This window comes from Nostoc sp. FACHB-152 (assembly GCF_014697475.1).
In the GTDB taxonomy this organism is placed as follows: Bacteria; Cyanobacteriota; Cyanobacteriia; order Cyanobacteriales; family Nostocaceae; genus Nostoc_B.
Window position 1 is genome coordinate 1 of record NZ_JACJRV010000052.1, and the last position, 49,972, is coordinate 49,972.

A 49,972-nucleotide genomic window follows, 5' to 3' on the forward strand; every position below is an offset into this window, starting at 1 on the left:
AACCGCGTCCACCGCGTTATACCAAAGGCATTTTAGCTAAATATGCGAAGTTGGTTTCTTCTAGTAGCCTCGGTGCTGTGACTGATTTGGATTTGTTTGATCAATAGTCAACAGTATGAAATATTAATTCAAAGATGAGTGGAATCTCAAACTTAGCTGTGAGAATTTCCGACTCATCTTTTGAAATATATATATTCTGATTTATGAACGGCAATCAAACTCCTCGTGGAAGTTGTGGGTGTCTATGAGTGTGGCATTTGCCAAAATAGAAATGAAGATTGTTGCTGCCCATCTTTTACGCAGCTATGATTGGGAAATCTTACCGAACCAAAGTTTGGAGACAGTAAGAATTCCTACAAATCGTCCCAAAGATGGGTTGCGGCTTCGATTTCAGCCTCGGTGAAATTTTCTATGACACCTCAAATAAATCTCAGTTTGCCCCAAGGCGTTTCTCAAAGTTGGCAAAGCGTTCAATATTTTGTCAATCAAGGTGTTAACTCTGTTAGTAATTCAGCACAACACGTTGGACAGTCTTGGCAAGAAACAGCCACAAGCACAACTAGTAAAGCTATTGATGTTGTAACAACGAACCTGGAACAAGCAAAAGGTTCTTTGGAGCAATTTAAGAATACAACATCAGGCGCGATGGAAACTGCGATCGCCTCTTCGATAAAGGACTGGCTAACACAACATCCGGCAATGTCGCGGCTGCTGCAAATGCTCAATTGGGCAGCTATTCATCCAGTTATTAGTTTAGTAATTCTCCTGTTCAGTCTCGCTATTCTTTGGAGTATTATTAACGCTATTATTCGTTTATTTACAACCGCCAGTTTTTCACTTCTGCAAGCACCGTTTAAATTGCTTCTATCGTTAATTAAAGTTAGCTTTTTATTTTTGAATAAAGTTGCTAGATTAGCTTTGCAAAAAAATATTAATTATCAACCAAGAGATAACATATCAACTTTATCGCCTAATAATATTCAAAATTTTTATCTAGGTAAAGAGCAAAGATTAGCAGAAATTTCCTGTCGTTTAGAAGAAATTAATCAAGAGCAAAAAAAGCTTTTGCAAGAAGCTGCTCAACTGATATCTATGGATACAATCAATCTAAAAACGGAAGAAGGTAAAGCTAAAAAAATTGCTTAACTTATTTTAAGCTGATAAAAAAGCTATCACTTAAAAGGTGATAGCAATATATATTGAGAATCATAAATAGACGCAGGGACGTATCGATAGGAATTAAATTCGGCTCTGGCTAATAATTTCATCTTCCTTGCCAGCAGCAAAGTTAGCAAAACGCTGTGCCAAAGGTGGTACAAAAACCAAGGGATTGCTGAACCCAGAAAAAATATGCACACCTTGAAATTCTGGAATAGCAGCAACTACAAAACGTTTGTTACTGAAGGCCACTAAACACTTATGCCAAGTTCCTGATAAATTACCTAAAGCTGGTAAGACTTGCGTGATACTTTTTCTCAGCCATTGTTCACTTGCTTCTACATTGATTTCTGCATAAGGATTGGTCAGCACACGGCTAATTTGTCCTAAGCGCAAACTACCATCTAAAAATTGAACTGCACCAGCATCTAATATTGGTGATGCTATTTCCTTATTAGATTCATCCCACAACTCATCAACTTGAGTAGAAGCCGTTTCTAATTGAAATCTTTGCAAATTAGCTGGCATTACTAAAGTATTTAACCGCAAATCCACAGGCGGAATTTGAATCATTTCTGCGTGGGTAAAATACACCTTTACAGAAATACCTGCTGATTTGAGTAATTGTCGGCTGAGTCCACCAGCACAAACCACAACGTTAGCACTATGATATGTTGCAGTATTAGTTTCAACACCACCTTTAAATATTTGCAAGACTGGGTTAATTTGCATTTCACCGCCAGCACGTAAAAAAGCTTGAATATAAGCTTGTGCTGTTTTTTCAGGATTAATATGACCGTGTTTGACAGTTAAAGCACCGGCGATCGCCTCTTGATTCAGCAGTGGTTCTAACTCACAGGCTTCCTGTACACTGAGTAAATGCGGACTTACTGCACACTGCGCGTAATTTGCGACGGCTGTTTCTGGGTTGCTATCGGCGGAAATTGTCAGTAATAAATCTAACTCTCGCAATTCAATATCAGCGTCTAACTCTTGTGAGAGGATGTTGTAACGGGCGATCGCTTCTTGGCATAATTGGCGAGTCAGTGGTGTTGTACCTGACCAATAAGCCAGTCCACCATAACTATAACGAGTTGCATTTTGCGGTGTGGCTTGTTGCTCTAATAAAAGTACGCTAAACCCTGTTTTCACTAATTCGTAGGCGAGTGTAGCACCCGTAATTCCCCCACCAACAACAATCCAGTCGTAGGTTTTCATTTAATATGTGGCTTGTAGACGACTCAACAAATATTCTCCCGCAAGGATGGGGGGATAGCTGATTGATTCTTTTTGGCAACTTTCTAGACAAGCAATTTCTACATCATCATTAGGATGACAGAAAAAAGCAATAGAATAGCGCGATCGCGTTAACTTTTCATCTTGAGGAATCATTACCCGATGCTTAGTTGAACAAAACACATCATTTGTCCAGCGTTGCATCAAATCGCCAGTATTCACTAATACTGTATCAGGAATAGTCGGTGCCGCAATCCATTCTCCCGCAGTTGTTTGTACTTCTAAACCGCCAACATCATCTTGGAAAAGTAAGGTAATACTGCCATAATCTGAATGCTCCCCAGCACGAACTTGACCGAGTTTAGGAGGTGTTTGTAAAGGCGGATAATGTAGTAATCGCAAGGTATGATTTTGTTGATGATGTCTGATAATAAAAAAATCATCTGGCAATTCTAAAGCTAAAGCAAATGCCTGTAGAATTTTATTGGCTAGTTCTGTACAATCTTGATAAAAAATTAGAATACAAGGGTGATTTGCTGGCAACTGAAGAGAACCTAATTCTGTTTTGCTAAAATTAAAAGCTTCTTTTAAGTCTCCTGGTTGATCAGGGTTGAGGCGTTCTCTTTCAATGCCTACATAACCTGTGTTACTAAATTCATTCTTCCAAGCCAGTTGCTCTTTAACCTCTAAAGGTAGATTAAACAATGATTTACTTTGCGTGAACACTTGGGTAATTAAGTCTTGAGAAATTCCTGAATTTTGTAAATACATGAAGCCAATTTTATGGCACGCATAATAAATTTGTTTCGCTACAGCTTGTTGAGAGGCTGTATCAATATTTATAAAACTAGCTAAATCAATAATTGGGATTTCAAGCATTATAAATATATTTTTATTTATAAGAATTGCTAAGAGTACTAAAAAACTAAAAAAGGAATTTATTTTGCTGAAAATTCTTCAAGTCGAGACTGATAAACATAAATCTCATGTACAAGATTTATTTTTAGAGTATTCTAACTGGACTAACTTAGTTTTCAGCCAGGAATTAAATATTAGTTTCGATGTTAATGCATTTTTAGACCAATATATGGCTCAACTTCACGAATTTATGCCACCAGAAGGACGCTTGCTTTTAGCGCAGTATAAAGGCAAAATAGTAGGCTGCGCTTGCTTGCGTCAAATAGGTGAAGGTGTTGGTGAAATTAAAAGAATGTATGTTAAATCAGAGTTTCGCCAAAAAGGAATAGGTCGCTCCTTATTAGAAAATCTCATCTATGAAGCTGCCAACATTGGTTATTCAACGCTACTTTTAGATACTGCTCCTTTTGCTCAGGAAGCGCAAGCACTTTATCGTTCACTTGGCTTTCAAGATACCGAACCATATCTTGAAAAAATAGAGATTCCCCCAGAATATCGGGAAAATTGGGTTTTTATGGAATTGAAATTGTAATCATGAAAAAGTTTTACATCATAGATTTTCGATTAATTCTATAGATAAGCTTGGGGATTTTTACTATCGAACAATTATTAAGTCAACAATTGACTTTGCAACTTCGACAAACTAAGTTTGCGAAATAAATTTCATCTATACTCATGTGCGGTAAAGATTTATGAAGAAAATTGAACAATATTCAATATAATAGTGTCATTCACACACATAAGTATTTTTGCTTACTGCCATGATAGCGGATGGATTTCCTTGGCTAACCGCGATTATTCTGTTACCACTCGTTGCTTCCATACTGATTCCTGTGCTGCCAGATAAAGACGGCCAGCAGGTGCGATGGTATGCCTTAGGTGTGGCGATCGCGGATTTTATTTTGATGTGCTACACCTTTTGGAATCATTACGATGCGAGCAATGCAACATTTCAACTCGTGGAGAAATATGCCTGGTTGCCTCAGTTAGGTCTGAGTTGGGCAGTTTCAGTCGATGGAATATCCGCCCCACTCGTGCTTTTAGCAGGGCTGGTAACGACACTTTCCATATTTGCGGCATGGCAAGTTAATCTCAAGCCACGCCTGTTCTATTTCTTGATGTTGGTGTTGTATTCTGCCCAAATTGGTGTATTCGTTGCCCAAGACTTACTACTATTCTTTATTATGTGGGAACTAGAACTAGTTCCTGTTTATCTCCTGGTTTCTATTTGGGGCGGTCAAAAACGCCGCTATGCCGCTACAAAATTTTTGCTTTACACAGCTGCCGCTTCAATTTTTATTCTCGTAGCAGGGCTGGCAATGGCACTTTATGGCGACAATACAACCTTCGATATAGTTGAACTTGGTGCGAAGAATTACCCTCTAGCTTTAGAACTGTGGCTATATGCAGGATTATTAATTGCATTTGGTGTCAAGCTGGCGGTTTTTCCTCTGCATACTTGGTTGCCTGATGCCCACGGTGAAGCTTCTGCGCCTGTATCGATGCTTCTAGCTGGTGTACTGTTGAAAATGGGTGGATATGGGCTAATTCGCATGAATTTGGAGTTACTGTCTGATGCTCATGTTTACTTTGCACCAGTACTGGCAACTTTAGGCGTAATCAATATTATTTATGGTGCATTAAACTCCTTTGCCCAGACGAACATGAAGCGTCGCCTCGCTTATTCGTCAATTTCGCATATGGGTTTTGTACTGTTAGGTATAGCATCTTTCACCGATGTCGGGGTTAGTGGTGCAATGCTGCAAATGCTTTCTCACGGTTTGATTGCGGCTGTATTGTTCTTCTTAGCTGGTGTCACATACGATCGCACCCATACAATGGCAATGGATAGCATGGGTGGTATTGGTCAATTAATGCCAAAAGCGTTTGCTTTATTTACAGCTAGCGCAATGGCTTCACTGGCTCTCCCTGGGATGAGTGGTTTTGTCAGTGAACTTCAAGTGTTTGTCGGCATAACTACTAGTGACATCTACAGTTCGACATTCTGCACCGTGATGGTATTCTTAGCCGCCGTGGGAGTTATCCTCACACCAATCTATCTGCTTTCAATGTTGAGACAGGTATTTTACGGCACTGGTGCAGAACTAACTTGTGATATTAATAATGCTGGTTTAGAAAACCAAGAAGATGAGGGAACAGCTTGCTTTGGTACAGATTGTCTCTTACCTACAGAAGCAGTGTATAGCGATGTCAGAGCGCGTGAAGTATTTATCGCTGGTTGCTTTTTGGTATTGATTATTGCGGTTGGTGTCTATCCCAAATTAGCTACGCAGATGTACGATGTGAAAACTGTTGCAGTTAATACTCAAGTACGCCAATCTTACATTCAATTCGCGCAACAGAATCCTCAAATATACGCGAAGAGTTTATTTTCTCCCCAAATTAACGAGCCTGAAGTAGCCCCTGTTCTGGGGATGATCAAGTAAAAGCTTTAACCTTAATATAATTAAGCGATCGCTCAATCAAAAAGCGATCGCTTTTTTTATTTTTAGCTTAAAAAACTATAAAAAAATGAAACCGATTATCCGCACTGAAACACCACAAGATTATGCAGCGATCGCTGAGGTAAATACATTAGCCTTTGGGCAGGAAAATGAAGCTAAATTAATCGAAGCAATCCGACATTCTGATCGCTATATTCCCGAACTTGCTTTAGTTGCAGAAATTGACAATCTTATAGTCGGTCAAATTCTTTTCAGTTATATAGATTTAGTGGACAAAGAAACAATCAAAGTACTAGGTTTAGCACCTATGGCAGTTCGTCCACAATTTCAAAATCAAGGTATTGGCAGCGCATTAGTAAAAGCTGGGTTAGAAATAGCCGCAGCAAAACAAGAAGCCCTTGTGATTGTACTAGGTCATCCTCACTTTTATTCTCGCTTTGGTTTTCAGCCGTCTGTTGTATATGAAATAGAATCTCCCTTTCCAGTACCAGAGGATGTCTTTATGGCTAAACCATTGACAAGCTTTCAGGAAAAATCCAAAGGAAAGGTTGTTTATCCATCAGCTTTTAATGAAGTTTGACAAAGCCCTTCGGGTAGGTAATAGCAGTCATCTTCGTTATAGCGTTGGATCATTTCTAAGAAGGTGCGATCGCCTTTTATACGACTTACGTAAAAACTCTCTCAAACTCTTACTTCTTCGTGTACTTTGTGGCCTTTGTGGTTCGTTCTTCCTGACCCGTGCGTAAGTCCTATTTTATCTCCAAGCATCCTAAAAGACAAATTCAGGCAATTACAAACTATCTGTTTTATTATCTGTTGATGATGGATATAGATATTGCTCATAATCGGGTGTCAAATTTCTTGGCAGAATTAGGTACCCAATAAGAAACACTATTCCTTGTAGAAAAAATAGGATACTACCGAGTAAATAGACCCAACCCATTACTGAACTATTTGCCAGAACTGGAATAATATATCCATTGATGTTAAAGTGCAATACTCCATAACCAAGCCAATTAAACTGAGGCGAAAAGTATAAGTAGGCGCAACACCCCGTTATCAGGCTCCCAATTATAAATGTTATTGCTAGTACTAGAAATTTGAATGTAGTTTTTCCGTCAAACATGACGCTTTTCTTGCTATGAAGCTTAGGTAATTACATTATCAGGCGATCACACTACGCCATTAGCAGCTTTCGTCGGTCTGCTGCATTTGAATTTTTAGACCGCGCTTTGCTGACAAGTTGATAACTTTTCTGCCACTTTCTGCTTGCTTCTTTTGCCAGTCTGCAAACATTGCGTCCAAGTCGTAGTTAAAGGACTTAGCGTGTTCTTCACGAATTTTATGAATTTCAACGAGGATTTCGTCTTGCAACATGGCTGATTCTCCTAATAGTTCGTAGGGAGTACAAATTACGGGTAATTGGTATCCAAAATCAAGGCTAATCTCTGCAAGTTTCCTTTGAATTTGAGCATTTGCAATATGCTTACAGTTCCACGTTAGCAAGTAATCCAGCCCGTGAACAGTGGCTGCTGCAATGTGAACTGCGTCGTCGGACGCTTTTGGAGGAAGATTGCTTCGCGTGAGAAATTGCGCTGCAAGATTTCGTACAGTTTCATTCAGTTCTACTAATGGCACCTCATTAAGAATTTCCAGACGATTAGCCGCAATTTCAGAATCACCCTGTGACACCTCATCCAGGACAACTTGTGAAATGTAAAGTTTGAATGTACTTCTGCGATACTCCCACCACTCTCTCGTAACCTCTATGTTTGCTGCCAGAACTAAATTTCTGGTTGGTCTAGCTGTGAGGTAGCCTAAGATACTGGTTTCAATATAGACAGTTTCACTCATACACGGCAAATCATAAGTAATCATATATCAACCAGATTTACAATCTGGCTTCTGAAGCATGAATTATGCTGTATTCATCCTGAAAAAAATTAGCTAACCAATCTTTTACATTCCGAGTAGCATGGCAATCATCTTCGTTGTAGCGTTGAATTATCTCTAAGAAGGTGCGATCGCCTGTTTCTAACCATTGATCGTACCAATAAATACACTTAGCACCACTGGCTTCTTTATCTCGCCATTCAAAACCCAACCATCGGGCAATTGCTTTTAAGGCATAACTTTCTACAGGTAAAGCAACGCTTTGGATTAATTGTTCGTATACGTCTACAAACCGATTTAATACCGGATTTACTGAAGAATGAGGAGTTCGGTATAACCTAGCCAAACGCTTGACTGTATCATATTCGTACACACAAAAATGATAAATTGGTGCTTCGGGATATTGCCAAACTAAATCTAAAAATTGTCGCCAAACTAATTCTTCTGCTTCTGGTGTTTCAGCTAAAAAAGAATAAAACTGTTGTGTATTATTTTGTCTGTCAACAACCAAAACACCTAAGAGATAATCTAAATCTAAATCTGGTTGGGCTTCTATATCAAAATACAGTTCTATAGGGGCTGTAAATATGATTTCTTCTCTAAGCCGATGATTAGATAAAATTAATGGGCGTTTTTCAATGACAGATTGTGCTTGAGTTACTAACTTAGCGGCTACTATGCTGTCAAACCCAGGCAAGTCTTCCAAAGTAGTGGGGCTTGTATTCGCCAAAGATTCTAATGTTGTGAGAGAAAGGGCTTCGAGTTGGGCGTAGCGAACAGGTGTTACTCCTGGTAATAGCGAGAGGTGTTTTTGTGATTGGGCGATCGCATAACATTGACTATGCCAGTGACAAAGATTGCACTTTTGCCGAGAAATAAACATCTCTGGTGCTTCTGATGACTGTAGCGATTGAATGAACTCCTCCAAAATCTGTAACATTTGTGGTGTCCATTTCGCTAAGTCCACTGGATAGCCATTTTCTTTAGTACGTAATAACAACCACGCTGTATTAGGGCCTACTCCCTGCACTTTTGCCAAGGCTTGGGCGTGAAATGCAGCGACAGCCTGATATTCCTGTTTAGGACGCTTACCCAGTTCTATATTTGCTGGAACATACATCCAATCTCCAAAACAAGATTCTCCCGGCTGTTTAATCAACAAATCTGGACGGCTGAGAAGTGTGTATTTCTCACTGGCTGTCTCTACCCAATCTTGATATTTGCTTAACAGCACTCCCTGGTAAATATACTCAACTCCGCGCTGCATTAATTCTAAAGTCGCCGCTTGTCCAGCTTCATAATCCCTTGGGGGATAGTTTGGTTGTTCATAGGGTAACTCTGCTAAAATGCCCCGTTGATAGGCAATTTTGTCTTGTTGCAATTTGGCTAACAAGTCATTAGGTGCATCTCGCTGGCTTTTATCAGCTTTAATATCTAAAAAAGGTCGGCGTTTGCAGCGTTGGTATTGGAGTAAGTGTTCAGCATTAATCAGCATTCATTTAAGCTAACAATAAATATGGCTTTCTGGCAGTGAAAAAAAGGGAAGAGGGAACAGGAATTATTCTATTGACTTGTCACTGTTTCCTGCCCCAAGGGTTTAGAGTAAAAATATTGAGATTCGGCACATGACTAGTGTTTCTGCTATCCAAACAGATTTGCGTCACCATCGAGAGCAATTTCCAGCTTTAGCTAATAAGATTTATTTTAACTATGGAGGACAAGGCCCGTTACCAAAAAAGGCGATGGATGCGATTATCCAAGCTGAGACTTATATTCAACAGCTAGGGCCATTTGGCAATGAAGTCGGACGTTGGATAGGTTCACATACTCAAACTATCAAACAAGCGATCGCATCGGAGTTAAATACAACCCCAGAAACCATCACCTTAACTGAGAATGTCACGGTAGGCTGTAATATTCCCTTGTGGGGAATTGATTGGCATTCTGGCGACCATCTGCTGCTTTCTGACTGCGAACATCAAGGGGTAATTGCCGCAGCCAAAGAAATTGGGCGGAGATTTAATGTAGAAGTTACCACTTGTCCTTTAATGGCAACTTTAAATGAGGGCGACCCTGTGGCGGTTATTGCCGAACATTTACGCCCCAATACCCGCTTAGTGATTCTCAGCCACGTCCTTTGGAATACTGGTCAAGTTTTACCCCTAGAAAAAATTATAGAAGTATGTCGAAAGAATAATTCTTTAGTATTAGTTGATGCTGCCCAATCTGTTGGTTTATTGCCTTTAAACCTAACTCAATTGGGGGCAGATTTTTATGCTTTTACAGGTCATAAATGGTGGTGTGGCCCGGCTGGTGTAGGTGGTTTATATATTAAACCAGACGCATTAGAAAAACTTGCACCAACATTTATTGGTTGGCGTGGCGTAATTAAAGATAGCCAAGGTCAGCCGATAGATTTCTTAAGCGATGGGCAACGATATGAAGTTGGTACATCAGCTTATTCCTTTTATGCTGGGTTAGTAGAAGCGATCGCACTTCATCAGCAATGGGGTACAGCCGAGGAACGTTATCAGCAAATTTGCCGCAACAGTGAATATCTCTGGCGTAAATTATCAGCCTTACCTCAAATTAAATGTCTCCGAACTTCCCCACCCGAAAGCGGTTTAGTCTCGTTTCAATTTGTCGAACATAATTCCCAAACGAGTGCTAAGTTAGTGCAATTTTTAGAGACAAATAAGATATTCACCCGCACCATTGCTAAACCTGACTGCATCCGCGCGACTGTTCACTACTTTACTTTAGAGTCAGAAATTGACCAGTTGATAGAACAAATAGAAGAGTTTAGTCAGTAGCCATTGCTCATTTGTTACAAGTCTTTCTAAGCTACTTATCAATTAAAGAAATAGCTGCTTGAGAGGCTAAAAGTTGTAAAACTTCCAAACGAGAATTTGTAAAGACTCCTGTTGATAAATCATTCTCTAAATAAAGTAAGCCAATGAACTGGTCTTGATGAATTAGAGGACAGCAATAGATAGATTTTGCTTGAGTTTTGAGAATATAAGGGTCATAAATAAAAATCCCCTCAACTGTGGCATTATTTAATATCACAGTTTTTTGTGTTCTCTCAACATAGTTAATCACTGAAACAGGTAATTCTGGCAGCAATTCTGTTTTTGGCGGTGACGGCAGCAAGCATACTTCATATTCTAAAGATGCTGAAGTTTTATTGGTGATTGGTTCAAGTTCGTTGTTAACTGATAATATTGAGCGATCGCTAACAGCTACAGGTTGTAATTTTCCAGCTTTTGATAACAACAAAACACCTTTACAAGCACCAGTAGATTCGATAGTAACTTGCATTAATTTAGCTAGCAATGTGTCATAATCACTTGCCGAGGTAATTACTTGTAAAGCTTTGGCAATTGCGGCTATATCTAGTGCGCTTGTATGTATGGTTGATTTAGCAGTAACTATAGTTTGGCTAATATCAATGTTCAGATTTTCTCGTTGGAGAATTCTAGAAAAGAATTCTGGATACCTTGATTCTAAATTTTTGACTTTTGCTGTTGCTCCCCAACGAATATAACTATAGTAAGACTTAATGAGATAAACTTCTGCGATCGCTTCTTGATTACTAGCAAAATAAAACTCCGATGCTAATTCATTCGCTAAGGCTTCTTCTTGAATATATCCGGCTTTTTCTGCACCTTGAATAGCTGCTTTGTAATGAGCGATCGCTTCAGTATAATTGCCTAAAACTCGTGCTTTTTCAGCTTCAACTAGCACATATTTATGATAATAGTTTTCTGGAGCTTGTTCTGCCCAAGTTGCCATCTTTTGCTGATTATTTTCAACCTTTTGCAAAAGATGCTTTTGTGCTTTTGGATTTGACTGATTATTATAACTAGCTAACAGTGCCAAAGAATAGTAAAAATTATGCACTGGCAATGTCATAAACCCCAAAATACTTGCTTTATATTTATCTGCCAACTCTGCATTTTCTACAGATTTATCATACTCTTTAAACAAATACAGCAGCATGGCTTTGTAGAAATAAGTCATGAACAATGAAGTCCTGACATTTGCTGACTGAAAAATTGGCAGCATTTCATATTCATTAAAAGTATCGCCAATTAAACGGCAGGGATTGGCTGATTCACCTAATAAATTAGCTACCGTTTGTCTGACTGTACTAATTGAATGAATGACATATTTTTGTTTCAGCTTCAGCATTAAATCAATATATTGTTTTTGGGAAGCATTAACGGTTTCTAAATCCTCACCAAGTAAAAATGTATAGTGACAATAATTAATACTGCTGTAACCTGCATATTCTATATCACCCGCTGCTAAACTCATTTGTAAAGCATCTACAAAAGCTGGAATTGTTTCTCGACTATGCTCTTTCCAATGGCGAATAAAAGCATTAAATATATTGACAACTTTGCATTTTAATTCTGTGTTATCAAACCGCTCTAGCAGCTTCATCGCTAGTTGCCCAAATTCATATCCAGACTTAATATCTCCTAATGCACCGCATAGCAGCCAGCCATAAAGAGCATATCCATAAGCAGCCTGGGGAGAATTGCCATACCGTACACTCAGATTAACCATCTTAAATGTTACGACTGGGAATAAATTTGGGGTTGTTAAATAAGCTGGCACAAGAACTGTAATTAAAACCCGCATTGCCGCAATTTTATGGGGATCTGTCATTTCTGGCAACTGGGCTAAATTATCAATTCCTTTGGCTGCGACAATCATTTTAGTTATCAGCGAGTTACCTATAATATTTAAATTACTAGGTGCTTTAGGCAGAGAAATACCCAAAATTTTCAATGCCTCTAAGGCAGCATTTATCGCCTCTAACATTTGGTTTTGAGCAATATAAAATTGAATTTTGCTTTCGTAGACTTTGATTTTGTCTAGAGGTTTTTTAGCTTTAGCTAAAACAATATCTGATAATTTTTTAGCTTGCTCATAATTGGTATTGAGGTACTCAGCTTCTATCGTTGCAGTATAAAGATTAAGGGCTAAATCATAATTAGTAACCCAAGCTGTTTTGGAAATTAGTTTTAAACCAATATTTAAATACTTGACAGCAGCTTCATAAGCTGTTGCTCGTTTGGCTTTAGAACTAGCGATTAAATTAAGATAAGCTAGATGTTCTTTGTCGGCTGGCTGACTGATCAATTCTCTGCCAATATTAAGCTGATTAACAATATCAAAAATATTCTCTTTTAGGGCTGAATCAGGAGTATTATGCAATAAAAAGCGACCAATACGCAAATGAGTTTTTTGCTTCTGGTCATCAGGGATTAAAGAATATACTGCTTGTTGCACGCGATCGTGTAAAAATTTATAGGTAATTTTGACATCATCTATCTGCCCATACTGCTGTTCTAGTTTTTCGGCAAACATGGGAATTTTATCTGCTTGGGAGAGGGGCAAAATTAAGCCAGATTGCAGGGCTTCCCACAATAAATTAGCAGTATCTTTTAACGATGTTTTATTAACAACTGCTAGATTTTCTAAGGTGAATTGATGACCCATACAAGCAGCTATTTTCAATACTTGTATGGTTGAATCTGGTAATTTTTGCAGATTGCGTACAAGTAATTCTACGACACCATAATCTGTAATTCCTTCTGCTTGAATTTGCTGTATTTCCCACTGCCATTGTTTAGTATTAAAGTTAAATTGCAACAAACCTTCAGAATATAGTGTTTGTAGCATTTGCATTAAATAAAACGGATTACCTTGAGTTTTATGATAAATTAGTCGAGCTAAATCTCTTACCTTTTCGTGGTGAATATTATGTACACAACCACTATTTATAGGCTTGTTGAAAGTATCAATAATGAATTCATATACATTATCAAATGTTAATAGCTGAAGCACAATATTCTGCACTTCAGATTTGCGGTAACGAATTTTTTCAATTGTAATGATGCTAGGATGATTTGGGCTAACTTCGTTATCTCGATAAGCAGCTATTAATAATAAATATTTGCTATCTGGATTGCAGATGACGTTCTCAATTAATTTTAGTGATGGTGCATCGGCCCACTGCAAGTCATCCAAAAATAAAACAAGTGGGTGTTCTGGTTTAGCAAAAATATCAAAGAATTTTTGAAAAACGCAATCTAAGCTATTTTGAAATTCTGTAGCTCCTAGTTCAGGTATAGGCTTTTGAGTACCAATAATATTTTCTACTTCAGGAATTACGTCAATAATTACTTGAGAATTTGCGCCTAATGCTGTTAAAAGATTTTGTTTCCAAAGGGCGATTTTTTCGGGACTTTGAGTTAATATTTGCTGAATTAAAGTTTGAAAAGCCTGAATTAAGGCTGCATAAGGAAAATTTTTCTGAGATTGATCAAATTTGCCGGAAATAAAATATCCTCGTTGGCGAACTATGGGTTTGTGAATTTCATTAACGACACTGGTTTTTCCAATTCCAGAATAGCCAGAAATCAGGATCATTTCTGTACTACCATTGCTAACTCGCTCAAACGTTTTTAGAAGCGATCGCACTTCTTCTGTGCGTCCGTAGAGTTTTTGTGGAATCAAAAATTGCCCAGATTGATCTAATTCTCCCAAGGTAAATTTCGTGATTTCACCTTGAGATTGCAACTGATACAAACAAGTTTCTAAATCTGCTTTCAAACCCAGAGCATTTTGATACCTATTTTCAGCAGTTTTAGCCATTAACTTCAGCACAATGTCCGACACTGCTTTAGGAATTTCTGAGTCAAGTTCATGGGGTGGTGTTGGATTTTTTGCTAGATGACAATGTATTAATTCCAAAGCATCAGTACTTGTAAACGGTAACTGACCCGTCAACAATTCATAGAAAGTGACACCAAGAGAATAAAAGTCTGTGCGGTAGTCAATTGACCGATTCATTCTTGCGGTTTGCTCTGGTGAAATATAAGCAAGAGTTCCTTCTAGCTTTTCAGGATTGTTGATGGAAGGGTTTTCTTGAGACAGCCGAGAAGCAATGCTGAAATCAATTAACTTAACTGTCAAACTATCCGGGTCTAAAAGGATATTTTGGGGGTTAATGTCTTTATGAATAATATAATTTTTATGTATGCTATGTAAAATTTCAGATAGCTGAATTGCAATAGGAAGAAATGACAAAACTGGCAGTTTTCCTAAAGTTAATAATTGTTGAAATGATATGCCCCAAAAATCTTCTAAAATTATGGCTAAATTGTTTCCATAATGCTCTAAACTATATACTTTAGCGATTCCTTTGATATCGGATAAAGTCTGAAGAATTGTATATTCATGGCGTAGTCTTGTTATCTCTTCTAAGGTTGGATATTCAGAATTAATAGTTTTAACAATAACTGTAGAGTAGTCTGACTCTCGCCGTACACGATAAATAGCTGTATCTATGCCTTCATGCAGGCAATCGTTGAGTAAATAACCAGGCAGATTGAAAATCATTTTTTTATTAATTTCTACTGTTTTAAAATTTTATTTGCCAATTGTGAGTATCTTATGAAGAGTAAATATTTAGTAATAAATCTTCATAGGCAATCTGTTATAACAGAAACTTATTGTTCTGTTTGCCAGTTTTTTTACACTAGGTCGAAATTATGTGATTTTTGCATAGTAATTGTAATAGTTGAATCTATACTATTTCTCAAACTAAGGAGAAATTATAAGATATGCAAATTGATTAATTCCTCTTTTACTACTGACAGTAGGGAACAGGTAACAGGGTTGAAAGACTATTGATATTTGGCTTTGTTCTGAAAATTTGTACCTCCTTTAGCTGAAATCTGCTGTATATAATCGTGTTAGCTTTACCCATACACCATTATTAGTGACCGAACTCCGAAGAAATACTTATCGTTAGTAGTCTAAAAAGCAGTAATTTTAATATGTCCAAATGTGATTTAGCATTTGATTTAAACTGTTAGGGCAGTTCGCAATAGTATGATTGTTTTGTTCGACAAATTAAGTGTAAACAAGTTAAATACTAGTCTTAATTAGTCATGTTTTAAATTTATAAACAAAAAATAAATAAATTAGGAAGTTGATAAAAAAGTTAATATTTTTTAAAAATATCAAATAAATTCAGAACTTGTCCCCCTCTTAACCTCCACATGAAACGCCCCATTTTATACGTAGCCATAACTAACCACGGCTTTGGCCATGCTACTCGTACCGCATCTGTGGCTGCAACTATTCAAAAGTTGTGTCCAGACTTGTTGTTAATTATGGTGACAACTGCGCCACGTTGGTTATTAGAGTCTTATATAGAAGGTGATTTTATTCATCGTCCCCGCGCTTTTGATTTAGGTGTGGTACAGGCTGATAGTTTGACAATGGATAAAGCAGCGACTTTAGAAAAATTACTAGATATTAAAAAGCGGCAAAATTCTTTAATAGCTTCAGAAGTTAATTTTATTCGCCAAAATCGAGTGGATTTAATCTTGGCTGATATTCCTTTTCTTACACCTTTATTTGCAAAAGCAGCAGGAATTCCCTGTTGGATGATGAGTAATTTTGGTTGGGATTTTATTTATAAAGATTGGGGAGGTGAATTTATAGCGATCGCAGATTGGATCAGTGAATGTTATTCTAAGTGTGATCGCTTGTTTCGCCTACCGTTTCACGAACCAATGCAGGCGTTTCAAGATATCACGGATGTCGGCTTAACCGGTGGTTCTCCCCGTTACCCTAATGATGAATTACGCTCTACTTGGGGGATAACTGCACAACAAGAGAAAACTATTTTGCTGACTTTTGGTGGCTTAGGTTTACAACAAATTCCTTACGAAAACCTGCAAAATTTTCCAGATTGGCAATTTATTACCTTTGATAAATCTGCGCCTGATTTTACTAATTTAGTCAAGGTGAATGAGAGTAAATATCGTCCTGTAGATTTTATGCCAATTTGTGGACGAGTAATTTCCAAACCTGGGTACGGAACTTTTTCAGAAGCAACACGCTGGGAAACACCTTTGGTGACAATTCCACGTGATGATTTTGCAGAAGCAAGTTATCTATTAGAAGGAATTACTAATTATAACTATCATCAAATTGTTACACCCGCAGAATTTTTTGAAGGTGATTGGAACTTCCTCCATAAACTACCTCAACCACCAAGGCAAACCCAACCCATTGCTAAGGATGGAAATGAAGCGATCGCTCAAGCTATTATCAACAAAATAGGAAGTTCAGGAAAATAGCTATTAACGGTAAGGATACACATGGCGCATCTCAAACCGACATTGTTCCCAAAGTGGTAACAAGGATTGTTTCGCAGCATTTAGTTGGCCTTGAGAATAGTTAACTTTACCATTTTCAATTATCCAAATAAATACACGTGTAATTAAGTCAGCTTGCAAACTACTTTCATACTTAATATTATTTATTCTGGCTACTTGTGCATCTAACAAGTTTATAGCATCTGCCAAACTATTAATTTCCAAATCTTTAGATGTATTTACCCAATGTAGCCTGTGCAAACTTTTCGTAATATAATCTATGCCTGTGATAGTATAATCGGTATTTCTGATTAAATTTGTAAATACCTTATAGTAATTTTGTAAGCAAGAAGCTGTAATATTTTCAATATAAATATTTAGCCATACTTGTAGCTCTCTAAGATAATGTAATAAATCTTTTATATCATTTATTTCTTTAATACTTGTATGCTGATTTGGAGCATCTATAATATTTTGATTTAACTCAAATTCTAATACTTGATGTTGTTGAGAGTAATAATTGATAACTTTAGGGATAAAAGTTTCTATCAACCAAGTTTTAGTATATTTCGCAGTCCAGGTTCCTCGTGGGCCAATGTCTTCTTGCCAAGAGCTTAGCTTACTTCTTTCTAAAGTCGCTAGATGAACATCGTTGACTTCATACAATATATCAACTTGGTTATTAGATAATGTAGAGCAAGAATTACCAAGCATTGGGAGAATAAAGGCATGATCACGAATTCCCCGACTTACACGAATTGAGGTATTTCCTTGGTCAAATAAATGCCATTCTGATTTGCCTTGAGCATAATTAAATTTTTTAATAAAATTATGCATCATTTTCCATAATTTGAAGTCTACAGAAAATAAATGAAACCCTCGCGTTTTAGGGAACTCTACAAATTTAAAATTCCATGTTTCTAAGTTAGTTTCAAATTCGATAATTGTCTTTTTATATTCTTGGCAAATAACATCTACACATAAACATAAGTCTGCTGCTTCTAACTCAGATAAAAATATTTTTATTGCTCCTAAGTTAACCTCAAAAGTATCTACATCTATTTTATTGATAAAACGACGACAACCCCATTCAGGTTTAGTCTGTAGTCCTATCATTAATTGTCCTAAAATCTGTTGATGGTTGAGAGTAATTTGTAAACCTCTTAAATTGATATTGCTAAATCGAATTAGACAGTGACCTTGACTGAATGCTTGCGGTAAACTACATTCAATTAAAACTTTAGGTTTAACAATAACTAAGAGATGGTTTTCTTTAATTAGACAAGGCTCAAACTCCGATTTTTCTAAAAATATACCAAATTCTGAATGCCGTCTTAAATATTTTTCTATACTGTTAAATTTAGTATATAAATTATTAAATGTATTTTTATTAGCTTTTCTAAGTTGATTAAAATTCAGCTGCTGATAAAAATTTTCAGCTATTTGTGTATTTCGCAAGGTATCAATAATGGTATCAAATACAATTTCTTCTCGATGGTAATTAATTTTTTTTAAAACCTTTATTTCATAAGCATTTGTAACAACAAAAAATAAAGGCTTAAGGTATCTACTATAAAATTTTGCTTGTGTAATAGCTTCTTGAAAATATTGTGTATTTGGTGATAAATAAATAATAATTACCAATGATGTTTCTGAATTTTGCCGAACAATATCATCGGTTGCAAAATAAATTTGAGCATTTTTGAGTTGTTTTGCTGGATTATCTAAATCATAAGTTGCTAAAGTATACTTACTCTGCCGACATGAATCAGGGTAGTCTAAATGCTGAAACATCGGCAAAATAAACTTTTTTTCTACATCCTCTTCGGTTTGTAAAGTCCGAATATCAAAAGCTTGTATCCACTTAATAAATAATTGCAGCGAGTCGGGAATATACATTAGATAATCTACTGCTTGATGCATTAATTAGCAATTTATCAAGTCAGTTTGTTAAAGATAGTAATTGTAATTACTCCACCAATTGCAGTAGAGATTTCAAATTTTTGCAAAAATATCTGAGAAATTCTATGTGCATTTATACAAAAAAATTAGGGAACATAACTGCCCCCTGTGCTTACTTGTTATATTCGCCTGGAAAGTCAACTTTATACTACAGCAGCGACTTTCTCTAACAACCCTTGAAATAAACTTAACCCATCGTTATCACCTAGCATCGCGTCCGATGCCCTTTCTGGGTGTGGCATCATTCCCAAGACATTGCCTTGTTTATTGCAAATCCCCGCGATATTTCTGAGTGAACCGTTGGGGTTCTCTCCTGCATAGCGAAAGACTACTTGGCCATTGTCTTCTATCGCTGACAAAGTGGCTTTATCGGCATAAAAGCGTCCCTCTCCGTGGGCGATAGGTAGGGTGATGACTTTACCACTTGTGTAAGCTTGTGTCCAAGGAATATTTGTATTTTCGACTTTTAACGGGACGCGATCGCAGATAAAATGCAAATCTCGATTTCTCGTTAATACCCCAGGTAAAAGTCCTGCTTCAGTTAATACCTGAAAACCGTTACAGATACCTAGAACAAACTTACCCTTTTGGGCGTGTTCAATCACTTGCTGCATTACAGGCGAAAATCGGGCGATCGCACCACAACGTAGATAATCGCCATAACTAAACCCACCAGGGATAATAATTACATCCAAATCAGCAATGTCAGTTTCTTGATGCCAAACCATGCGAGTTGGTTGACCCAACAAATCTCTGGTGACATAAGCAACATCGCGATCGCAATTAGAACCGGGAAAAACAATAACACCGAATTTTGTCATTGGTTATTAGTCATTGGTCATTAGTCAATTGTCATTTGTGGGGATTAGGGACTAAAGATAGACTAGGGATAATTTTCTAGCCCCTAACCCCTAGCCCCTAATCCCTAAAACACTCCCGTCTGCGTTTCGACCTCAATTAAATCAAAACGATAATTTTCGATTACAGGATTTGCCAACATCTGGTCACAAATGCGCTCCAGATCTTGACGCGCTTTACTCTCATCCTGAGATATGATGGTGAATTCTATGTACTTACCAATCCGCACGTGGTCAACAGTTTCGTATCCCATTTGCCTGAGACCAGATTGTACAGCCACACCAGCAGGATCTAAGACTGAAGGACGAAGAGTTACATGAATTTTAGCTAGATACTTCCTTTGCACAGTTTTTTTGCTGAATGCTGCGATCGCTATACTATAACTTTCTGTCCCAACTGAGTGAAAATAAGATTATGCAGCAGTTAAAGTTAATTTATTAGATAGCCAGTATGACAGCTTCCACTACAGAGGCGAATTTAAACTATTGCCTATGACAGCCATACGTACCCGCAGTCAAGAGCGGATTTTAAACCTTCTAAAAAGTATTAAACAAGGCATTTCTGCCCAAGATATTTACATAGAATTGCGTAATCGCAATCAGAATATGGGTTTAGCCACAGTTTACCGCTCTTTGGAAGCTTTAAAACTGGAAGGCTTGGTGCAAGTCCGAACTTTAGCTAATGGTGAAGCCCTTTATAGCCTAGCGCAACAAGACAAACACCATCTAACTTGTCTACAATGTGGCACCTCAATTCCCATCAATCAATGCCCCGTTCACGACCTAGAAGACCAGTTACAAACCAGCCATAAGTTTAAAATTTTTTACCATACCTTGGAGTTTTTTGGTTTGTGTGGTCAATGTCAGGTTAGTCAATAGTCCAGGGTCAATAGTCCAAAGTCCTTTGTAAAACCATTGACCATTGACTATTGACCGTTAACATCTGATATTGGCTTAGTAAACAAAGAGTTAGAGTCCGTTTGAGTATCAGATACTATTGAGCGAATGCCCTCGAAAGTCGCCGGAATGGTGCGGGGATCCATAAACATGACTTTGCTGCTACCGCTTTTACCAATAGTCGCACCCATATCTAAATAACCCAAAGCAAACAGAACTTCTAAAGCTTTACTAGCATTGGCGTTAGTATTGATTTTTTGGGCAATAATTTCTGCTGACTCAGCAATGGCTTGGGCTTTGAGAACTTGCTGTTGGCGTTCAGCTTGGGCTTTCAGAATGATCGCTTTTTGTTCAGCCTCAGCGTTTAAAATTACTGATTTTTGCCGGGCTTCTGCATCTAAAATTTGGGCTTCTGCTTTACCTCTAGCACTATTAACTGCTGCTTCCCGTTCACCCTCAGAATTTAAAATGGCTGCCCTTCTGCGTCGTTCTGCGGACATTTGCATTTCCATTGATTCTCGGACTGCTTGGGAGGGAATTAAATCTCGCAGTTCTACCCGTGTTACTTTCACACCCCAAGGATCTGTGGCAATGTCTAAATCTCGTAACAAAAGTTCGTTGATTTGAGAACGGGCGGTAAAAGTTTCATCTAACTCTAGCTGTCCCATTTCTGAGCGAATTTGAGTTAGTACTAAATTTGTCATTGCCAACTGAAGATTTTCTACCTTGTAGCAAGCTTTTTCCATATCAACAATTCGCCAGTACACCACTGCATCTACTTCAATCCCAACATTGTCGCGGGTGATACATTTTTGTGGCGGAATATCTAAAACTTTCTCTCGGATTGTTTGTTGATAGACAATTTTATCTAAAAAAGGCAGAACAAAATTTAGTCCTGGTTCTAGCTTTTTGTTATAGCTACCTAATCGTTCTACTAAAGCTTCATTACCTTGATTGATAACTTTCACAGAACCTGCAACCGCAGAGCCACCAAGGGCTAAAAAGATTAGTAAAAAAAACTGTTCCACTTTGAATCTCCTAGTTATTAAATCTTATGAAATGTCGCTCAAAGAACTATTGACTATTGACTAAGAATGCAATAAGTTTTCTGGCATCACAATCAATGTAGTGCCTTCTCTCCTGATTACATAAACTCGTTGATGGGGAGCAACCTCAAGTTTGTCATCATCACATCGAGCGCGCCACGAATTACCTTCATATAGCACTCGCCCCGTTTTACCTGCCGGAATTTCTGTTAAAGTTTCCGCTATAATTGCATCTTGAATTTTCGACTTACGTCGTCGCGGTTGCAAAAATCGCCGGGATAGTAACACCAACATTGTGGAAAGCAAGAGCCAAATTGCTACTTGCAGCCATAAAATCAAACCGAACTGGGACAGTAGAGCCACAACAAAGGCACTGATTCCCATCATGAAAGCCACAAAAGCTGACGGTAAAAAAAGTTCCAATAAACACAAAACCGATCCAGCTAGGAGCCAAACTAACGTATAACTTGGCATAGCGCCATCCTAGACACTACATTTACCAGAAGCATTGCTGAAATTAGATCCATTTAGAAACTGATTTTTTACAGAAAGCAAACCTTCGTCTTAGGAAAATTAATATTAATTCAATAGCAACATATAGCCAGAGGTATACAAATCGAGTTTATTCTAGCCAGCAAGTATTGACCGCAAATTTTAATCGAAATTCATGAGTTGATTTTTGGGAAATTGATAGTTTATATGATTTCTAGTGAAAGAATAATTTATTGCATAAATCCAACGTGCGATCGCCCAGCTAACTCTATAGGTGAGCGAACTTGTACCAATTGTCAAACTCCCTTAATTTATCGTTACCTCTGGGCTACTGGTGCGTTAGCAGCTAATATTACACCAGAAACAAAAGTAGGCGATCGCTATGAAGTAATTACGCAGCAAATCTGGTTAGATACTCAACCAGGACTACCACCAGCAGCCCCACCAGATTTACCCCAAGAAGTCATACCCTACTTAAAACTATATCAACAGCATTTACATCTTCCCCAAGCCTATGGGTTCGCCCCTTCCCCAACAGATGGCGATGATATTTTTTTACTAGAAAATGCGCCTATAGATGAGACAGGTAATCTTTACCCAACCATAGCCGAAGCTTGGGAACAAGCCACAGCAGTTAGACAAGTTTATTGGTTATGGCAGATTCTCCAACTTTGGCAACCATTATCCCAATTAGAGGTTGAACAAAGTTTACTAATTGCAGATAACTTACGAGTTCAAGGTTGGTGTGTGCGCCTGTTAGAACTTCAGCCAAACCCAACTGATGAAAAACTCAACTTGCGTGAGTTAGGGCAATTTTGGCAACCTTGGATAGCATCAGCGCAACCACAAGTTGTTCCAGGCTTGCAAAAAATAGTTGAGCAAATGTTTAATGATGCAGCAGATTTAGAAACCATTACCACACAACTAAATACTTTCCTACTTTCATCAGCCGCAGAATTACCCCTTAGCCTGAGGGTTGCAGGTACTACAGATACAGGGCCAGAACTAGGACAAAACGAAGACAATTGTTATCCAAACACAAATGAACCCTATGACCCACTAATACCAAGGTTGTCGATGGTTTGTGATGGCATTGGTGGGCATCAAGGCGGTGAAGTAGCCAGTCAAATGGCAGTACAATCATTAAAATTACAAATTCGTGCCTTATTAGCAGAAGTTGCACAACAAACTGAACCTGTATCACCAAACTTATTGCAAGAACAGTTAGAAGCCAGCCTGCGAGTAGTCAATAATTTAATCTGCGCCCGCAATGACGAACAGAAACGTCAAGGGCGAGAACGTATGGCGACAACCTTAGTAATGGCGTTGCAATTACCACAACGAATAGCCACAATCTCTGGATGGCACTCAGATAACGCTCATGAACTTTATTTAGTCAGCATAGGAGATAGCCGTGCTTACTGGATAACTCGCAACTACTGCCAGCTACTAACAGTTGATGATGATGTTGCATGGCGAGAAGTTCGCTTTGCTAGAAGTTTATATCGCCAAGCACTCCAGAGGCCAGATGCAACAGCGTTAACTCAAGCATTAGGCACTAAAGATGCAGAATCTCTGCGGCTGACAATTCAACGATTCATTATTGATGAAGAAGGTTTATTACTACTGTGTTCTGATGGTTTAAGTGACAATAATTGGGTAGAAAACTCCTGGCAGGATTTCGCCATACCTATACTTACAGGCGAAGTTTCAGTTGAAGAAGTTGTCCACGATTTAATTAATCTGGCAAACCAAAAAAATGGTCATGACAACACATCAGTTGTTCTAACTCTTTGTCAGCTTTCTAAAGAATACTTAGTGCCAGTGATTTTATCCTCACCCACCGTAGAGATTATAGAACCAGAAATACCAGAAGTAGAAGAACCTGCTTTAGCTCAAAGCAGTCAAGCTTTGTTAGATCTAGATTTAACTGAGGAACCAATCCCACCAACACCCAGCCCATTACCAATTCAAAAACCCCGCCGACAACCTAAACCATTAGTCCTGGTTGGAGGACTATTAGCTGTGTTAGTTGGAAGTACAAGCTTGGGATTATTAGCTTGGTGGCAACTGAATCCACAAACATTACAACAGATGTGTCAAAAATTACCTCAAACAGTGCAGTCTCTCTGCCCTCGGTCTAAATAATATTATTTAACTTTCAGGTAATTATAAAAAATAGGTAGTAAAGGAAGTCTAAAAGTAATTTACATTTGAGATTTAAAGAATAAGTTTATTTTGAGTAACCTGTGTAGGAGATTCAAATAAATATATTGCCTATTCCCTATTCCCTATTGCCTGCCTCCACAAGTAGTTTATAAATCAAATAAGAATGCTATATCATCTATTGATTTTGATATTGCCTAGCTAATACACGCTAATGTGAGACACAGTAGATAGGAACAGGATATCCATTTGTTGTAGAATTGAAACTGTTGTTAAATAGCACAGCAAAATTATAACGAGTCTTTACTAGCTCGTTAGCTTACTAGTCCTCAACAATCGCTTATGAGAGAACTCAGAGCGTAAGCAAGTGCATTGAATAGGTAAAAGCAGTGATGCATTTGTTGGTGACTAACCATTATCAAAGCCTGCATGGGCAGGCTTTGTTTGTATCACAGTTGCAGATGCATAAAACATCGCGTCTGTCTAGATGAAATATGAAAAATAACTGTTGCTGACAGTCTATTTTTCAATAAGTAAGTTCGATGAGGGATGGCTGTGGAAGTTGTTGTAGAACCGCAAAAGTTAGGTGTAAATATTGTTATGAAAGTTGGCGATCGCGTCCGTGTAAATCAATCGGTAGTAGTCTACCATCATCCTGAACATCGCGGTAAAGCTTTTGACATCAAAGGCTCAGAAGGCGAAATCGTGGAGGTAGTGACTCAATGGCAAGGTAGACCAGTAAGTGCTAATTTCCCATTCTTAGTCCAGTTTAGTAAAAAATTTAAAGCTCACTTACGAGATAATGAGTTAGAAATCATTTAATTTTCTCATAAGCGGCGAAACCACCTAAAAATATTTAGTTCGCCGCGCATTTTTTGCAGTTCTTGACGATGCATTTCTGCTGTTGTGTAATACCATTCACAATAACGTTTAAATTCTAAACGTCCCTGAACTTCGTGGTAAAATTCGCGGGTTGTTTGATAAGCACTAAAAGTTTCTTCAACTTCAGGTTGAGGTGCAGGGATAATCTGAGGTAATTCTTGAGACATAATTTATAAAAAATTAACTTTCGTTTATTAGTGCGGCCAGCAAAATTCTCATTACTATTTCTAATTCTTCAGTAACTCGGTAAAGGTTAATTCCTTGTTCAATACTTTGCGTCTGTCGATATAAAATCCCAAACTGCCAAATATTTCCTGTTGTCACTGCTCCTAATATTTCTGTTTGGCTAGAATCAGCCCACTTGTCAAGGGCTATCATCTCAGTGGCTAGTTGCGTGAAACCTTTATTTATATCTTGTCTGCTTTTTAGATTTTAGCTTTTTGGAGATGTTCTGCTAAAGCCAACCACGTAAGCGATAAATAAAATTACCAATATATTCTTTCAAGGCTAACGTAAATTGATGCAGGTTGTTTGTATCAGGGAGTAAATTCAGTAAAGCACCTTTGGGAGTACTAACAAGTTCTTGAAAATCACTTTGAGTCACAAGAAAGTCAGTAGGTGCAGGAATTACATCGATACCTTGACGCTGAAAAATTTTGAGCGATCGCGGCATATGCATGGCGGAAGTCACTAATAATACCCGTTGAATTCCCTTGGACTGCAAAATTTTCTTGACATTCACAGCATTTTGGTATGTGTTGAGAGAATCAGGTTCTTCCACAATTGCTGGTGATGGTATCCCAATTGATGTCAAAATACTGGCCATGTCTGCCGATTCTGATGCACCACTACCGCGCCAATCAATGCGACCACCACTGAGAATAATTACAGGAGCTTTTTTTTGGCGATATAGTTGTGCTGCGTAAATTACGCGATCGCCTGTTTCACTTAAATCTACACTAGGCCGCGGAAAAAAAGCTGATTTAGTCGCACCACCCAAAACTACAATTGCTTCAGCATTGGGCAGTTCTCCAGATGGAATATTCTGCCATTCCAGCGATCGCACCAGTGATTTAGCTACCCAAGCATTACTACACAATAGTAATAACGCTAAAGAAAAAGCGATCGCTACTGTCGCCGTGCGGGGTCTTTTGCGTAGCGTTACCAATGCTACTACTAAACTGACACTGGCTAATCCTAAAGGATAAAAAAACAGTGGCAACAATTTGGAGAGATATAAAAACATTACCTTTGCCAAAACCTAAAGCTAATCCCTCTCGCACGGCGAAAACGGCGAGTAGTTCTTCTTTTTTGCTGTTTAGTAATTCTGGTACTAGGTCTTTCTTCTCCTTCTTCCACAACTTCAACTGGTAACTGAGTTCTAGTTTCTTCTTTACTGCCCCACCAAGCAATAATCCAACCAGCACCAACAGCACCTATTCCACCAAGCAAGATACTCATAGGTGCTGGATATCCCAACCATACAAAACCGAGTAAGAAAAATAACCAGTATTTTAGTCCTGCATCAATACCATCATTAGAAGCTACGGTGGGGGCTTGAGGGCTATTTTTACTAGCACTAGTCAGCCAGCCCAAGGTAAAACCAGCAATAATTCCTAAGAAGATACTCAAAGAGGCAGGTGAACCCGTCATCATTAAGATGAAAGTTAAAAATGACCCAAATATTAATTGAGAAATAAATTCCGAAGAAAAATTAAATAAGTTGTTATTTTTTGCCATAAGTTTATTAGAGATCTAAGGGTTGAGGGGTATAAAAGTCAGGACTTAGGCACGAATGTGAGTTACTGACATTGGGTGTATGAGTGTATGAGTGTCAGGGTTTTGAACACCTACACCCCTACACCCATATACCCCTGCACCCTTCTTTTTACACCCTTTTCTCGTTCAAAAGATTTAATTGTGTCTGCTGTGGTTGAGTAGTATCCCAAGTATGAACGTAGGATAGTTCTGTAGCAGTAAAAGGTTCAGTTTGCTTGAATTGTGTTGTTAATAAATCTACAGTAGCATCAGCAATATCACCAGTACGGTTAGCAAGACGCTCTTCAAGTACTTTTAAAGGTGCAGTGCAGTAGATAATCTGGATAGGAAATTGATACTTCTTAGCTTGGGCGATCGCATCTTGACGTAGTTGTGCTTGGTCATACTTAGCATCCAAAATCACGGTGAACCCTTGATTAGCTAGTATAGTTCCCAACTTCAACAACCGAGCATAAGTTTTTTGCGTCATTTCCGGCGTATACAAATCATCGCCACCACGTTCCAATAGTGGAATTCCCCCCAAATGTTTCCGCACCGCATCTGAACGGATATGAATCGCATTAAATTGTCGGGCTAAATATTTGGCTGTAGTACTCTTTCCTGAACCTGACAACCCCGACATTAAAATTAGCCTTCCTTGTTTGGGTTGCGTATATTGCCAAGCCAGCTTGTAATATTTGGCTGCTGTTTTTGCGGCTTCTTCCTTAACTGCTGCTGGGACACCAGGATCATCTAGTAAAAATGAAGTTACCTTTGCTCGTACATAAGACTGGCGATTTAAATATATGGGCAAGACTTCTAAACCTTCCCAGTCACCAGTCTGCTCTAAATAAGTATTTAAATAAGCATTACTTAAATCTGGACGCTCTTGGGCTTCCAAATCCATCACCGCATAAGCTATATCGAACATTACATCGACAAAGCGAAACGATTCATTAAAGTCGATGCAATCAAACAGTAGAATTTTATCTTGCCACAGACAAATATTTCGTAGGTGTAAGTCTCCGTGACATTCTCGGATATAGTGATTTTCAATCCTTTTGTGAAATAATTCTTGCCTTTCAGCAAAAAATTTATCTGTATAGGCCTTGGTTTCATCAAATTGCTGCTGTGTTTGAGGCCCGCCAATGTATTTTTCTGTTTGCTCATAGTTTTCATCAAACGCAGCCCGCACTTGCGGCACTTCCCCAAAGCTGCGAATGTAATCATTAGTCTCAGTTTTAGCATGATACTGAGCTACCACCCTTCCCAATTCTTCCAAGTTACCCTCAGTTAACTTGCCTTGTGCAAACAAGTTGCTCAATAGTGTTTCTTGGGGAAACTCGCGCATTTTTACTACATACTCGACAGGTTTGCCAATTCCCCCTAGCTGATATTTTTCTTCTTCCAGTGTTATGGGTAACACTTCTAAATACAGTTCCGCCGCGCCTCGCTGATTCAGTCGTAACTCTTCGTGACAAAAATGCTGCCGTTTTTCTAAAGTGGAAAAGTCCAAAAACCCAAAATTTACTGGTTTCTTCAACTTGTAGGCGTAATCTCCCGTCAGCAGTACATAAGAAGCGTGGGTTTGGCTGAGTTGAATGGGTTCTGTTACAGGATGGGGATAAAAGCCTGGCTGTAACATCTGCTGGATTAAAGCTGGAAGAGTTACTTCTGTCATGTTTTTGGTTTGAGAGGCTAGAGGCTAGGGGTTAGGGGCTAGGAAAGAGAGATTTTTATGTCCTTCTGTAAAGTCAGAAAGGCTTAGTTAGAGGCCAGTATTTTCTAGCCTCTAGCCTTTAGTCCCTAGCCCATTTTTCACCTTTGTAGCTTACCAAAAAACCAGGGTTTTACCCCTGGTATGATCAGCAATTATTTCAAACTTAAAGTGTCAAGAAACATAAATGATTTAACTGTTCTAGCCTTTAGCAGAGGCATAGAAACTAATGTGATAAGGTGTACCCTTTGCTGGATGCACTTGAACTTCTTTGAGTACGGTTTTACCAGTCCACTGAAGCTCAGGAATGCTGAGTTCAATTTCTGTTTTGTTGACAGCCGCTTTTTTCAGCAGGCGTTCAACAACTTTGGCATCAATTACCAAAGAGATAGATTCAGTTCCATTATGGCCATACAAATTGGCAGGGATTAAACCAGAACGACGCAAAGCATTGGGTTTACTGCCTTCTGGTCGCTTTTGAGATTCAACTGTCACAGTCATTTTGATTGTCCTTTGTCATTTGTTCTTTGTCATTTGTCATTTACTAATGACAAATGACTAATATTAAGCACTCAGCAAGGAGGCAGGTGTGCCGTTTGCGTGCAGTAATGCACGTTTGGGGCCGTGAATAGGGTCTTCTACAATTATGGTTTGATCGCGGCTAGCTCCTAAGGAAACGATCGCGATCGGGACTTCCATCAATTCGGCTAAGAACTTCAGGTAGTCTAGTGCTTGCTGCGGCAAGTCTTCTAGGGTGCGGCAGTCGCTTGTAGACTTCTGCCATCCTGGTAAGGTTTTGTAGATAGGGCGACAACGGGCAAACTGACGGGAGCTGGTTGGGAAGTGTTCGCAGCGTTCGCCATCTATTTCATAGGCGACACAAACTTGAATTTCTGCTAATTCATCGAGAACATCGAGTTTGGTAATCGCCATACAGTCCATACCGTTAATCCGGACAGCGTACCGACCGATGACAGCATCAAACCAGCCACAACGCCGTTTTCGTCCGGTGGTTGTCCCAAATTCCGCACCGCGATCGCACAGGTGTTCTCCGAGTTCTCCGTCTAACTCTGTGGGGAAAGGCCCTTCGCCCACGCGGGTTGTGTAGGCTTTTGACACCCCAATTACTCGGTCTATCATTGTCGGCCCTAGCCCTGTACCTACGCAAGCTCCACCCGCGACGGGGTTAGACGAGGTAACATAGGGATAAGTCCCATGATCTAAGTCCAGGAGTGTACCTTGCGCTCCTTCAAATAAGATGTTGCGCCGCTTTTGAATTGAATCATATATTTTCAGCGATGTATCAACAACGTAAGGACGCAAGCGATCAGCATACCCCAAATATTGATCAATCACTTCTTTGGGGTCTAGGGGCGGCAAGTTGTAAAGTTTGTCTAAAATGACGTTTTTATAATTGATTGTCCACTCTAACTGGTCGCGCAGTCCTTCTGAGTCCATCAAGTCTAAAACTCTGATGCCTGTACGCTCTGATTTATCTGCATAGGTCGGGCCAATTCCTCGGCCAGTAGTGCCGATTTTATGGCTTCCCCGCCGCTCCTCGGATGCCTTATCAATTAATCGATGGTATGGCATCGTGACGTGGGCTGTTTCAGATATCAACAGTTTGGCAGTGGAAATATTAAGTTCTTCTAGTTGGTCGAGTTCTGCTATCAAAACCTGTGGATCAATGACTGTCCCACAGCCGATGATGCACTCGGTATTGGGATACAAAATACCAGAGGGAATCAGGTGAAGTTTAAAAGTTTGACCCTGGACTACGATTGTATGTCCAGCATTGACCCCCCCTTGGTAACGTACCACTACATCTGCGGAGCGGCTGAGTAAGTCAGTTATTTTACCTTTCCCTTCATCGCCCCACTGGGCACCTATGACAATGACGTTAGCCAAGAGTTTATATTAAGAGGTAAAGTTTCCACAAATTCCTATTCTATACATATAGTGTAAATTATGTCAAGAAAGTCTGAAGAAATTAAATCTTTACCTGTATATATTTATAGGAATTAGTTACAAAGTCTGTCTTTTTTTACCTTCACTCATACGCGATCGCTTTTTTAATTAACCATAGCTTTACCAAATCTTTCTCATCCGAAAGATTTTTTATTTATATATTTTTGTTAACATTATTGAAATTTTTCTACAAAAAATATTATGACTTTACACGCAGAATTACATAGGCACTTGGGCGGTTCAGTTGTACCGCGTGTTTTATGGCGTTATTTTGAACGACATTCTTCAGAATTCATTTCCCGCTTTCCCAACTATGGGGAATTTGAAGATTTTTACACTAGACCCCGTAATACTCTAGATGAATACTTGGAATTGCATACTTTAGTTGAAAGTGTGCAAACTGTAGAAACTTTGCCTTACTTTATTTATCGCTTGGTGCGGGGTGCTTATATATTTGAAAATTTGGCTTATCTAGAACTACGTTATACACCTTATCTACGTACACCGGAGCATTTAAGTCAATCAGAGAGAATTGACAAAATGGCAGAAATAGTAGAGGTGGTGGGTAAAGCCAGCCAGATACAAGAATGTCCTATTGTGACTAGCCAAATTCTGTGTATGCACACACGCCTTCCTTATGAGGTGAATAAAGCGATTATTGATTTGGCAGTACAGAACAGACAGTATGTGTGTGGGATAGATGTAGCGGGTGGTGATAGCTATTATGCTGATTGCCTGCAAGAATGGATTAGTTTGTATGATTATGCGCGATCGCAAGGCATCAACACTACCGGACACCTTTATGAAACCACTGCTGGTTGTTACCCAGAACTGTTACCTTATTTGATGCGGGTTGGTCACGGTATCCAGATTCCTTTGTTATATCCAGAGTTACTTCCAGAGATAGCAAAAAGGGGGCAGTGTTTGGAAGTTTGCCCGACAACATACATCAAAACAGGAACTTTACAAGATATCCGTCAACTCAAATTAGTTTTTGACCGTTGTTTTGATGCTGGTGTAGATATTGCGATTTGTACTGATAATGCTGGCTTACATAATGTTCGCTTGCCATTTGAATACGAGAATCTGTTGACTTATGACATTATTAACTTTAAACAGCTACAAGCTTGTCAAGATGCTGCTTTTCGTCATGCCTTTGCTTGGCCTCATCGCGATCGTCCTGCATCGTTATTAAGCGGGTTACTACAACCAGAAACTCCTAAAGTGATGGCGATGAAAGATTAATCAGAAGGGGCTAGGGATTAGAGGCTAGAGACTAGAATCAAAATGCTACTGGAAGTCGCGGCTACACAAGCAAAACCCAACTGCGCGACTTCTAAAGCCTTTATTTTTCCTACTCCCTACTCCCTATTCCCCACTCCCTAGCTAGTGTAGTTTAGGCAGCAACACCTTCTGTCGCCCCGCCAGCTGTTTTCCAGGCGATTAAACCACCTTTGATTTCACCCACCTCAGTAAATCCAGCACCGCGTAGTATCTGTGCTGCTTGCGCTGTTTGTTGTTCAGTGTCGCCATAAACATAAATATGGCGTTCCTTGTGTAGAGAAGATTTAGCGCGATTTTCCAGTTTATCGACGGGGATTTGAATTGCTCCAGTGATGTGACCGTAATTGTATGCGTTGCGATCGCGCACATCAATAATTGTAAAAGCTGGTTGGCCCCATTCTAAACGAGACTTCAAATCGTGAGCATCGGTAGCTAAATTATTACTCATAAGCATTTCTCGCTTACAACTTCATAAGAAATCTATCAAGAATCCCTGATTATCTGAGGTTTCTTTATAATTAATAAAAAATTCTGTTTAGGTGTAGAGAAAAGTACTTATCCTATTCAATGGCAATACGGTTCGGATAAGCATTTTGAACTAAAAATTGGTTTGGGGTAAGGGTTAAAGGTTTTTTCTTCCCCTTTCCCCCTTCGCCTTTCCCCTTTAACCGAACCGTATTGTATTCAATGGTGGCTTGCTGGCCTAAACTGTAATTTATGGCATCTACTATTAAAGCTTTACCAACAGAAGTCGTATATCTGATTACAGCTGGCGAGGTCATCGACTCTTTAGCATCTGTAGTCAGAGAATTAGTAGAAAATTCTTTAGATGCAGGTGCAACAAGAATTGTGGTTTATCTATGGCCGCAACAGTGGCGTATCCGCGTCGCCGACAATGGTTGTGGTATGAACATAGAAGACTTGCAACAAGCAGCCACAGCCCACAGTACTAGTAAAATTCGCTCTAGTGATGATTTATGGAAAATTAACAGCCTGGGATTTCGCGGTGAAGCTTTGCATAGCTTAACAACTCTGGCAGGCTTGGAAATTTTAAGTCGTCCAGATGGAAGTAATGTAGGATGGCGAGTTGTTTATGGCGATGATGGCAAAGCAAAAGAAATCGAAGCAACAGCGATCGCACCTGGTACAGTGGTAACAGTCTCTAATCTTTTTGGTAATTGCCCATCTCGCCGCCAAGGTTTACCCAGTGCTACACAGCAAATGAAAGCTGTACAAGCAGCAATTCATCAAATTGCCCTGTGTCATCCTCAAGTAACATGGCAAATTTGGCACAATGACAAAGTATGGTTCACAATTTCTCCAGCCGCCACTACCGGACAACTACTGCCGCAGATTTTACCGCAAGTCAGGCAAGGCGACTTACAAGAAATCAAACTCGAACTACCTCACCCACCCAACTCCCAACTCCCAACTCCCCACTCCCAACTCTCTCTAGTAGTAGGCTTACCAGACCGTTGTCATCGCCATCGTCCAGACTGGGTGCGGATAGCTATTAATGGCAGGATGGTTAAATCAGCAGAACTTGAGCAAACAATTTTATCAGCGTTTCACAGAACATTACCACGCGATCGCTATCCCATCTGTTTATTGCATTTAGCAATTTCTCCAGACCAAATTAACTGGAATCGTAACCCAGCCAAAACAGAAATATATCTCAACGAATTGAATTATTGGCAAGAACAAATCACCCAAGCAATTGACCAAGCACTCCGCATTGATTCTGGTAACTTTAAAGAAGCAGTCCACACAACTAGAGTTAGTAAATTACTCAAAGCCGCCGAAGAAAAAGGCGGTTATAACTTTAATCCTAAAAATCTTAATGAACCGGTTCAAAACCAGCATTCATTAAAAGCTGTCGCCCAAGTTAGCAACACTTATATTGTTGCTGAACATTCTAGTGGGATGTGGCTAGTAGAACAACACATTGCTCATGAACGAGTTTTGTACGAACAAATATGTGATAACTGGCAACTTGTCTCTGTTGAACCGTCAATTATTCTTTATCAATTGTCGCCAGCACAAGTTTCTCAACTGCAACGTATCGGTTTAAATATCGAAACATTTGGTGAACAACTTTGGGCAGTTCGTAATATACCTGCACTTTTACAACAGCGAGAAGACTGTGCAGAAGCAATTTTAGAACTTAGTTGGGGCGGAGACTTACAAGCTGCACAAGTTGCTGTTGCTTGTCGTAGTGCCATTCGCAACGGCACACCAATGAACCAACAGGAAATGCAAACCCTATTAGACCAATGGCAACGTACCCGTAACCCCCGCACCTGTCCTCACGGAAGACCTATTTATTTATCATTAGAAGAATCTGCCTTAGCCAGATTTTTCCGAAGACATTGGGTAATTGGTAAAAGCCACGGGATATAAGTTTTATTGGCTCATTTATACTTAATTTTCAAAACTAAAATTATCAAATTAAAAATAAAACAAATCCCATTAGCAATAATAATTGGCAAAGCATTTAGAGCCAGTCCATAAACCAACCACAATAATAGTCCACTCATAAATGTAATCAGCATGACAAAAGAAACATCTTTTGCTGATTTTGATTGCCAAGTTTTATACATTTGAGGCAAGAATGCGATGGTAGTCAATGCCCCTGCCATTAATCCTAAAATTGTTAAAAAGTCCATTATTTACCAAGTGTAGCAGTAAATTTTAGCGTGCTGTTAGGCTAAATGTTGTAATACATCAAGTTAGTGTTGATTAGGACTTACGCAAAAAACCTCTCAAATCCTCATTTATTCGTGAACTCTGTGCCTCTGCTGTACCCTGCGGGAAGCCACGCGTCTACGATTTTTAATGCCTTGTGCGTAAGCCCTGTTGATTATTCTCTTTAGTTATTTGTGAGCTTTTATTTTCTGAAGATAAGATTTAGCCCAAACATAACGATTAGGGTCTTTATTCAGTAGATAAGCTGCTGCTTCCTGACGTTTATTATCATCTTTAGTACTGCGGAATATTCGTTTAATTTCATCATCTATGTCTTCAGATTTTGCACCACGTTTTATAGCTTCTTCAAACCAATAATCACCTCTAGTATAGTCACCACGGTCATAATAAATTGCGCCCATTAAAGTATAAGGTTGATAACTATCAGGGTGATACTCCATAGCTTTCCTTGCACAATTTTCAGCATCAGCTAACTCCATATCTCTGAAAGCTCCACCTCTAGTAACTAAAATAGCTGACTTGAGCTTACTATCTTTGATTTTTTGTAAATCTAGATTAGTGATGTTTAATGCTTGTTCTGGTTCATCTGCTTTGCGCCAATAAGCACTAGCAGTAGGTATATGCCATTTACTTCCAGTACGCTGATATTCCTGTTCATAAAACTCTGCTTCTAGCTTGTAATGTGCAATGGCAATCTGACCATGACGGGACAAAATACCTTGTTCCATTAGTTGAGAAACTAAGATAATATCTAAACGTTCTTTTTTTTCCAATTTAAGCATTATTGTATAAAATAGCTCCATTGGGATATTAGGATCTATCAATCCGTATTTTCGCTTGAGAATAACAAAGTGCTGTTTTTGAGCCAACTGGATAATATTGTCATAGTTATTAGCATTTAGCCATTCCATATCTGAATCATTGAGCATTTCTCCTAAAGATATTTTAGATTTTAGGTAAAAAGCATATTGTTCATTGGCAATTTCTATAGTTTCAGTCAGCTTACGTTTTTTCAAAAAGTTAATATCTTGATCACATAAACAACTTCCTGAATCAATTTTTCTGAGAACTTTATATAGATGACACTTAGGTGATAAATCAGAATATTGAATTGCTTTATATTTAACTTTCAAACTAGCAAATTCTTGTGTTTGTTCTAATTCCTGAATAATGGAGATTGTTTCTATAAAGCCGTGCTGTGTTAGCCACTGAAGTTCATCATGGAGTAGCTTTTCTTCAGCGTCGATTTTTAGCAGAATCTTATATAAAGTATCAGAGATAGATTGATTATGGTAATTATTAGCTTGATACTTAGATTTGAGCGCAGTAAACTTGGCTTCTTTCGCTGACTCTTGTTGTTTAAAAATTTCTGCCGTTTCATAAAGTTGCTTATTAATCAGCCAATTATATTCAACATCATTTAAATGCTCATTTAAATCTAATTTTTTTAGAATTTTATATAATGTGTCATTAGGATAGCAATTTTCATATTGGCTAGCTTTATATTTACATTTAAGCTGAATAAAATCTTTTATATCTTGAGAAATTATGTAGGTATCAGTCAAATCATTTACTTTCAACCATTGATTTTCTGAATCAACAAGTAAAATACCTGAATCTAGCTTTAAAAGTATGTAATATAGCTTGCTAGTCTGCCAAGAAGTATTGTGGTTTTTAGCTTTGTATTTAGATTTTAGCTGAAAAAATTCAGCCTCTAAATTAATAAACTCTTGCTGTTTACGTTGCTGTTTTTTCTGGATAAGTTTTAGAGTTTTGTCTAAATTAGATTCTTTTAACCAGTTAGTTTCTAAATCATTGAGTTCAATGTTCAAGTCAACTTTACGTAATATGTGATACAAAATACTAGAATATGATAAATTTTGAGATTCACTTGCTTCGTATTTACACTTCAGTGTATTAAAGTGATTTAAGCGATTTTGAGATTCCTGTTTCATATTGATAGCCAGTAGTAACGTCTTTGAAATAACGTATTTTTTGCTACTGTAATACTACCCATCAAAAAGGGCGAATCTAACACCCGCCCTAAATGTAAATTATTTTTTTAAAGTAAAAGTATAATTGCTACAGCACCTTACACTGACCGTGATGGCGTAACAAATGATCGCATAATACTAACGCTACCATCGCCTCAACCATTGGAACTGCACGCGGCAACACACAAGGATCATGTCGTCCTTTCGCAGCTAATAAGGTTTCTTCACCTTCACGAGTAACTGTTTTTTGCTCTTTTCTAATAGTTGCTGTTGGCTTAAATGCAACTCGTAAAATAATATTTTCGCCGTTAGAAATGCCGCCTTGAATGCCACCAGAACGGTTAGTTACAGTCCGGATTTCACCATTCTCATCAATATAAAATTCGTCGTTATGTTCAAACCCTGTTAACAGCGTTCCGGCAAAACCCGAACCAATTTCAAAACCTTTACTAGCTGGTAAAGACATTACAGCTTTGGCAATATCGGCTTCTAATTTATCAAAAACTGGTTCACCCAAACCTTTCGGCACATTTCGCGCCACACATTCAACAACGCCACCAATAGAATCACCTTGTCTGCCAATTTGCTCAATTAATTCAATCATTTTTTGAGCGCATTCACCATCAGGACAGCGCACAATATTACTTTCTACTTGTTCTAAGGTGACACTGCTGGGGTCAACTACGCCTTCTAAATCTTTGATGCGTTTGACGTAACTGACTACTTCTACATTAGCAACTTGTCGGAGAATTTTTTTAGCGATCGCACCTGCTGCTACTCTACCAATAGTCTCCCTTGCCGATGACCTACCCCCACCTTGCCAATTGCGAATCCCGTATTTAGCATCATAGGTTGCATCCGCGTGGGAAGGGCGATACTTTTGTGCCATCTCGTCATAATCTTGGGGACGAGTATCTTTGTTCCGCACCAAAATCGATATTGGTGTACCTAGAGTTTTACCCTCAAACACACCAGACAAAATCTCACAAGTATCAGCTTCTTTACGAGGAGTGGTAATCTTACTTTGTCCTGGTCGTCTTCTATCCAACTCTAGTTGAATTTCTTCAGCAGAAATTTCCAGCTGCGGAGGACAACCATCAATCACAACTCCCACGCCTCCGCCGTGAGACTCGCCAAAAGTAGTGATCCGAAATAGATGTCCAAAAGTATTGCCCATGATATTTAGCAAAAAGGATGAGGCTTATGTATTGTACCTAGAGTTTTAGTAAAAAATTAATTTTTGTGTCTATACTTTTTTTCGTAATATTAAGCAAAAAAGTTTCTTGACTATTATCTTGATGTTATCTATGCGTGATATCAAATTAAAAAAGCGCCTCCTTTCCAGGAGACGCTTTTTTATTTAACTAAGCTTTAAGATTAGCCGTTGATAGCAGGAGCGCTGATAGCAACAGGAGCAACTTCACCAGCAGCCAAGTCTAAGGGGAAGTTGTGAGCGTTACGCTCGTGCATGACTTCCATACCTAAGTTAGCGCGGTTGATGATGTCAGCCCAGGTGTTGATGACGCGACCTTGAGAATCAATCACAGACTGGTTGAAGTTGAAACCGTTCAAGTTGAACGCCATTGTGCTTACGCCCAATGCTGTGAACCAGATTCCGATTACAGGCCAAGCAGCTAAGAAGAAGTGCAAGGAACGGCTGTTGTTGAATGAAGCGTATTGGAAGATTAAGCGACCGAAGTAACCGTGTGCGGCAACGATGTTGTAGGTTTCTTCTTCTTGACCGAACTTGTAACCGTAGTTCTGAGATTCGTTTTCGGTTGTTTCACGAACTAAGGAAGAAGTTACCAAAGAACCGTGCATTGCAGAGAACAAAGAACCACCGAATACACCAGCTACACCTAACATATGGAAGGGGTGCATCAGAATGTTGTGTTCTGCTTGGAACACGATCATGAAGTTGAATGTTCCACTGATACCCAAGGGCATACCATCAGAGAAGGAACCTTGACCGATGGGGTAGACCAAGAATACTGCGGTTGCTGCTGCTACTGGTGCAGAGAATGCTAGGCAGATCCAAGGACGCATACCTAAGCGGTAAGACAATTCCCACTCACGACCTAAGTAGCAGAATACGCCAATCAGGAAGTGGAAGATTACCAATTGGTATGGGCCACCGTTGTACAACCACTCATCTAAGGAAGCTGCTTCCCAAATGGGGTAGAAGTGTAAACCGATAGCGTTGGAGGAAGGTACTACTGCACCGGAGATGATGTTGTTGCCGTAGAGTAAGGAACCTGCAACAGGTTCACGAATACCATCGATGTCTACGGGGGGCGCAGCGATGAAGGCGATTACGAAGCAGGTGGTTGCAGCCAGTAATGTTGGGATCATCAATACGCCGAACCAACCGATGTACAGGCGATTGTTGGTGCTGGTGACCCAGTTGCAGAACTGCTCCCACACGTTTGCGCTTTTGCGCTGTTGTAAGGTTGCTGTCATAGTTTTATGATTGCGTTTGTTTTTTATGATTTATGTAGGTGTTTTCACCTGTTGTTACATATCTTAATCGAATATGTTTCAATTTGTAAAGCATTCTGAGAAAATTTTTTTTAACTTATATTGTATAAATCTCTAATACTGAGATTACATAAGGGTTTCGCTGTACAGAACGCATCATTTTTCTGGAATATTAATTGTTACAATTCTTCCGAGCTTTCTATCTTATGGCAGTTGTCAATACCTCTACCGTTAGCTATAGCCCTGCTTACACAATCGTTCCGACCTACGAGTGCTTTAATCGCTGCACTTACTGCAACTTTCGTGCCAACCCTGGAGAAAGCCCTTGGATGACTCTATCCGCAGCAGAAAAAATCTTAAAACAGCTACAAAAGCAAAGAGTATGCGAAATTCTCATTCTCAGTGGAGAAGTACACACCCATTCGCCACAGCGTCAAGCATGGTTCCAAAGAATCTACGATTTATGTAAATTAGCCCTAACCTTGGGGTTTCTCCCGCATACAAATGCTGGGCCTTTGAGTTTTGCAGAGATGCAACAATTAAAAAGCGTCAATGTTTCAATGGGTTTGATGCTAGAACAGCTAACGCCAAAATTATTAGAGACAGTTCATCGCCACGCACCGAGTAAGTTACCAGAAATCAGGCTGCAACAATTAGAGTGGGCGGGAGAGTTGCAAATTCCCTTTACAACGGGTTTACTGTTAGGGATTGGGGAAAGCTTTGATGATTGCTGGGAAACATTAGAAGCGATATCGAGTGTGCATCAGCGTCACAATCATATTCAAGAAGTTATCTTGCAACCCCATAGCCCAGGCAATTGGCAAACCTTTAACGCACCACCTTTTGACCCCCACAAATTACCAGAAGTTATAGCCAAAGCAAGGCAAATTTTACCACCAGATATAACAATTCAAATTCCGCCGAATTTAGTTAAAGATGAGCAATGGTTACTTGCTTGTATTAAATCTGGTGCCAGAGATTTTGGGGGAATTGGGCCGAAAGATGAAGTAAATCCCGATTATCCTCATCTTCAGGAACAAGAATTGAGTGACATTTTACAGCCTGCGGGTTGGGGGTTAATACCACGTTTACCCGTGTATCCGCAATTTGATAGTTGGTTGTCAGAGGAGTTGCAAAGTGCGGTAAGGCGGTGGAGAAAATTCCTATTTTGAGTTCGCACTATAGGTAAGTCAGCAGAACTGCTACTTATAGCAATAGCCAAGGTAGTTAGGACACTAGTACAAGGATACAATCTAGACAGCAAAAGACTTTTAGCTCTGTCACCTGTTATCTGTCCACTGCTATATTGTTATGCCAAAGGTAGAAGGAAGAGGGTTTTAACCTATGAAAATTCGGAAATCACACCAAACTCAGACGCTAGTTCAGCAACAGCCTAATGAGCGAATCAGGTAAAGTAAAGATAAGTAAAGAAAGCGTTAATAATTAAATGGCAGCTCTACGCTTACAAGAAATTTCTGCTCAGTTAGAAAGTTCAAATTTACGCGATCGCATGGTTGCACTTGCTAACCTGCGCCATGTCCCAGCTGAAGATGCAGTACCTCTAATCAAAAAGGTATTAGATGATGATTCCCTGCAACTGCGTTCTATGGCAATCTTTGCTTTAGGAATCAAGCAAACAGCAGAATGTTATGAAATTCTGGTAAGAATTTTACAAACAGATTCCGACTATGGCATCCGGGCTGATGCTGCTGGCGCATTAGGCTATTTAGAGGATATCAGAGCATTTGAGCCACTATCTAGAGCATTTTATGAAGATACTGATTGGCTAGTCCGCTTTAGTGCGGCTGTGGCTTTAGGTAATCTGAAAGACCCACGCGCCCACGAAGTCCTTATCCAGGCATTGGATAGTAAAGAAAAGGTCGTGCAAGAAGCCGCGATTTCTGCACTAGGAGAAATTGGTGACTTAGAAGCAGTTGATAGTATTTTAAGATTTGCCCAATCAGATGATTGGTTAGTTAGACAACGGCTTGCAGAAGCATTAGGTAATCTTCCAACCCCTAAAAGTATTTCGGCTTTAAAATACCTCGAAAAAGACAGTCATCCTAACGTTGCTGAAGCAGCAAGAATATGCCTCAAGAGGATTGAGGAAAAAGGCAAGCAAGCATAGTATTTACATCTCCTGCTACCTTTTAATAATAAGAGGGACTTTTAGTATTTTTGATGCAGGGTAATTTTATTCATGAATATTGAAGAGTTTTTTCAGTTAAGTGCTGGTAAATGGTTTTCTCATCGTACTAGCCACCACTTGGCTTTTAAACAATCTGAAGATGGCAAGTCAGACATCGTAATTGAGATGTTGGCAGCAGACCATCCAGAAGTTATCAAACTTTGTCAACAGTACGAAGTTAACCCCAGCGAGGCTAACTGTGGTGCGAGAGTTACCTGGAACGGCACGATGGAATGGGATGAAGAAAAGCACACTGGGTCAACTGTGTTAGTTACAGTACCCGATATAGATAATCCTAATGAAGGCAGACTGCTGCGAGAAATGGGTTATGCCGAAAAAGCCCCTGTCGCTGGACGTTATAAGATGGGTAGCGATGACGCACTAACTTTAACCACAGAGTACGAAACTATGTGGTCTGAAGAACGCTTATGGTTTGCTAGTCCCAATTTAAGAATGCGAGTTAGTGTTCTCAAACGCTTTGGCGGCTTTAGTATGGCTTCCTTTACTTCCGAAATTCGGATGGGTGGTAGTCCCACAACTACAAAAACTACTGAAGTGAGTAATTCAGCCTCATAGATTAGTAGAGACGCGCGATCGCGCGTCTCTATTTATTTTAAATTTGTAACAGATTAGCGATCGCTTGTGGTAACGGCAAGACAATAATTACCAACAAAGCCATAGCCATCAATCCCAAAATGTCACGTTTGTTATCCAGTTCTGAAACATCGTTCAAAGCTGGTTCATCAACTAAGGGAAGAAATAATAAAATTATTGCCCAGACAAAAAATTCTGACTGCACTAAAGACAGTAGCAGTAATAATAACCGAGAAATTTGACCAATAACTATTGCTGTTCGTTGCCCAAACATAGCATGGACAATATGACCGCCATCAAGTTGTCCCACAGGCATTAAGTTTAAGGCTGTCACAATTAATCCTAAAAAACCAGCCACTGCTACTGGATGTAAATCGATAGCAGATTGGGCTGTTAACTGACTGCCTAGTGCTAACTTAGAAAGCAACGCTAATAAAATTGAATATTTAGGATTAAGTGCATCAGGATTGAGAATTCCTGTTTTCTCGGTTAAAGCAACTATATCAGAATGGGCTAAACCCCAAAGTAATAAAGGTAATGTAGCCACAAACCCAGCAATTGGCCCGGCAATACTCACATCAAATAAAGCTTTGCGGTTAGGTACTGGACTACGCATTTGAATAAATGCGCCGAAAGTTCCTAAGAAAAAAGGTAGGGGTATAAAGTATGGCAGCGTTGAGCGGATTTTGTAGAACCTAGCTGTTAGGTAGTGGCCAAGTTCGTGAATACCCAAAATCGTAACTAATCCTAATGCATAGGGTAATCCTTGTAACAGTACAGTCGGATCAGATCTCAATGTTGTCAAATCAATACCAGCAATTCTTGTACCTACTAAGGTGGTAGTTACTAGAGTTGCAGCCAGTAATAAAAGTGCTAATCCTGGTCTAGTTAACTTGTCTGTTTGATTTCTGTTATCATCTTTAGCCGCTTGTACATTAGGTACTAAGACAAAGAAAGGTTTGCCATTCAGACCTTCTTGAAAAATTACTAAAAAGCGATCGCCAAATTGATCTTCGATATTAGCTTTAATTTGCTGATAAGCTTGATTTGGTTTAGTTCTAAGCTGACCCCGACAGATAATCGCTTGGGGTCGATACTCAATATTTTGGATGTAGTATACAGACCAGGGAAAACAATTTCGCAGCTGGCTTTCTTCTGTAAATTCAATGGGACGCACTTGTACTGGTTCTGCGGTAGGATGGATAGCCGATTGCGATGTTGCAGCTTGGGGTTCAGTTTGCTTATCTGTAGGTGCTGTCCGTCCCCCTTGAAACAACAGCCAGTATAACAAAATGCAAATAATCGACGACCAGATAATCAGTGACGGAGGTGGAGGTTGCTTTATCCCATACCTCACTGTCCATCCAGTCAATAATAATGCTGGTGTCATTAACACTAACCACAATAACCAGACAGGTGTACGCGTAATGCTAGCAGCACTGCGTTGCACCATTAGATAAGTAGCTAGTCCCAGTAGGAGGAGAAACCAAAAAGTCATGTGTTCTTTCGTAATTTGGAACAATATCCCACCAGTAGTGTCAGCACCACAGCCCTCACCACCAAGCAGACTCTAAAACCTAAATTTTTAACAATAGTTAACAGTAATTGTTACAGCTAAGTTAATTCTTAAGCAGTTCAACTCTGTAACTAGATTTGTACCACTCCTCATTTTCGTGCGGTTTTTTCTCATGTGTCCCTTACCTCAACAGCCCAGTAATACAGCTAAAGCACCACGGCCTGTACTAGATAATATTTTTGCTTTTCCACCAAATCGGGACACATTAGGGGGAACCTCCTATTTCATTGTAAGAAATGAAGGGAATATCCTCATCGATTGCCCAGCCTTAGACGAAATGAATCTAGATTTTGTGCGATCGTATGGAGGTGTACGGTGGTTAGTGATTACCCATCGTGGTGCTATCGGCAAAACCACAGAACTTCAGCAAGCCTTGGGCTTTGAAATTATAATTCAAGAACAAGAAGCTTATCTATTACCAGGTTTAACTGTTACAACGTTTATTCAAGAATTTACTCTAGCTTCTACAGTCCAAGTAATTTGGACACCTGGCCATTCTCCCGGCTCATCTTGCCTTTACTATAGCGATTTGGGCGGCGTTTTATTTTCTGGTCGCCATTTAATCCCAAATCAGCAGGGTGAACCTGTACCATTACGCACAGCCAAAACTTTTCACTGGCCTAGACAAATTAAAAGTACTCAATCTTTATTAAATCGCTTTACACCAGAAACACTTAAATATATTTGTCCTGCTGCTAATACAGGATTTCTCAGAGGTAAGCGTGTAATAGATGAAGCATATAGAAGGCTGGCTTCATTGGATTTAGCAGCTTTATTGCAGGTACAACCGATTTTATGAGGGGAGTGGAGAATGGTGTGGTGAGTAGGGAGTAGTCATAAGAAACGGGTCATAGGTTAGGAAATCACCGCAAAATTTACCCCTTGCTTCTTTACCTCTGCTTCAGCTACTCCCTACTCCCGATTCCCTATGCTTTACTACCCACAACTACCGCATTTTTAGCCAACATCTCCACTGCGGCTTGATATTGCAAATCTGCTTCTGTGGCAATTTGTTCACGGGTAATTGGCTGTTGGGTAACTAGCAAATCTGGCTTAATGCCTAATTTGTTAATATCTCGATGTTGAGGAGTTTCATATTTAGCAATAGTGACTGCTAAACCTGAACCATCAGACAATTCAAATAAAGATTGAATTAAGCCTTTACCAAAGGTAGTTTCGCCTACTAATTTGGCTCGTCCATTATCTTGCAGTGCGCCAGCCAGAATTTCACTAGCACTCGCAGTTCCTTGATTGACTAAAATTACTAAAGGATCATCTGTCAGTGCTGGGCCAAAGGCTTCAAAACTGCCCTGAATCCCTTGGCGATTAGCTGTGTAGACGACTGTGCCAGAATCTAACCACAGTCTAGCAATTTCCACTCCAGCCTGTAAAAGTCCACCTGGATTGTTGCGTAAATCCAGAATATAGGCAGCAGCGCCTTTTTTCTCTAGACTATTAATGGCGTGTGCCAACTCCATAGAAGCGTTGGCATTAAATTGAGTCAGGCGAATGTAACCAATAGGTGTACCTTGAGAAGAAGAACGTAATTGGGCGACGACAGGATTAAGTTCAATGCGATCGCGGGTTAATCTAACTTCCCTTTGTTCTTCACCTTCGCGTTCAATCAACAGCGTCACTAAACTACCAATAGGGCCTCGCATTTTGGCAGCTGCCTCGTCAAGAGTCAAGTTCTCTGTGGAAAATCCCTCAATTTTGAGAATGCGATCGCGCGGTCTAATCCCTGCTTTCTCTGCTGGTGAACCGGCGATTGGTGAAACTACTTCTAGTTTGCCTGTTTGAGGATTAAGCGCAATTTGTAAACCAACCCCAGTCAATTCTCCAGAAGTATTAACCTGTAAACTGCGATACTGTTCTGGATCTAAAAAACGGGTAAAAGGCTCATCCAGGCTTTGAAGCATAGTCCGAATCGCTGTATATGTATCTTCCTGACTTTTCAATGGCTTCGCCAGTGCCTTTTGCCTGACATCTGACCAATTCTGATGATTAAACGTGTCATCCAGATAAGAGCGATTAACAATTCGCCAAACTTCCGAAACCAGCTTTTGCTCACTCGTTAAAGCAGCAGCTTGTGGGATGACTACTCCCATCGCCAAACAAAACGCCAAAAATAATGAAATTCCAACCCGAAAAACTTGCTTTTGCATGAACCCCATTTTCAATTCCACCTGAACCCAAGGTAAACCCAAATTGCTTAGAACTGCCCAGTTCTCTTGTTTTTGATTAAAAGAGAATAGGTAACGGGCGAAGGGGAACAGAAGGTTTTGGTTAAGGATTCAAACTCTAACCAGAACATACCACTCATCGAAGTGAGGGTTTCTAGTTCCCAGACAGGAACAGGTGCGGCGGAAAAACTGTTCCCTATTGCCTATTGCCTATTGCCTATTCCCTTCTTTGATGAAATCTATCTCTCGACTATGTTACTTTTTTTATAGAAGTAGTGCATTGCTCTCATCAAATTGTTAAAGCAACTGAGGAGTACACATAGCACTCTACAAACGATAAGATCTACTTTGGAACTGACATATTAGGTGTTTGGTTGCAAAGAGAACGCCATATATTTCATCTTTACAGAGTGTTAAGTTGCTTAAAACTCTTAACATTCTGAGCGCGAAAAAGCAAACAGACAAAAGCCTTTTTTTGAAAATCCCAAAATTGCCAATTGGGAGATTTATCAACCGCAACCGATTTTTAGGAACTTGAGATTGTATGGCCAACGTTTACGACTGGTTTGAGGAACGCTTGGAAATTCAGGCGCTCGCTGAAGACGTAACAAGCAAGTACGTCCCTCCCCACGTCAACATCTTTTACTGCCTGGGTGGAATTACCTTAACTTGCTTTCTCATCCAGTTCGCCACTGGATTTGCCATGACGTTCTACTACAAGCCAACAGTTGCTGAAGCTTACTCTTCGGTGCAGTACATCATGAACGAAGTGAACTTCGGTTGGTTAATTCGCTCCATCCATCGCTGGTCTGCCAGCATGATGGTGTTGATGATGATTCTGCACGTCTTCCGGGTTTACTTGACTGGTGGTTTTAAAAAGCCCCGCGAACTGACCTGGGTTAGTGGTGTAATCATGGCTGTAATCACCGTTTCCTTTGGAGTTACAGGTTACTCTCTACCTTGGGATCAGGTTGGCTACTGGGCTGTGAAAATCGTTAGCGGTGTACCAGAAGCAATTCCTGTAGTTGGAGTACTAATTTCTGACCTACTGCGTGGTGGTTCCAGTGTTGGTCAGGCAACCTTAACTCGTTACTACAGCGCCCACACCTTTGTTTTGCCTTGGTTAATTGCAGTCTTCATGCTGTTCCACTTCTTGATGATCCGCAAGCAAGGCATTTCTGGGCCTTTGTAATCTAAATTTATTCAGCCAAAATGTGAAAAGGTAATAGCTATTTCCAGATAGAGTTTTTCTTGAAACTGGCAAGCTAAAAAATCCTTAACCAAGGTTATGCCCAAGACGCGATCGCGCGATTGAACCTAGATTAAGGTAGCCTCTAAACAGATGGCTGGCATAAATGCTTTAACTGAAATTCCGCAGGAGAGCGCATTTAAAAATGGCAACACTGAAAAAACCCGATCTGAGCGATCCTATTCTGAGAGCTAAACTGGCCAAAGGCATGGGTCACAACTATTATGGTGAACCCGCTTGGCCTAATGACCTACTTTACATATTCCCAGTTGTAATTATGGGATCTTTCGCTTGTCTTGTGGCTCTAGCTGTACTAGATCCAGCAATGACAGGGGAACCAGCAGATCCATTTGCAACACCATTGGAAATTCTGCCTGAGTGGTACTTGTACCCTGTATTCCAAATTTTGCGATCGCTTCCTAACAAACTGTTGGGAGTTTTAGCAATGGCTGCTGTACCCTTGGGACTAATTCTTGTTCCCTTTATCGAGAACGTGAACAAGTTCCAAAACCCCTTCCGTCGTCCAGTTGCGACTACAGTATTTCTATTCGGTACTCTCGTAACTCTGTGGTTGGGTATTGGTGCAGCGTTGCCTCTAGATAAATCCTTGACCTTGGGACTTTTCTAAATTAGATTAGTTACCAAAAAGTGCGTTGACGCTTGTAGGTTTCAATAGCATATAAAAGGATTTGAGTGGTGTTAAACACCACTCAATATTCTCAGAAAATATGCTGTTGAAACCAATAACAAGCGTCAATTTTAGTAATCCAGGTAGCAACTTGAGTGTTAGTTTTGGAAAAACAGCTATTCCAAAACTTCAAATCATCAAAACTCCCAAAATTTCGGATTTTAGATGGGTAATTTTACGTTTGTTTCGCCGCCAAGCGACAGGGCTTTAACCGCAAAACTCATCCAAAATCCAAAACCCACAATTCAAAACCCAAAATCTAAAATTGATACGCTCAAAAAGTAAACACATTTTTTATAAAATATTGAAGTCACGGTCAATGCTGAGCATGGTGGGCATGGTGGAGCGAGACCATTTGACGGTAAGGAGCGAACTAACGCTCTTAAATAGAGTTCAACAATGGTTTGAGCAATTTTGTCTGCAATATGTATTTCAATTCGGTTGGACACAAAACCAAGTCTATCGAGTCAATTTAGCATTAGCTGAGGGCTTTACCAATGCAGTGCGTCATGCTCATCGGTTTTTACCACCGGAAACAACCATAGAGATTGAAGTTAGCCTGTGGGCTGACAGGATGGAAATTAGAATTTGGGATTATGGCAACCCTTTTAATCCTGATGCGATCGCCGAGCCAAAACCTGGTACTCCGCAAGTAGGAGGCTATGGATGGTTTTTATTGCGACGTTTAACTGATCGGGTTGTATATGAACGTAGTCCGGATGGTAGAAATTGTCTCTTAATTGTCAAATACGCTAGTAAATAAAGTTTCTCCATAGAAGATACAGAAACTTATTATTAACTAGAAAAACTCAGTATAAAAAAAAATCATCAGTCTAGTAAAGTCAGCATACGATTTGTAATTATTCTTTTGTTAGGATTTGGCAGCAGCATTGTGAAAACTATGCTGCCAAACAGTGAAACTTAATATACATAAAACGTAAATGCTGATTGATGTAGTGGGAAAGAACCCGGCAACAGGTAACAAAAATAACCCTAAAACAGATTATGTATTTGTTTTTATAGAAATTTTTGCTTGTGAAGGTGGTATTCAATCCTATGTAAAAGATATTTTTCAAGGTTATTTGGAATTGAGCGGAGAATATAACGCCGAAGTATTTTTATTACGAGATAGCTCTAACTGCTTGAATCCTTTTGAGTCTGATAGTTTTAAGTTCCATTATTTTAAAAATAAATCTGCTCAGATGGGCAGAATTAGCCTGTTAGGAGCTTTACTGAAGTGTCTTTTGCAAAAACGCCCTCAGCACGTTTTTTGTGGTCATATTAACTTAGCACCGCTAATCCAGACTCTTTGCCAACCTTTAGGTATTCCCTACACAGTCCTTACTTACGGTAAAGAAGTATGGGAACCACTAAATAATCAACAACGCCGCGCACTCACCGCCGCTAGCGAAATTTGGACAATTAGCCGCTATAGCCGCGATCGCGCTTGTGCTGCTAACGGTATTGACCCTAACAAAGTTAAAATGCTTCCCTGTGCAATTGATGGGGATAAATTCACGCCAGGGATAAAGCAACCAGAATTAATGACCAAGTATGGCTTAACAGATGCCAAAGTTTTGATGACCGTGGCGCGCCTGTGGTCGGGAGATATTTACAAAGGTGTAGATGTCACAATTCGGGCATTACCAAAAATTGCTCAGGTGTTTCCAGAGGTCAAATATTTGGTGATTGGTCGTGGTGATGACCAACCAAGATTGGCACAATTAGCCCAAGATTTAGGTGTAAGCGATCGCGTTGTGTTTGCTGGTTTTGTCCCAACAGAAGATTTAATCGCCCATTATCGCCTAGCTGATGCGTACATCATGCCTTCTCAAGAAGGCTTTGGAATTGTTTATTTAGAAGCAATGGCTTGTGGTGTACCAGTGTTATCTGGTGATGCAGATGGTTCAGCAGACCCCTTGCAAGATGGCAAAGTAGGCTGGCGAGTCCCCCACCGCGATGCTGATGCAGTCGCCGCAGCTTGTATTGAAATTCTTCGTGGAGAAGACCAACGTTGTGATCCACAGTGGTTGCGAGAACAAGCGATCGCTCATTTTGGCATCACAGCCTTTCGACAGCAGTTGTTGTCATTAGTCAAGGGTCAAGAAGAAGGGTGTAGGGGAAAATCAATGGGGGCTTGAACCTACAACTGATCTAAGACCACCAAATCTACGATTTTGGTGGGGGCTTTGACTCGAAGGTGGTTTCTCTTCAGGATGTACAAAAATACAATTTTCTCTTCCCCCCCACACCCTACACCCTAGTTTTGGTCAAAATATCCCTTTCATCAGTTCTGAACTGCTAACCATTAACGTGAGTTCGACGGAGCTAAAAAACCCCTCTCCAAACCTCTCCCCCTGTGGGGGAGAGGCTTTGAAACCCTTATCTTTCGTTGAAATATCACAATGTTTTAGCCCCTCTCCGCG

The 49,972-nt window shown here is 39.5% G+C and carries 44 protein-coding genes; 20 read left to right on the top strand and 24 right to left on the bottom strand.

What is annotated here, in order from left to right:
- Window positions 1-244: 244 nt before the first annotated feature.
- Together H6G76_RS25050 and H6G76_RS25055 are read left to right on the top strand one after the other, a co-directional pair.
- Complete coding sequence (locus tag H6G76_RS25050; RefSeq protein WP_313934830.1) at window positions 245-403, top strand: hypothetical protein; 159 nt, start codon at window positions 245-247, stop codon at window positions 401-403.
- Window positions 404-411: 8 nt separating this feature from the next.
- Window positions 412-1,146 (top strand): hypothetical protein, encoded by a 735-nt coding sequence (locus H6G76_RS25055; RefSeq protein WP_190707132.1) that lies wholly within the window; start codon window positions 412-414, stop codon window positions 1,144-1,146.
- A gap of 93 nt (window positions 1,147-1,239) precedes the next feature.
- Here H6G76_RS25055 and H6G76_RS25060 read toward each other — a convergent pair whose 3' ends face one another.
- Window positions 1,240-2,376, bottom strand: a complete 1,137-nt coding sequence (locus tag H6G76_RS25060) for an FAD-binding oxidoreductase (RefSeq protein WP_190707134.1) — start codon at window positions 2,374-2,376, stop codon at window positions 1,240-1,242.
- The gene (locus H6G76_RS25065; RefSeq protein ID WP_190707137.1) at window positions 2,377-3,273 is read right to left on the bottom strand and encodes an isopenicillin N synthase family oxygenase; all 897 of its coding nucleotides are present in this window, start codon (window positions 3,271-3,273) and stop codon (window positions 2,377-2,379) included. It abuts the gene before it with no gap.
- Between the two features lie 64 nt (window positions 3,274-3,337).
- Here H6G76_RS25065 and H6G76_RS25070 point away from each other — a divergent pair, with 64 nt between their 5' ends.
- From H6G76_RS25070 to H6G76_RS25080, 3 genes are all read left to right on the top strand, one after another.
- Complete coding sequence (locus H6G76_RS25070; RefSeq protein ID WP_190707139.1) at window positions 3,338-3,844, top strand: GNAT family N-acetyltransferase; 507 nt, start codon at window positions 3,338-3,340, stop codon at window positions 3,842-3,844.
- Between the two features lie 229 nt (window positions 3,845-4,073).
- Window positions 4,074-5,759 carry an NAD(P)H-quinone oxidoreductase subunit 4 gene (locus H6G76_RS25075; protein WP_190707242.1) on the top strand — a complete coding sequence of 562 codons (1,686 nt, stop codon included), beginning with the start codon at window positions 4,074-4,076 and terminating at the stop codon, window positions 5,757-5,759.
- Between the two features lie 85 nt (window positions 5,760-5,844).
- Window positions 5,845-6,357 carry a GNAT family N-acetyltransferase gene (locus tag H6G76_RS25080; protein WP_190707142.1) on the top strand — a complete coding sequence of 171 codons (513 nt, stop codon included), beginning with the start codon at window positions 5,845-5,847 and terminating at the stop codon, window positions 6,355-6,357.
- Window positions 6,358-6,962: 605 nt separating this feature from the next.
- On the opposite strand, the gene H6G76_RS25085 is transcribed toward H6G76_RS25080, so the two are convergent.
- Complete coding sequence (locus tag H6G76_RS25085) at window positions 6,963-7,631, bottom strand: type II toxin-antitoxin system VapC family toxin (RefSeq protein WP_242056510.1); 669 nt, start codon at window positions 7,629-7,631, stop codon at window positions 6,963-6,965.
- 37 nt (window positions 7,632-7,668) lie between these two features.
- Complete coding sequence (locus H6G76_RS25090; RefSeq protein WP_190707145.1) at window positions 7,669-9,165, bottom strand: TM0106 family RecB-like putative nuclease; 1,497 nt, start codon at window positions 9,163-9,165, stop codon at window positions 7,669-7,671.
- A gap of 130 nt (window positions 9,166-9,295) precedes the next feature.
- On the opposite strand from H6G76_RS25090, the gene H6G76_RS25095 reads away from it, so the two are divergent.
- Window positions 9,296-10,483 carry an aminotransferase class V-fold PLP-dependent enzyme gene (locus H6G76_RS25095; protein WP_190707148.1) on the top strand — a complete coding sequence of 396 codons (1,188 nt, stop codon included), beginning with the start codon at window positions 9,296-9,298 and terminating at the stop codon, window positions 10,481-10,483.
- A gap of 31 nt (window positions 10,484-10,514) precedes the next feature.
- Here the strand turns inward: H6G76_RS25095 and H6G76_RS25100 are convergent, their stop codons facing one another.
- The gene (locus tag H6G76_RS25100) at window positions 10,515-15,089 is read right to left on the bottom strand and encodes an AAA family ATPase (RefSeq protein WP_190707151.1); all 4,575 of its coding nucleotides are present in this window, start codon (window positions 15,087-15,089) and stop codon (window positions 10,515-10,517) included.
- Between the two features lie 665 nt (window positions 15,090-15,754).
- Between H6G76_RS25100 and H6G76_RS25105 the strand changes: the two genes are divergently transcribed.
- Window positions 15,755-16,843 carry a glycosyl transferase gene (locus tag H6G76_RS25105; RefSeq protein ID WP_190707154.1) on the top strand — a complete coding sequence of 363 codons (1,089 nt, stop codon included), beginning with the start codon at window positions 15,755-15,757 and terminating at the stop codon, window positions 16,841-16,843.
- Between the two features lie 3 nt (window positions 16,844-16,846).
- On the opposite strand, the gene H6G76_RS25110 is transcribed toward H6G76_RS25105, so the two are convergent.
- The 3 genes from H6G76_RS25110 to purS form a co-directional block, all read right to left on the bottom strand.
- Window positions 16,847-18,784: a type I restriction enzyme HsdR N-terminal domain-containing protein gene (locus H6G76_RS25110; protein ID WP_242056511.1), complete on the bottom strand. Its 1,938-nt coding sequence runs from the start codon at window positions 18,782-18,784 to the stop codon at window positions 16,847-16,849.
- A gap of 182 nt (window positions 18,785-18,966) precedes the next feature.
- Window positions 18,967-19,644, bottom strand: a complete 678-nt coding sequence (purQ, locus tag H6G76_RS25115) for a phosphoribosylformylglycinamidine synthase subunit PurQ (protein ID WP_190707157.1) — start codon at window positions 19,642-19,644, stop codon at window positions 18,967-18,969.
- 104 nt (window positions 19,645-19,748) lie between these two features.
- A complete protein-coding gene (gene purS, locus H6G76_RS25120; RefSeq protein WP_190707160.1) occupies window positions 19,749-20,027 on the bottom strand; it encodes a phosphoribosylformylglycinamidine synthase subunit PurS in 279 nt (92 codons plus the stop codon).
- A 145-nt stretch (window positions 20,028-20,172) separates the two neighbouring features.
- On the opposite strand from purS, the gene H6G76_RS25125 reads away from it, so the two are divergent.
- Entirely contained in the window at window positions 20,173-20,559 is a 387-nt protein-coding gene (locus H6G76_RS25125) for a Fur family transcriptional regulator (RefSeq protein ID WP_190707163.1), read from the top strand.
- 47 nt (window positions 20,560-20,606) lie between these two features.
- Here the strand turns inward: H6G76_RS25125 and H6G76_RS25130 are convergent, their stop codons facing one another.
- Both H6G76_RS25130 and H6G76_RS25135 read right to left on the bottom strand, forming a co-directional pair.
- Window positions 20,607-21,605 (bottom strand): SPFH domain-containing protein, encoded by a 999-nt coding sequence (locus H6G76_RS25130; protein WP_190707166.1) that lies wholly within the window; start codon window positions 21,603-21,605, stop codon window positions 20,607-20,609.
- A 60-nt stretch (window positions 21,606-21,665) separates the two neighbouring features.
- On the bottom strand, window positions 21,666-22,097 hold the full coding sequence (locus H6G76_RS25135) for an NfeD family protein (protein ID WP_190707169.1): 432 nt from the start codon (window positions 22,095-22,097) through the stop codon (window positions 21,666-21,668).
- Window positions 22,098-22,322: 225 nt separating this feature from the next.
- Between H6G76_RS25135 and H6G76_RS25140 the strand changes: the two genes are divergently transcribed.
- Window positions 22,323-24,263 (top strand): protein phosphatase 2C domain-containing protein, encoded by a 1,941-nt coding sequence (locus H6G76_RS25140; RefSeq protein WP_190707172.1) that lies wholly within the window; start codon window positions 22,323-22,325, stop codon window positions 24,261-24,263.
- A gap of 567 nt (window positions 24,264-24,830) precedes the next feature.
- Window positions 24,831-25,103: a ferredoxin-thioredoxin reductase variable chain gene (locus H6G76_RS25145; RefSeq protein WP_190707176.1), complete on the top strand. Its 273-nt coding sequence runs from the start codon at window positions 24,831-24,833 to the stop codon at window positions 25,101-25,103.
- 5 nt (window positions 25,104-25,108) lie between these two features.
- On the opposite strand, the gene H6G76_RS25150 is transcribed toward H6G76_RS25145, so the two are convergent.
- The 7 genes from H6G76_RS25150 to H6G76_RS25180 form a co-directional block, all read right to left on the bottom strand.
- Window positions 25,109-25,330: a hypothetical protein gene (locus tag H6G76_RS25150; RefSeq protein ID WP_190707179.1), complete on the bottom strand. Its 222-nt coding sequence runs from the start codon at window positions 25,328-25,330 to the stop codon at window positions 25,109-25,111.
- A 13-nt stretch (window positions 25,331-25,343) separates the two neighbouring features.
- The gene (locus H6G76_RS25155) at window positions 25,344-25,541 is read right to left on the bottom strand and encodes a hypothetical protein (RefSeq protein WP_242056512.1); all 198 of its coding nucleotides are present in this window, start codon (window positions 25,539-25,541) and stop codon (window positions 25,344-25,346) included.
- Between the two features lie 76 nt (window positions 25,542-25,617).
- The gene (locus tag H6G76_RS25160; protein ID WP_190707182.1) at window positions 25,618-26,409 is read right to left on the bottom strand and encodes a YdcF family protein; all 792 of its coding nucleotides are present in this window, start codon (window positions 26,407-26,409) and stop codon (window positions 25,618-25,620) included.
- Window positions 26,409-26,903 carry a hypothetical protein gene (locus H6G76_RS25165; RefSeq protein ID WP_190707185.1) on the bottom strand — a complete coding sequence of 165 codons (495 nt, stop codon included), beginning with the start codon at window positions 26,901-26,903 and terminating at the stop codon, window positions 26,409-26,411. The genes H6G76_RS25160 and H6G76_RS25165 overlap by 1 nt, the downstream gene beginning before the upstream one ends.
- Window positions 26,904-27,051: 148 nt before the next feature.
- Window positions 27,052-28,602 carry an AAA family ATPase gene (locus H6G76_RS25170; protein WP_190707188.1) on the bottom strand — a complete coding sequence of 517 codons (1,551 nt, stop codon included), beginning with the start codon at window positions 28,600-28,602 and terminating at the stop codon, window positions 27,052-27,054.
- Between the two features lie 237 nt (window positions 28,603-28,839).
- Window positions 28,840-29,139 carry a 50S ribosomal protein L25 gene (rplY, locus tag H6G76_RS25175; RefSeq protein ID WP_190707190.1) on the bottom strand — a complete coding sequence of 100 codons (300 nt, stop codon included), beginning with the start codon at window positions 29,137-29,139 and terminating at the stop codon, window positions 28,840-28,842.
- A gap of 63 nt (window positions 29,140-29,202) precedes the next feature.
- Window positions 29,203-30,546 carry an adenylosuccinate synthase gene (locus tag H6G76_RS25180; protein WP_190707193.1) on the bottom strand — a complete coding sequence of 448 codons (1,344 nt, stop codon included), beginning with the start codon at window positions 30,544-30,546 and terminating at the stop codon, window positions 29,203-29,205.
- 261 nt (window positions 30,547-30,807) lie between these two features.
- On the opposite strand from H6G76_RS25180, the gene H6G76_RS25185 reads away from it, so the two are divergent.
- Entirely contained in the window at window positions 30,808-31,851 is a 1,044-nt protein-coding gene (locus H6G76_RS25185) for an adenosine deaminase (RefSeq protein ID WP_190707196.1), read from the top strand.
- 151 nt (window positions 31,852-32,002) lie between these two features.
- Here the strand turns inward: H6G76_RS25185 and H6G76_RS25190 are convergent, their stop codons facing one another.
- Window positions 32,003-32,338 carry a rhodanese-like domain-containing protein gene (locus tag H6G76_RS25190; protein WP_190707197.1) on the bottom strand — a complete coding sequence of 112 codons (336 nt, stop codon included), beginning with the start codon at window positions 32,336-32,338 and terminating at the stop codon, window positions 32,003-32,005.
- Between the two features lie 269 nt (window positions 32,339-32,607).
- Between H6G76_RS25190 and mutL the strand changes: the two genes are divergently transcribed.
- Window positions 32,608-34,290 carry a DNA mismatch repair endonuclease MutL gene (gene mutL, locus H6G76_RS25195; protein ID WP_190707200.1) on the top strand — a complete coding sequence of 561 codons (1,683 nt, stop codon included), beginning with the start codon at window positions 32,608-32,610 and terminating at the stop codon, window positions 34,288-34,290.
- A gap of 11 nt (window positions 34,291-34,301) precedes the next feature.
- Here the strand turns inward: mutL and H6G76_RS25200 are convergent, their stop codons facing one another.
- The 4 genes from H6G76_RS25200 to psbA form a co-directional block, all read right to left on the bottom strand.
- Window positions 34,302-34,556 carry a SemiSWEET transporter gene (locus H6G76_RS25200; protein ID WP_190707203.1) on the bottom strand — a complete coding sequence of 85 codons (255 nt, stop codon included), beginning with the start codon at window positions 34,554-34,556 and terminating at the stop codon, window positions 34,302-34,304.
- Between the two features lie 207 nt (window positions 34,557-34,763).
- Complete coding sequence (locus tag H6G76_RS25205; RefSeq protein ID WP_190707206.1) at window positions 34,764-36,551, bottom strand: M48 family metallopeptidase; 1,788 nt, start codon at window positions 36,549-36,551, stop codon at window positions 34,764-34,766.
- A gap of 127 nt (window positions 36,552-36,678) precedes the next feature.
- Complete coding sequence (aroC, locus tag H6G76_RS25210) at window positions 36,679-37,767, bottom strand: chorismate synthase (protein WP_190707209.1); 1,089 nt, start codon at window positions 37,765-37,767, stop codon at window positions 36,679-36,681.
- A gap of 200 nt (window positions 37,768-37,967) precedes the next feature.
- The gene (gene psbA / locus H6G76_RS25215) at window positions 37,968-39,050 is read right to left on the bottom strand and encodes a photosystem II q(b) protein (RefSeq protein WP_190707212.1); all 1,083 of its coding nucleotides are present in this window, start codon (window positions 39,048-39,050) and stop codon (window positions 37,968-37,970) included.
- 224 nt (window positions 39,051-39,274) lie between these two features.
- Between psbA and cofG the strand changes: the two genes are divergently transcribed.
- The 3 genes from cofG (at window position 39,275) to H6G76_RS25230 (ending at window position 41,832) form a co-directional block, all read left to right on the top strand.
- The gene (cofG, locus tag H6G76_RS25220; protein ID WP_190707215.1) at window positions 39,275-40,240 is read left to right on the top strand and encodes a 7,8-didemethyl-8-hydroxy-5-deazariboflavin synthase subunit CofG; all 966 of its coding nucleotides are present in this window, start codon (window positions 39,275-39,277) and stop codon (window positions 40,238-40,240) included.
- A 275-nt stretch (window positions 40,241-40,515) separates the two neighbouring features.
- Window positions 40,516-41,196, top strand: coding sequence for a HEAT repeat domain-containing protein (locus tag H6G76_RS25225; RefSeq protein WP_190707218.1), 681 nt, complete (start codon window positions 40,516-40,518; stop codon window positions 41,194-41,196).
- Window positions 41,197-41,268: 72 nt separating this feature from the next.
- Window positions 41,269-41,832: a phycobiliprotein lyase gene (locus H6G76_RS25230; protein ID WP_190707221.1), complete on the top strand. Its 564-nt coding sequence runs from the start codon at window positions 41,269-41,271 to the stop codon at window positions 41,830-41,832.
- 37 nt (window positions 41,833-41,869) lie between these two features.
- Here H6G76_RS25230 and H6G76_RS25235 read toward each other — a convergent pair whose 3' ends face one another.
- Entirely contained in the window at window positions 41,870-43,348 is a 1,479-nt protein-coding gene (locus H6G76_RS25235; protein WP_190707224.1) for a site-2 protease family protein, read from the bottom strand.
- A 190-nt stretch (window positions 43,349-43,538) separates the two neighbouring features.
- Between H6G76_RS25235 and H6G76_RS25240 the strand changes: the two genes are divergently transcribed.
- Window positions 43,539-44,225, top strand: a complete 687-nt coding sequence (locus tag H6G76_RS25240) for an MBL fold metallo-hydrolase (RefSeq protein ID WP_190707227.1) — start codon at window positions 43,539-43,541, stop codon at window positions 44,223-44,225.
- 127 nt (window positions 44,226-44,352) lie between these two features.
- Here H6G76_RS25240 and ctpA read toward each other — a convergent pair whose 3' ends face one another.
- Window positions 44,353-45,600 (bottom strand): carboxyl-terminal processing protease CtpA, encoded by a 1,248-nt coding sequence (ctpA, locus tag H6G76_RS25245; protein ID WP_190707229.1) that lies wholly within the window; start codon window positions 45,598-45,600, stop codon window positions 44,353-44,355.
- Window positions 45,601-46,153: 553 nt separating this feature from the next.
- Here ctpA and petB point away from each other — a divergent pair.
- The 4 genes from petB to H6G76_RS25265 all read left to right on the top strand — a co-directional run bounded on the left by petB (window position 46,154) and on the right by H6G76_RS25265 (window position 49,687).
- Complete coding sequence (gene petB, locus H6G76_RS25250; RefSeq protein ID WP_190707232.1) at window positions 46,154-46,801, top strand: cytochrome b6; 648 nt, start codon at window positions 46,154-46,156, stop codon at window positions 46,799-46,801.
- A 202-nt stretch (window positions 46,802-47,003) separates the two neighbouring features.
- Complete coding sequence (petD, locus tag H6G76_RS25255) at window positions 47,004-47,486, top strand: cytochrome b6-f complex subunit IV (protein WP_190707235.1); 483 nt, start codon at window positions 47,004-47,006, stop codon at window positions 47,484-47,486.
- A 388-nt stretch (window positions 47,487-47,874) separates the two neighbouring features.
- Complete coding sequence (locus H6G76_RS25260; RefSeq protein ID WP_190707248.1) at window positions 47,875-48,309, top strand: anti-sigma regulatory factor; 435 nt, start codon at window positions 47,875-47,877, stop codon at window positions 48,307-48,309.
- A gap of 178 nt (window positions 48,310-48,487) precedes the next feature.
- Window positions 48,488-49,687, top strand: a complete 1,200-nt coding sequence (locus H6G76_RS25265; protein WP_190707238.1) for a glycosyltransferase family 4 protein — start codon at window positions 48,488-48,490, stop codon at window positions 49,685-49,687.
- The last annotated feature ends 285 nt before the right edge of the window (window positions 49,688-49,972 follow it).

Coding starts and splice junctions, on each gene's coding strand:
- H6G76_RS25095 (WP_190707148.1), top strand. CDS start 9,296: ATGACTAGTGTTTCTGCTATCCAAACAGATTTGCGTCACCATCGAGAG.
- H6G76_RS25155 (WP_242056512.1), bottom strand. CDS start 25,541: ATGATAGCCCTTGACAAGTGGGCTGATTCTAGCCAAACAGAAATATTA.
- H6G76_RS25150 (WP_190707179.1), bottom strand. CDS start 25,330: ATGTCTCAAGAATTACCTCAGATTATCCCTGCACCTCAACCTGAAGTT.
- cofG (WP_190707215.1), top strand. CDS start 39,275: ATGGCAGTTGTCAATACCTCTACCGTTAGCTATAGCCCTGCTTACACA.
- mutL (WP_190707200.1), top strand. CDS start 32,608: ATGGCATCTACTATTAAAGCTTTACCAACAGAAGTCGTATATCTGATT.
- H6G76_RS25235 (WP_190707224.1), bottom strand. CDS start 43,348: ATGACTTTTTGGTTTCTCCTCCTACTGGGACTAGCTACTTATCTAATG.
- H6G76_RS25160 (WP_190707182.1), bottom strand. CDS start 26,409: ATGTTTTTATATCTCTCCAAATTGTTGCCACTGTTTTTTTATCCTTTA.
- H6G76_RS25260 (WP_190707248.1), top strand. CDS start 47,875: ATGGTGGGCATGGTGGAGCGAGACCATTTGACGGTAAGGAGCGAACTA.
- H6G76_RS25225 (WP_190707218.1), top strand. CDS start 40,516: ATGGCAGCTCTACGCTTACAAGAAATTTCTGCTCAGTTAGAAAGTTCA.
- H6G76_RS25060 (WP_190707134.1), bottom strand. CDS start 2,376: ATGAAAACCTACGACTGGATTGTTGTTGGTGGGGGAATTACGGGTGCT.
- H6G76_RS25085 (WP_242056510.1), bottom strand. CDS start 7,631: ATGAGTGAAACTGTCTATATTGAAACCAGTATCTTAGGCTACCTCACA.
- H6G76_RS25110 (WP_242056511.1), bottom strand. CDS start 18,784: ATGCATCAAGCAGTAGATTATCTAATGTATATTCCCGACTCGCTGCAA.
- H6G76_RS25190 (WP_190707197.1), bottom strand. CDS start 32,338: ATGAGTAATAATTTAGCTACCGATGCTCACGATTTGAAGTCTCGTTTA.
- rplY (WP_190707190.1), bottom strand. CDS start 29,139: ATGACTGTGACAGTTGAATCTCAAAAGCGACCAGAAGGCAGTAAACCC.
- petB (WP_190707232.1), top strand. CDS start 46,154: ATGGCCAACGTTTACGACTGGTTTGAGGAACGCTTGGAAATTCAGGCG.
- H6G76_RS25140 (WP_190707172.1), top strand. CDS start 22,323: ATGATTTCTAGTGAAAGAATAATTTATTGCATAAATCCAACGTGCGAT.
- H6G76_RS25240 (WP_190707227.1), top strand. CDS start 43,539: ATGTGTCCCTTACCTCAACAGCCCAGTAATACAGCTAAAGCACCACGG.
- H6G76_RS25265 (WP_190707238.1), top strand. CDS start 48,488: ATGCTGATTGATGTAGTGGGAAAGAACCCGGCAACAGGTAACAAAAAT.
- H6G76_RS25100 (WP_190707151.1), bottom strand. CDS start 15,089: ATGATTTTCAATCTGCCTGGTTATTTACTCAACGATTGCCTGCATGAA.
- aroC (WP_190707209.1), bottom strand. CDS start 37,767: ATGGGCAATACTTTTGGACATCTATTTCGGATCACTACTTTTGGCGAG.
- H6G76_RS25105 (WP_190707154.1), top strand. CDS start 15,755: ATGAAACGCCCCATTTTATACGTAGCCATAACTAACCACGGCTTTGGC.
- H6G76_RS25185 (WP_190707196.1), top strand. CDS start 30,808: ATGACTTTACACGCAGAATTACATAGGCACTTGGGCGGTTCAGTTGTA.
- purQ (WP_190707157.1), bottom strand. CDS start 19,644: ATGACAAAATTCGGTGTTATTGTTTTTCCCGGTTCTAATTGCGATCGC.
- H6G76_RS25075 (WP_190707242.1), top strand. CDS start 4,074: ATGATAGCGGATGGATTTCCTTGGCTAACCGCGATTATTCTGTTACCA.
- H6G76_RS25165 (WP_190707185.1), bottom strand. CDS start 26,903: ATGGCAAAAAATAACAACTTATTTAATTTTTCTTCGGAATTTATTTCT.
- H6G76_RS25125 (WP_190707163.1), top strand. CDS start 20,173: ATGACAGCCATACGTACCCGCAGTCAAGAGCGGATTTTAAACCTTCTA.
- petD (WP_190707235.1), top strand. CDS start 47,004: ATGGCAACACTGAAAAAACCCGATCTGAGCGATCCTATTCTGAGAGCT.
- H6G76_RS25055 (WP_190707132.1), top strand. CDS start 412: ATGACACCTCAAATAAATCTCAGTTTGCCCCAAGGCGTTTCTCAAAGT.
- H6G76_RS25065 (WP_190707137.1), bottom strand. CDS start 3,273: ATGCTTGAAATCCCAATTATTGATTTAGCTAGTTTTATAAATATTGAT.
- H6G76_RS25145 (WP_190707176.1), top strand. CDS start 24,831: ATGGCTGTGGAAGTTGTTGTAGAACCGCAAAAGTTAGGTGTAAATATT.
- H6G76_RS25050 (WP_313934830.1), top strand. CDS start 245: ATGAGTGTGGCATTTGCCAAAATAGAAATGAAGATTGTTGCTGCCCAT.
- H6G76_RS25080 (WP_190707142.1), top strand. CDS start 5,845: ATGAAACCGATTATCCGCACTGAAACACCACAAGATTATGCAGCGATC.
- H6G76_RS25090 (WP_190707145.1), bottom strand. CDS start 9,165: ATGCTGATTAATGCTGAACACTTACTCCAATACCAACGCTGCAAACGC.
- H6G76_RS25205 (WP_190707206.1), bottom strand. CDS start 36,551: ATGAAACAGGAATCTCAAAATCGCTTAAATCACTTTAATACACTGAAG.
- H6G76_RS25170 (WP_190707188.1), bottom strand. CDS start 28,602: ATGACAGAAGTAACTCTTCCAGCTTTAATCCAGCAGATGTTACAGCCA.
- ctpA (WP_190707229.1), bottom strand. CDS start 45,600: ATGGGGTTCATGCAAAAGCAAGTTTTTCGGGTTGGAATTTCATTATTT.
- H6G76_RS25230 (WP_190707221.1), top strand. CDS start 41,269: ATGAATATTGAAGAGTTTTTTCAGTTAAGTGCTGGTAAATGGTTTTCT.
- H6G76_RS25200 (WP_190707203.1), bottom strand. CDS start 34,556: ATGGACTTTTTAACAATTTTAGGATTAATGGCAGGGGCATTGACTACC.
- H6G76_RS25135 (WP_190707169.1), bottom strand. CDS start 22,097: ATGCCAAGTTATACGTTAGTTTGGCTCCTAGCTGGATCGGTTTTGTGT.
- psbA (WP_190707212.1), bottom strand. CDS start 39,050: ATGACAGCAACCTTACAACAGCGCAAAAGCGCAAACGTGTGGGAGCAG.